45 protein-coding genes and 2 pseudogenes (1 of these 47 running past the window's edge) are annotated in these 57,671 nt (G+C 52.3%); 28 read left to right on the top strand and 19 right to left on the bottom strand.

From position 1 onward, the window contains the following. The 4 genes from bcsC to ACMWKK_RS20215 all read left to right on the top strand — a co-directional run. Window positions 1-1,324, top strand: the 3' portion of a protein-coding gene (gene bcsC, locus ACMWKK_RS20230; protein WP_112781393.1) for a cellulose synthase complex outer membrane protein BcsC. The gene continues 2,159 nt to the left of window position 1, outside the view; only the last 1,324 of its 3,483 coding nucleotides appear in the window; the start codon falls outside the window, past its left edge; its stop codon occupies window positions 1,322-1,324. Between the two features lie 120 nt (window positions 1,325-1,444). Beyond that, the gene (hmsP, locus tag ACMWKK_RS20225) at window positions 1,445-3,451 is read left to right on the top strand and encodes a biofilm formation regulator HmsP (protein ID WP_112781392.1); all 2,007 of its coding nucleotides are present in this window, start codon (window positions 1,445-1,447) and stop codon (window positions 3,449-3,451) included. A 159-nt stretch (window positions 3,452-3,610) separates the two neighbouring features. Continuing rightward, the gene (locus tag ACMWKK_RS20220) at window positions 3,611-4,897 is read left to right on the top strand and encodes a dicarboxylate/amino acid:cation symporter (protein WP_045331333.1); all 1,287 of its coding nucleotides are present in this window, start codon (window positions 3,611-3,613) and stop codon (window positions 4,895-4,897) included. A gap of 227 nt (window positions 4,898-5,124) precedes the next feature. Then, window positions 5,125-6,612: a M16 family metallopeptidase gene (locus tag ACMWKK_RS20215; protein WP_112781391.1), complete on the top strand. Its 1,488-nt coding sequence runs from the start codon at window positions 5,125-5,127 to the stop codon at window positions 6,610-6,612. 84 nt (window positions 6,613-6,696) lie between these two features. On the opposite strand, the gene ACMWKK_RS20210 is transcribed toward ACMWKK_RS20215, so the two are convergent. Next, the gene (locus tag ACMWKK_RS20210; RefSeq protein ID WP_112781390.1) at window positions 6,697-7,626 is read right to left on the bottom strand and encodes a sugar kinase; all 930 of its coding nucleotides are present in this window, start codon (window positions 7,624-7,626) and stop codon (window positions 6,697-6,699) included. 229 nt (window positions 7,627-7,855) lie between these two features. Between ACMWKK_RS20210 and pdeH the strand changes: the two genes are divergently transcribed. After that, on the top strand, window positions 7,856-8,629 hold the full coding sequence (gene pdeH / locus ACMWKK_RS20205) for a cyclic-guanylate-specific phosphodiesterase (RefSeq protein WP_045331327.1): 774 nt from the start codon (window positions 7,856-7,858) through the stop codon (window positions 8,627-8,629). Between the two features lie 65 nt (window positions 8,630-8,694). Then, window positions 8,695-10,737 (top strand): AsmA family protein, encoded by a 2,043-nt coding sequence (locus tag ACMWKK_RS20200; RefSeq protein WP_112781389.1) that lies wholly within the window; start codon window positions 8,695-8,697, stop codon window positions 10,735-10,737. A gap of 93 nt (window positions 10,738-10,830) precedes the next feature. Here ACMWKK_RS20200 and ACMWKK_RS20195 read toward each other — a convergent pair whose 3' ends face one another. From ACMWKK_RS20195 to ACMWKK_RS20185, 3 genes are all read right to left on the bottom strand, one after another. Beyond that, window positions 10,831-12,153: an MFS transporter gene (locus ACMWKK_RS20195; RefSeq protein ID WP_045331323.1), complete on the bottom strand. Its 1,323-nt coding sequence runs from the start codon at window positions 12,151-12,153 to the stop codon at window positions 10,831-10,833. 260 nt (window positions 12,154-12,413) lie between these two features. Beyond that, window positions 12,414-13,439, bottom strand: a complete 1,026-nt coding sequence (gene yhjD / locus ACMWKK_RS20190) for an inner membrane protein YhjD (protein ID WP_045331321.1) — start codon at window positions 13,437-13,439, stop codon at window positions 12,414-12,416. 52 nt (window positions 13,440-13,491) lie between these two features. After that, window positions 13,492-14,391, bottom strand: a complete 900-nt coding sequence (locus ACMWKK_RS20185; protein WP_112781388.1) for a LysR family transcriptional regulator — start codon at window positions 14,389-14,391, stop codon at window positions 13,492-13,494. Between the two features lie 119 nt (window positions 14,392-14,510). On the opposite strand from ACMWKK_RS20185, the gene ACMWKK_RS20180 reads away from it, so the two are divergent. Further along, on the top strand, window positions 14,511-15,269 hold the full coding sequence (locus ACMWKK_RS20180; protein ID WP_112781387.1) for an SDR family NAD(P)-dependent oxidoreductase: 759 nt from the start codon (window positions 14,511-14,513) through the stop codon (window positions 15,267-15,269). A gap of 174 nt (window positions 15,270-15,443) precedes the next feature. Beyond that, complete coding sequence (locus ACMWKK_RS20175; RefSeq protein ID WP_045331316.1) at window positions 15,444-16,046, top strand: response regulator transcription factor; 603 nt, start codon at window positions 15,444-15,446, stop codon at window positions 16,044-16,046. On the opposite strand, the gene ACMWKK_RS20170 is transcribed toward ACMWKK_RS20175, so the two are convergent. Both ACMWKK_RS20170 and ACMWKK_RS20165 read right to left on the bottom strand, forming a co-directional pair. Then, entirely contained in the window at window positions 16,025-16,363 is a 339-nt protein-coding gene (locus ACMWKK_RS20170) for a lysozyme (protein ID WP_112781386.1), read from the bottom strand. The genes ACMWKK_RS20175 and ACMWKK_RS20170 overlap by 22 nt on opposite strands. Before the next feature lie 71 nt (window positions 16,364-16,434). Then, window positions 16,435-16,974: a GNAT family N-acetyltransferase gene (locus ACMWKK_RS20165; RefSeq protein WP_112781385.1), complete on the bottom strand. Its 540-nt coding sequence runs from the start codon at window positions 16,972-16,974 to the stop codon at window positions 16,435-16,437. Between the two features lie 148 nt (window positions 16,975-17,122). Between ACMWKK_RS20165 and ACMWKK_RS20160 the strand changes: the two genes are divergently transcribed. After that, on the top strand, window positions 17,123-18,712 hold the full coding sequence (locus tag ACMWKK_RS20160) for an STY4199 family HEPN domain-containing protein (RefSeq protein ID WP_112781384.1): 1,590 nt from the start codon (window positions 17,123-17,125) through the stop codon (window positions 18,710-18,712). Window positions 18,713-18,773: 61 nt separating this feature from the next. Here the strand turns inward: ACMWKK_RS20160 and ACMWKK_RS20155 are convergent, their stop codons facing one another. The 4 genes from ACMWKK_RS20155 to ACMWKK_RS20140 all read right to left on the bottom strand — a co-directional run bounded on the left by ACMWKK_RS20155 (window position 18,774) and on the right by ACMWKK_RS20140 (window position 24,206). Next, window positions 18,774-20,423, bottom strand: coding sequence for an alpha,alpha-trehalase (locus tag ACMWKK_RS20155; RefSeq protein ID WP_045327211.1), 1,650 nt, complete (start codon window positions 20,421-20,423; stop codon window positions 18,774-18,776). A 199-nt stretch (window positions 20,424-20,622) separates the two neighbouring features. Beyond that, the gene (locus ACMWKK_RS20150; protein WP_181663679.1) at window positions 20,623-21,804 is read right to left on the bottom strand and encodes a glycoside hydrolase family 5 protein; all 1,182 of its coding nucleotides are present in this window, start codon (window positions 21,802-21,804) and stop codon (window positions 20,623-20,625) included. A gap of 135 nt (window positions 21,805-21,939) precedes the next feature. After that, window positions 21,940-23,292: a glutathione-disulfide reductase gene (gene gorA / locus ACMWKK_RS20145; RefSeq protein WP_112781382.1), complete on the bottom strand. Its 1,353-nt coding sequence runs from the start codon at window positions 23,290-23,292 to the stop codon at window positions 21,940-21,942. Between the two features lie 71 nt (window positions 23,293-23,363). After that, complete coding sequence (locus ACMWKK_RS20140) at window positions 23,364-24,206, bottom strand: 23S rRNA (adenine(2030)-N(6))-methyltransferase RlmJ (protein WP_047652937.1); 843 nt, start codon at window positions 24,204-24,206, stop codon at window positions 23,364-23,366. A 207-nt stretch (window positions 24,207-24,413) separates the two neighbouring features. On the opposite strand from ACMWKK_RS20140, the gene prlC reads away from it, so the two are divergent. Both prlC and rsmJ read left to right on the top strand, forming a co-directional pair. Further along, window positions 24,414-26,456, top strand: a complete 2,043-nt coding sequence (gene prlC, locus ACMWKK_RS20135) for an oligopeptidase A (RefSeq protein WP_406542921.1) — start codon at window positions 24,414-24,416, stop codon at window positions 26,454-26,456. A gap of 7 nt (window positions 26,457-26,463) precedes the next feature. After that, the gene (gene rsmJ, locus ACMWKK_RS20130; protein ID WP_181663678.1) at window positions 26,464-27,216 is read left to right on the top strand and encodes a 16S rRNA (guanine(1516)-N(2))-methyltransferase RsmJ; all 753 of its coding nucleotides are present in this window, start codon (window positions 26,464-26,466) and stop codon (window positions 27,214-27,216) included. 92 nt (window positions 27,217-27,308) lie between these two features. On the opposite strand, the gene uspA is transcribed toward rsmJ, so the two are convergent. Next, window positions 27,309-27,746 carry a universal stress protein UspA gene (uspA, locus tag ACMWKK_RS20125; protein ID WP_003861223.1) on the bottom strand — a complete coding sequence of 146 codons (438 nt, stop codon included), beginning with the start codon at window positions 27,744-27,746 and terminating at the stop codon, window positions 27,309-27,311. 283 nt (window positions 27,747-28,029) lie between these two features. On the opposite strand from uspA, the gene uspB reads away from it, so the two are divergent. Beyond that, a complete protein-coding gene (gene uspB, locus ACMWKK_RS20120) occupies window positions 28,030-28,365 on the top strand; it encodes a universal stress protein UspB (RefSeq protein ID WP_003861224.1) in 336 nt (111 codons plus the stop codon). Between the two features lie 62 nt (window positions 28,366-28,427). Here the strand turns inward: uspB and pitA are convergent, their stop codons facing one another. Beyond that, window positions 28,428-29,927, bottom strand: coding sequence for an inorganic phosphate transporter PitA (gene pitA, locus ACMWKK_RS20115; protein ID WP_045327197.1), 1,500 nt, complete (start codon window positions 29,925-29,927; stop codon window positions 28,428-28,430). A gap of 228 nt (window positions 29,928-30,155) precedes the next feature. On the opposite strand from pitA, the gene ACMWKK_RS20110 reads away from it, so the two are divergent. The 8 genes from ACMWKK_RS20110 to ACMWKK_RS20075 all read left to right on the top strand — a co-directional run bounded on the left by ACMWKK_RS20110 (window position 30,156) and on the right by ACMWKK_RS20075 (window position 41,478). Further along, window positions 30,156-31,358: an NAD(P)/FAD-dependent oxidoreductase gene (locus ACMWKK_RS20110; RefSeq protein ID WP_112781402.1), complete on the top strand. Its 1,203-nt coding sequence runs from the start codon at window positions 30,156-30,158 to the stop codon at window positions 31,356-31,358. A gap of 142 nt (window positions 31,359-31,500) precedes the next feature. Next, complete coding sequence (locus tag ACMWKK_RS20105) at window positions 31,501-32,343, top strand: TnsA endonuclease N-terminal domain-containing protein (protein ID WP_000090707.1); 843 nt, start codon at window positions 31,501-31,503, stop codon at window positions 32,341-32,343. Further along, on the top strand, window positions 32,330-34,453 hold the full coding sequence (locus ACMWKK_RS20100; RefSeq protein WP_000351437.1) for a transposase: 2,124 nt from the start codon (window positions 32,330-32,332) through the stop codon (window positions 34,451-34,453). Before ACMWKK_RS20105 ends, ACMWKK_RS20100 begins: the two co-directional genes overlap by 14 nt. Next, window positions 34,453-35,901, top strand: coding sequence for an ATP-binding protein (locus ACMWKK_RS20095; protein WP_406542920.1), 1,449 nt, complete (start codon window positions 34,453-34,455; stop codon window positions 35,899-35,901). Before ACMWKK_RS20100 ends, ACMWKK_RS20095 begins: the two co-directional genes overlap by 1 nt. A gap of 40 nt (window positions 35,902-35,941) precedes the next feature. Further along, window positions 35,942-37,498: a TnsD family Tn7-like transposition protein gene (locus ACMWKK_RS20090; RefSeq protein ID WP_001353602.1), complete on the top strand. Its 1,557-nt coding sequence runs from the start codon at window positions 35,942-35,944 to the stop codon at window positions 37,496-37,498. Between the two features lie 11 nt (window positions 37,499-37,509). Next, entirely contained in the window at window positions 37,510-38,436 is a 927-nt protein-coding gene (locus tag ACMWKK_RS20085) for a hypothetical protein (protein WP_406542919.1), read from the top strand. Between the two features lie 352 nt (window positions 38,437-38,788). After that, a complete protein-coding gene (locus tag ACMWKK_RS20080) occupies window positions 38,789-39,088 on the top strand; it encodes a helix-turn-helix domain-containing protein (RefSeq protein ID WP_001097216.1) in 300 nt (99 codons plus the stop codon). A 563-nt stretch (window positions 39,089-39,651) separates the two neighbouring features. Beyond that, window positions 39,652-41,478, top strand: coding sequence for an AAA family ATPase (locus ACMWKK_RS20075; protein ID WP_047027092.1), 1,827 nt, complete (start codon window positions 39,652-39,654; stop codon window positions 41,476-41,478). 168 nt (window positions 41,479-41,646) lie between these two features. Here the strand turns inward: ACMWKK_RS20075 and ACMWKK_RS20070 are convergent, their stop codons facing one another. The 4 genes from ACMWKK_RS20070 to silR all read right to left on the bottom strand — a co-directional run bounded on the left by ACMWKK_RS20070 (window position 41,647) and on the right by silR (window position 44,975). Next, window positions 41,647-41,997, bottom strand: coding sequence for a DUF305 domain-containing protein (locus ACMWKK_RS20070; RefSeq protein WP_000647571.1), 351 nt, complete (start codon window positions 41,995-41,997; stop codon window positions 41,647-41,649). A 147-nt stretch (window positions 41,998-42,144) separates the two neighbouring features. Then, the gene (silE, locus tag ACMWKK_RS20065) at window positions 42,145-42,576 is read right to left on the bottom strand and encodes a silver-binding protein SilE (RefSeq protein WP_042973197.1); all 432 of its coding nucleotides are present in this window, start codon (window positions 42,574-42,576) and stop codon (window positions 42,145-42,147) included. Window positions 42,577-42,820: 244 nt separating this feature from the next. Further along, on the bottom strand, window positions 42,821-44,302 hold the full coding sequence (gene silS, locus ACMWKK_RS20060; RefSeq protein ID WP_000555736.1) for a copper/silver sensor histidine kinase SilS: 1,482 nt from the start codon (window positions 44,300-44,302) through the stop codon (window positions 42,821-42,823). Next, window positions 44,295-44,975, bottom strand: a complete 681-nt coding sequence (gene silR / locus ACMWKK_RS20055; protein ID WP_000697968.1) for a copper/silver response regulator transcription factor SilR — start codon at window positions 44,973-44,975, stop codon at window positions 44,295-44,297. Before silR ends, silS begins: the two co-directional genes overlap by 8 nt. 189 nt (window positions 44,976-45,164) lie before the next feature. Here silR and silC point away from each other — a divergent pair, with 189 nt between their 5' ends. From silC to ACMWKK_RS20020, 7 genes and pseudogenes are all read left to right on the top strand, one after another. After that, window positions 45,165-46,550: a Cu(+)/Ag(+) efflux RND transporter outer membrane channel SilC gene (gene silC, locus ACMWKK_RS20050; RefSeq protein WP_000475506.1), complete on the top strand. Its 1,386-nt coding sequence runs from the start codon at window positions 45,165-45,167 to the stop codon at window positions 46,548-46,550. A gap of 27 nt (window positions 46,551-46,577) precedes the next feature. Then, complete coding sequence (cusF, locus tag ACMWKK_RS20045) at window positions 46,578-46,931, top strand: cation efflux system protein CusF (protein ID WP_001246155.1); 354 nt, start codon at window positions 46,578-46,580, stop codon at window positions 46,929-46,931. Between the two features lie 113 nt (window positions 46,932-47,044). Then, window positions 47,045-48,337, top strand: a complete 1,293-nt coding sequence (silB, locus tag ACMWKK_RS20040; RefSeq protein WP_000157620.1) for a Cu(+)/Ag(+) efflux RND transporter periplasmic adaptor subunit SilB — start codon at window positions 47,045-47,047, stop codon at window positions 48,335-48,337. A gap of 10 nt (window positions 48,338-48,347) precedes the next feature. Next, window positions 48,348-51,494, top strand: a complete 3,147-nt coding sequence (gene silA / locus ACMWKK_RS20035) for a Cu(+)/Ag(+) efflux RND transporter permease subunit SilA (protein WP_000574029.1) — start codon at window positions 48,348-48,350, stop codon at window positions 51,492-51,494. A gap of 86 nt (window positions 51,495-51,580) precedes the next feature. Continuing rightward, complete coding sequence (locus ACMWKK_RS20030; protein WP_000758228.1) at window positions 51,581-52,021, top strand: DUF411 domain-containing protein; 441 nt, start codon at window positions 51,581-51,583, stop codon at window positions 52,019-52,021. 126 nt (window positions 52,022-52,147) lie between these two features. After that, window positions 52,148-54,595 (top strand): annotated as a pseudogene (gene silP / locus ACMWKK_RS20025) (Ag(+)-translocating P-type ATPase SilP). A 40-nt stretch (window positions 54,596-54,635) separates the two neighbouring features. Then, on the top strand, window positions 54,636-54,833 hold the full coding sequence (locus ACMWKK_RS20020; protein WP_000843494.1) for a DUF2933 domain-containing protein: 198 nt from the start codon (window positions 54,636-54,638) through the stop codon (window positions 54,831-54,833). Window positions 54,834-54,866: 33 nt separating this feature from the next. Here the strand turns inward: ACMWKK_RS20020 and ACMWKK_RS20015 are convergent, their stop codons facing one another. Both ACMWKK_RS20015 and ACMWKK_RS20010 read right to left on the bottom strand, forming a co-directional pair. Continuing rightward, a complete protein-coding gene (locus ACMWKK_RS20015) occupies window positions 54,867-55,604 on the bottom strand; it encodes a peptidoglycan DD-metalloendopeptidase family protein (protein ID WP_000287501.1) in 738 nt (245 codons plus the stop codon). A 288-nt stretch (window positions 55,605-55,892) separates the two neighbouring features. Continuing rightward, window positions 55,893-56,342, bottom strand: coding sequence for a copper resistance protein (locus ACMWKK_RS20010; RefSeq protein ID WP_001023257.1), 450 nt, complete (start codon window positions 56,340-56,342; stop codon window positions 55,893-55,895). A gap of 234 nt (window positions 56,343-56,576) precedes the next feature. Between ACMWKK_RS20010 and pcoA the strand changes: the two are divergent. After that, window positions 56,577-57,560, top strand: a pseudogene (pcoA, locus tag ACMWKK_RS20005) (multicopper oxidase PcoA); the annotation flags it as partial. 16 nt (window positions 57,561-57,576) lie between these two features. Here pcoA and ACMWKK_RS20000 read toward each other — a convergent pair. Beyond that, on the bottom strand, window positions 57,577-57,671 hold a 95-nt coding region (locus tag ACMWKK_RS20000; protein WP_135717608.1), incomplete at its 5' end, for an IS3 family transposase.

The following is a 57,671-nucleotide window of genomic DNA, read 5'->3' as shown; positions in this document are numbered from 1 at the left end:
TGCCGCGCGTTTCCAGGCGCAAAACGGGCAGCCTCAGCAGGCGCTGGACACCTATAAAGATGCGATGGTGTCGTCCGGCATCACGACGACCCGTCCGGCCGACAACGATAGCTTCACCCGTCTGACGCGTAATGATGAGAAGGACGACTGGCTGAAGCGCGGCGTGCGGAGTGATGCCGGTGATTTGTACCGTCAGCAGGACGTAAACGTCACGCTGCAGCACGACTACTGGGGCTCCAGCGGTACGGGCGGCTATTCCGATCTGAAAGCCCATACCACCATGCTGCAGGTCGATGCCCCGCTGTCTGACGGGCGGATGTTCTTCAGAAGCGATCTGGTCAATATGGATGCCGGTTCGTTTGCAACGAAAGACGGTACATACGACCCCAACTGGGGGACCTGCTCCGCGACGCCGTGTAGCGGCAACACCCATCAGTCCGACAACGGCGCGAGCGTTGCCGTTGGCTGGCAGAACAAAACCTGGTCGATGGATATTGGTACCACGCCGATGGGCTTTGACGTCGTCGACGTGGTGGGTGGCATCAGCTACAGCAGCGATCTCGGTCCCATCGGCTATACCGTTAACGCTCATCGTCGGCCCATCTCCAGCTCTCTGCTGGCCTTTGGCGGGCAAAAAGATACCAACACCGGCACCACCTGGGGCGGCGTCCGTGCCACCGGTGGCGGCGTAAGCCTGAGCTACGACAAAGGGGAGGCGAACGGCGTCTGGTCAAGCCTGAACGCGGAAACGCTGACGGGTAAAAATGTGGAAGATAACTGGCGCGTCCGCTGGATGACGGGTTACTACTACAAGCTCATTAATAAAAACAACGAGCGCCTGACGGTGGGCGTCTCCAATATGCTCTGGCATTACGACAAAGACCTGAGTGGTTATACCCTGGGCCAGGGCGGCTATTACAGCCCGCAGGAGTATGTCTCCTTCGCACTGCCGGTGACCTGGCGTAAACGCACGGAAAACTGGTCCTGGGAGCTGGGTGGCTCGGTCTCCTGGTCTCATTCTAAGACGAATGACGAGCTGCGCTACCCGATCCAGAATTTGATCCCGACCGATGAGCCAGACCGCTATACCGACCGGGGCACGATGGAAACCGGCAGCAGTTCCTCAGGTACGGGCTATACCGCGCGGGCCATTATCGAACGCCGCGTAACGTCCAACTGGTTTGTGGGCATGGGCGTGGATATTCAGCAAGCGAAAGACTATACCCCAAGCCATGCGCTGATTTACGTGCGTTACTCTGCCGCAGGCTGGCAGGGCGATATGGACTTACCGCCGCAGCCGCTCACCCCTTACGCGGACTGGTAATCGGATTTTCCTTAATCCATTTGTAAGTCTCTCTTAATAGCGCAGCAATCGGGTATACTCAGGCGCGCCAGGTTTACACCCTGGCGCGCCCTGCGCTTCGAGTTTTTGTGGAGAGTCATTTTGCGTGTCAGCCGTTCCTTAACGATCAAACAGATGGCGATGGTTTCTGCCGTTACCCTGCTGTTTGTCCTGCTCTTCTGCGTAATTTTGCTGTTTCATTCCGTACAGCAGAATCGCTATAACACGGCTTCGCAGTTAGAAAGTATCGCCCGCTCGGTACGCGGCCCGCTTTCCGCCTCTATCCTGAAAGGGGATATTCCCGAAGCGGAAACCATTTTAAAACGCATTCAGCCTGCCGGCGTCGTTAGCCGCGCCGACGTCGTCTTGCCTAACCAGTTTCAGGCGCTGCGGATGAGCTTTATCCCGGAACGCCCCGTCCCGATGATGGTGATGCGCCTTTTTGAACTCCCGGTGCAAATTTCGCTGCCCGTTTATTCACTCGAACGCCCTGCCAATCCGCAGCCGCTGGCCTACCTGGTATTACAGGCGGACTCCTACCGCATGTATAAATTCGTCATGAGCTGGGTTGTTACGTTAGTGACCACTTGCTTACTTATGACGCTAATCCTCAGCGTGGCGCTCACCTGGTGCATCAACCGGCTGATTGTTCATCCGCTGCGCCGTATCGCCCGCGAGCTGAATACCCTTGCGCCGCAGGATCAGATGGGACACCAGCTTGAGCTGCCGCGTCTGCACCATGACGACGAGATCGGCATGCTGGTGCGCAGCTACAACCTCAACCAGCAGCGCATCCAGCGCCAGCAGGATGAGCTGAGCAGTAGCGCCACCCGTTTTCCGGTGTCGGAACTGCCCAATAAAGCGTTCCTGATGGCGATGCTGGAGCAAACCGTAGAGCGCCAGCAAACCACGGCGCTGATGGTCATTGCCTGTGAAACCCTGCAGGACACGGCTGGGGTACTGCAGGAGAGCCAGCGCGAAATGCTGCTGCTCACCCTGGTGGAGAAGATCAAGTCTGTCCTTTCCCCGCGCATGGTGCTGACCCAGGTTAGCGGTTACGACCTGGTGGTGATTGCCAACGGCGTCAAAGAACCCTGGCATGCGATCACGTTAGGTCAGCAAGTACTCACTGTCATTAATGAGCGGCTGCCGGTTCAGGGTATCCAGCTTCGCCCAAGCGCCAGTATCGGGATTGCCATGTTCTATGGCGATCTGACCGCGGAACAGCTTTATCGCCGCGCGTTCTCGGCGGCGTTTACCGCCCGGCGCAAAGGCAAAAATCAGATCCAGTTCTTCGACCCGGAGCAGATGGAAAAGGCACAGCAGCGTCTGACGGAAGAGAGCGACATCCTGACCGCGCTGGATAACCGCCAGTTTGCCCTCTGGCTGCAGCCGCAGGTGGATCTGCGGACGGGAGAGGTGAAAAGCGCCGAGGCGCTGCTGCGCGTGCAGCAGCCGGATGGTTCATGGGCGCTGCCGGAAGGGCTGATTGAGCGCATCGAGTCCTGCGGCCTGATGGTCACCGTCGGCTACTGGGTGCTGGAGGAGTCCTGCCGTCAGCTTGCCGCCTGGCAGGCGCGCGGCGTGACGCTGCCGCTGTCGGTCAACCTGTCTGCCCTGCAGCTTATGCACCCCACCATGGTTTCAGAGATGCTGGAGCTTACCCATCGTTACCGAATCAAGCCTGATACGTTAACCCTGGAAGTGACGGAGAGCCGACGCATTGACGACCCTAATGAGGCGGTGGCGATCCTGAAACCGCTGCGTAACGCCGGGATTCGCATTGCGCTGGACGATTTCGGCATGGGATACGCCGGGCTGCGCCAGCTTCAGCACATGAAAACCCTGCCGGTGGACGTGCTCAAAATTGACAAAGCGTTTGTTGACGGTCTGCCGGGCGACTGCAGCATGGTGCAGGCGATTATCCAGATGGCGCGCAGCCTCAACCTCCATCTTATTGCCGAGGGAATTGAAACCGACGCACAGCGCGCATGGCTGGCAGAGGCGGGCGTGGAGAGCGGGCAAGGCTTCCTTTTTGCCCCCGCAGTTCCTTCGGATGTCTTTGAACAACGATACCTTTCTGGTGCTGACAATAACGCAAAAGTGTAATTTTGTTGCTGGCTTGTGCGAGCCAGCTCAAAGTTCTTAACATTTGTGTTTCAAATTTGAACTGAGTTTATTTCTGTCCTGTTATGTGGGTGTTATTTTAAAGCCGCAGGTTAACCATAACCTTACAAAGCCTGTGGTTTTTCTTCCCAAGGACACCTTATGAAAACCTCACTCTTCAAAAGTCTTTATTTCCAGGTCCTGACAGCCATCGCCATCGGTATTCTGCTGGGGCACTATTACCCTGAACTGGGCGCGCAAATGAAACCGCTTGGCGACGCGTTCGTTAAGCTCATTAAAATGGTCATCGCTCCGGTGATCTTCTGTACCGTCGTGACGGGCATCGCTGGCATGGAAAGCATGAAGGCGGTAGGGCGTACCGGTGCAGTGGCGCTTCTCTATTTTGAAGTGGTCAGTACCCTTGCGCTGATTATCGGTCTGATCATCGTCAACGTGGTGCAGCCAGGCGCGGGGATGAACGTCGACCCGTCGACGCTCGATGCCAAAGCGGTGGCGGTCTATGCCGAGCAGGCGAAGGATCAGGGCGTGGTCGCCTTCCTGCTGGACGTCATTCCGGGTAGCGTCATTGGCGCGTTTGCCAGCGGAAACATCCTCCAGGTGCTGCTGTTCGCCGTGATGTTTGGCTTTGCCCTGCACCGTCTGGGCAGCAAAGGCCAGCTTATCTTTAACGTGATCGAAAGCTTCTCCCAGGTCATTTTCGGCATCATCAATATGATCATGCGCCTGGCGCCCATCGGGGCCTTCGGTGCGATGGCCTTCACCATCGGTAAGTATGGCGTCGGTACGCTGGTGCAGCTGGGCCAGCTGATTATCTGCTTCTATATCACCTGTATTCTTTTCGTGGTGGTGGTGCTGGGCTCCATCGCCCGCGCGACGGGCTTCAGCATCTTCAAATTTATCCGGTACATCCGCGAAGAACTGCTGATTGTTCTGGGCACCTCCTCGTCGGAATCGGCGCTGCCGCGCATGCTCGACAAGATGGAGAAGCTCGGATGCCGTAAATCGGTGGTCGGGCTGGTGATCCCGACGGGCTACTCCTTCAACCTGGACGGCACGTCGATCTACCTGACCATGGCGGCGGTGTTCATCGCGCAGGCGACCAACAGCCATATGGATATTTTCCATCAGATTACCCTGCTGGTGGTGCTGCTGCTCTCCTCTAAAGGTGCGGCAGGCGTAACGGGCAGCGGCTTTATCGTGCTGGCAGCCACCATTTCCGCTGTCGGTCACCTGCCGGTAGCAGGTCTGGCGCTGATTCTCGGTATTGACCGTTTCATGTCAGAGGCGCGCGCGTTAACCAACCTGGTGGGTAACGGCGTGGCGACGGTGGTGGTGGCGAAATGGGTGAAAGAGCTGGATCACAAAAAGCTCGACGATACCCTGAATAATCGTTCAACTGACAGCAAAAATCCTGGCTTATCCTCTTAATCTTGTCACAAATGCCCGTATTCCCTTGTCGGAGTGCGGGCTCCTGCGCATAATAACTGTTCGTACCTGTCATAATTCGACAAGATTTTTTTTGGGTATATTTCACTTCGGACCGTGACGTTTTGCCGAACGCGCGGTCTAATCGACGTGTTTTCATCGTCATCTTTAAGAGTGAAGCGCGTCGCGAGGCACTCTTTTTTAACCAGGAATGTTGATCAGGGGTTCACATGCAGGGCACAAAAATTCGACTCTTAACCGGCGGTTTGCTGATGATGGCAGCAGCCAGTTATGTGCAGGCAGATGCGCTCCAGCCAGACCCGGCCTGGCAACAAGGGACATTAGCGAATGGTTTTCAGTGGCAGGTGTTAGCCACGCCGCAGCGTCCCAGTGACCGTATTGAAATCCGTCTGTCCATCAATACCGGCTCCCTTACGGAGAGCACCCAGCAAACCGGTTTTAGCCACTTTATTCCCCGGCTGGCGCTCACGCAGAGCGGCAGTCTGCAAGCGGTTCAGGTGCGTTCGCTCTGGCAGCAGGCCATCGATCCGAAACGCCCGCTCCCTCCGGCTGTTGTCTCGTACGACTACACCATGTTTAACCTGAGCCTGCCTAATAACCGTAACGACCTGCTTAAAGAAGCGCTGACGTATCTCTCCGATGCCTCTGGCAATCTGGCCATCACGCCGGACACCATCAATTACGCGTTGAGCAACAGCGACATGGTGGCGACCTGGCCTGCGGATACCAAAGAGGCCGCGTGGCGCTACCGCCTGAAAGGCTCCACGCTGCTGGGTCACGATCCGGCTGAGCCATTGAAGCAGCCGGTGGATGCCGGGCAGGTCAAATCGTTCTACCAGAAATGGTACACCCCTGACGCGATGACGCTGATCGTGGTCGGCAATGTGGATAGCCGTGCGGTGGTTGAGCAGATCAACAAAGCGTTTGGCGAGCTGAAAGGCAAGCGTGAAACGCCTGCGCCAGTTCCGACACTCTCTCCGCTGCCCGTTGCGCCTGTCAGCATCATGACTGACACCGTGCGTCAGGACCGGCTCTCCGTCATGTGGGACAACGCCTGGCAGCCCATTCGCGAGTCCGCGGCGCTGCTGCGCTACTGGCGTGCCGACCTGGCGCGTGAGGCGCTGTTCTGGCACGTACAGCAGACCCTGAGCAAAAACAACGTGAAGAATATTGCCCTTGGCTTTGACTGCCGCGTGCTGTTCCAGCGCGCGCAATGTGCCATTAACGTTGAATCCCCGGGCGATAAGCTGAATGGGAATCTGGGCGTGGTTGCGAAAGAGCTGGCAAAAGTGCGTAAAGAGGGCCTCCCTGAAGAGGAGTTCAACGCGCTGGTGGCGCAGAAAAAACTGGAGCTGCAGAAGCTGTTTGCTACGTACGCGCGTGCCGATACCGATATTCTCATCAGCCAGCGTATTCGTTCCCTGCAGAATCAGGTTGTCGATATTGCGCCGGAACAGTACCAGAAGCTTCGTCAGGACTTCCTGAACGGCCTGACCGTGGATATGCTCAACCAGGATTTACGTCAGCAGCTGTCGCAGGATATGGCGTTGATTCTTCTGCAGCCGAAAGGCGAGCCGGAATATGACATGAAGGAACTGCAAAACACCTGGGATTCCATCATGACTTCCGCGCCGCAGCCGGCGACCGCAGCGGATGATCTGCACCCGGACGCGACGGATATTCCGCAAGGGCAGTAATTCCCTCACCCCGGCCCTCTCCCCAAAGGGGAGAGGGTGTTCAAATTCCCCTCTCCCCTATGGGGAGAGGGTTAGGGTGAGGGGTTATACAGGCATCGCCTCGCGCGGAATAATCGCCCCGCGATACTGAATCACGGTGCTGGCCGTGAGGTGCCCACGCCGGGCCGCCGCTTCCGGCGTTCCACCCGTCAGACGAACCGCCAGATAACCCGCGCTGAATGAATCGCCTGCCGCCGTGGTATCAATCACCTTCTCTTTGGCAAGCTTCACCGCCGGAACCTCAACCACCGCGTCACCCGCCACCGCGACCAGGCACGACTCCGCGCCGCGCTTAATCACTACTTCGCTTACGCCTGCCGCCTGCGTGCGTGCAATCACCTCTTCAACCGGCTTCTCTCCCCACAGCGCGTCTTCATCGTCGAGCGTCAGGAAGGCGATGTCGGTGCACTGCAGCATCTGCTGATAGACCTGCTGCGTCTCTTCACGGCTGGCCCACAGGCGCGGGCGGTAGTTATTGTCGAAAATAACCTTACCGCCGTTGGCACGACACGCGCGCAGCAGCGAGAGCAACTTTTCACGGCTGTCAGGGCTGAGGATTGCCAGGCTGATCCCGCTCAGATAGAGATAGTCGAAGGTGGCCAGCTTCTGGCAGATGGCCGCGGCCGCGTCGCTCTCCAGCCAGAACTTTGCCGCAGCTTCGTTACGCCAGTAATAAAACGTGCGTTCACCGGTGCTGTCGGTTTCGATGTAGTAAAGCCCCGGTAGGCGGTTTTCCATACGCTGAATCAGCGACGTTTCAACATGTTCGCTCTGCCAGGCCTCCAGCATTTGCTGGCTGAAGCTGTCCGTGCCCAGGGCGGTAACGTAGCTCACGGTGAGCGCCTCAGGCGCAACCTGACGGGCAATATAAACGGACGTATTTAACGTATCGCCACCGAATCCGCGGCTGACTTCCGCGCCTTTTTGTGACAGCTCAATCATGCATTCGCCAATCACGGCAATTTTTTTGGACATAGTCGTGAACCTGAACAGAAGAATTATCAGCAGTGTGCGCTGAGTGAATTAACCGGTCAACTATATTAAAACAGCGTTCCATTATTTTATTTGAGCCAGCGCGTATTCCCGCGCATTTCTGTCATCTTAATTTCATTTTCGCGGTGAATTGAACATAAAGTTCTCAATTGTCGCGCCGATAATCCTGTGACGAGTCCAGAAAGGCTATCCCAACAACAGGACATCTGAAATGAAGTCAGAGCAGGTTATCCAGCGGCTGAGCACTACGCCTGAGGCAAGTATTGAGAACTTGCAGGAGCATCGCTACTGGCTGCAATGCGAGCGTGCGTACACCTATCAGCCCATCTACCGAACAGACGGTCGACTGATGGCCATTGAAATTTTGACCGTCGTGACGCATCCCTCCAACCCTACCCAGCGCATCGCGCCGGATCGCTATTTTGCCGAAGTTGCCGTTCGCCAGCGTCTGGACGTGCTGGAAGAGCAGCTTCGTATGCTGGCGACGAAGCACGCTTTTTTCGAACAGCACAATATCCTCGCCTCGGTGAACGTCGATGGCCCAACCCTGCTGGCGCTGCGGCAGAACGCGAAACTGCAGGAGCTTATAGCCACCCTGCCGTGGATGCGATTTGAGCTGGTGGAGCACGTCCGTCTGCCGCAGGATTCCTCGTTTGCTTCCATATGCGAGTACGGCCCGCTGTGGCTGGACGACTTTGGCACCGGCATGGCGAACTTCTCCGCCCTGAGCGAAGTACGTTACGACTACATTAAAGTGGCCCGCGATCTGTTCATTATGCTGCGTCAGACCCCGGAAGGGCGGAATCTGTTTACGCTGTTATTACAGCTGATGAACCGCTATTGCCAGGGCGTGATTGTTGAAGGTGTAGAAACGCTGGAAGAGTGGCGCGATGTGCAAAACTCTCCCGCAGCGGCGGCGCAAGGCTATTATCTCTCTCGCCCGGTACCCATGGATCGCCTCGATAACGTGATAACAACCCTCTGATAAGCCCGCTTCCCTTTGTCTGGACTATAGTTTTACAGAACAGGTCATCAGGAAAGGGGATAAAAATGACAAGAACAACCAGGGTGATCTCCTGGACAGCAGGGATTTTCTTGTTGTTGATCGTGGTCGTCGCCATCATCATTGCGACGTTTGACTGGAACCGTCTCAAGCCGACCATCAACCAGAAAGTCTCAACCGAACTGAACCGCCCCTTCGCCATACGCGGCGATTTAGGGGTGGTATGGGAGCGCCAGAAAGAGGAGCCCGGCTGGCGAAGCTGGATCCCCTGGCCACACGTTCATGCCGACGACATCATTCTCGGCAACCCGCCGGATATCCCGGACGTCACCATGATCCACCTGCCGCGCGTCGAGGCCACGCTGGCTCCGCTGGCGCTCTTCACCAAAACCGTCTATCTGCCGTGGATCAAACTTCAGCAGCCGGATGCGCGCCTGATTAGACTCTCAGAAAAAAACAACAACTGGACGTTTAATCTGGCCAGCGACGGCGAAAAAGATCCGAATGCCCAGCCTTCTTCCTGGTCATTCCGTCTCGACAATATTCTCTTCGATCGCGGGCGGATCGCCATCGACGATAAGGTCAGCAAGGCCGACGTGGAGATCCTGGTCGATCCGCTGGGCAAGCCGCTGCCGTTTAGCGAGGTCACGGGCACGAAAGCCAAAGGCGACAAGGCAAGCGTAGGCGATTATGTCTTCGGCCTGACGGCGAAAGGGCGCTACAACGACCAGCCGCTCAGCGGTAAAGGGAAAATCGGCGGCATGCTGGCGCTGCGCAGCGAAGGCTCGCCGTTCCCGGTACAGGCGGACTTCCGTTCCGGTAACACCCGCGTGGCGTTCGTGGGCACGGTTAACGACCCGATGAACATGGGCGGCGTAGACCTGCAGCTGAAATTTGCCGGTGATTCGCTGGGCGAGCTGTATGACCTCACCGGCGTACTGCTGCCGGATACCCCGCCGTTCGAAACGGACGGGCATCTGGTCGCTAAAATCGACACCGAAAAATCGTCCGTTTTTGACTACCGGGATTTTAACGGCCGGATCGGCGACAGCGACATCCACGGCACGCTGACCTACACGACTGGAAAACCGCGCCCGAAACTGGAAGGGGATGTCGAGTCCCGACAGCTGCGGCTGGCCGATCTCGGCCCGCTGATTGGCGTAAATTCGGGCAAAGGCACAAAGTCCAAAGAGGTCAAAAAGGACGTTCAGCCCGCGGGTAAAGTTTTGCCTTACGATCGCTTCGAAACCGACAAATGGAACGTGATGGATGCCGATGTGCGCTTCAAAGGCGGAAAAATTGAGCATGGCAGCACGCTGCCGATCAGCAATCTTTCGACCCATATTCTCCTCAAAAATGCCGATCTGCGCCTGCAGCCGCTGAAGTTCGGCATGGCGGGCGGGACGATTTCCTCCAACATTCACCTGGAAGGCGATAAGAAGCCGATGCAGGGACGGGCGGAGATCCAGGCGCGTCGATTGAAGCTGAAAGAGCTGATGCCGAACGTCGAGCTGATGCAGAAAACCCTCGGTGAAATGAACGGTGATGCCGACATCCGCGGCGTGGGGAACTCGGTAGCGGCGCTGCTGGGCAGCGGCAACGGTAACCTGAAGCTGCTGATGAACGACGGGCTGGTGAGCCGAAACCTGATGGAGATCCTGGGGCTGAACGTGGGCAACTTTGTCATCGGGCAAATCTTCGGTGATGACGAGGTGCGGGTGAACTGTGCGGCGGCCAATCTGGACCTGGTCAACGGCGTGGCGCGTCCGCAGATTTTTGCCTTCGACACGGAAAACGCGGTGATCAACGTGACCGGTACCGCCAGCATGGCCTCGGAGCAGCTGGATTTGACCATCGATCCGGAAAGCAAGGGGATCCGCATCATCACCCTGCGCTCGCCGCTTTACGTGCGCGGCACCTTTAAAAATCCGCAGGCGGGCGTGAAGCCCGGGCCGCTGATTGCGCGCGGCGCGGTGGCTGCGGCCCTTGCAACGCTGGTCACCCCGGCCGCAGCGCTGCTGGCGCTGGTTTCGCCGTCAGAAGGTGAGGCGAACCAGTGCCGGACCATTTTGTCGCAGATGAAGAAGTAAGGTGAGGCCTGTTTTTGCAGGGTGGCGCTGCGCTTACCCGGCCTACATGTGAATCGTAGGCCGGGTAAGTCGTAGGCGCCACCCGGCGTTAGCTTACAGCGCCTGGTGCTTAGTCTCGTGCGTCAGCAGCAGCGCAATCAGCGTCAGCACTGCCATCGCCGCCAGATAAACCCCCACATAGAACAGACCGTAGTTCGCCTGCAGCCAGGTGGCGATATACGGCGCAACGGACGCGCCCAGAATGGACGCGACGTTATAGGAGAACGACGCGCCGGTATAACGTACTTCCGTCGGGAACAGCTCGGGCAGCAGCGCGCCCATCGGGCCGAATGTCAGCCCCATCAGGCTCAGGCCAATCAGCAGATAGGCCATCACCAGCGCCGGGCTGCCTGAACCCAGCAGCGGCGGGAAGACGAACAGGGCAAACAGAACGATCAGCGTGGTGATGGTAATCATGCTCGCGCGGCGACCGAACTTATCGGCCAGCAGGCCCGCAATCGGCACCATTACGCCAAACCCGATCACCGCCATCATCAGCATCCACAGCACTTCGTTACGCGGCAGCCCCAGCCCAACCGGCGCGGCGGCGGTGCTGAACGTCATGGAGTAGACGGTCATGATGTAGAACAGCGTATAGGTTGCCAGCATGATAAACGTGCCCAGCACGGTCACGCGGACGTGTTTGGTCAGCAGCGTACCGAGCGGCACCTTCACCTGCTTGTTTGCCGCGGCCACTTTGGCGAACACCGGCGTTTCATGCAGGGAAACGCGCACATACAGGCCAATCAGCACCAGTACGGCTGAGAAGATAAACGGAATACGCCAGCCCCAGCTCATGAACTGTTCATCCGTCAGCAGCCAGGAGAGCAGCAGGAACGTCCCGTTGGCAAAGAAGAAGCCAATCGGTGCGCCAAGCTGCGGGAAGGAACCATACAGCGCGCGCTTGCGCGCCGGGGCGTTCTCGGTGGCCAGCAGCGCCGCGCCGCCCCATTCACCGCCCAGCCCCAGACCCTGACCAAAACGCGCCAGCGCCAGCAGGACCGGCGCCAGAATGCCGATGGTTTCATAGGTCGGCAGCAGGCCGATGGCGACGGTGGAGATGCCCATCGTCAGCAGCGAGGCCACCAGGGTAACTTTGCGGCCAACGCGATCGCCAAAGTGTCCAAACAGCGCTGAGCCAATCGGACGCGCGACAAACGCAATCGCAAAGGTCGCCAGAGACTGCAGCGTGGCCGCCGTCGGGTCGCCCTGCGGGAAGAAAATATGCGGGAAGACGATGACCGCCGCGGTGGCGTAAATGTAAAAGTCGAAGAACTCAATGGCGGTGCCAATCAGCGAGGCGACGACAACTTTATTGCGCGAATTTACCGGAACGTTTTCCGTTTCTGAGGCGAGTGTGGTGGCGGTTGCTTGCATAATATTTTCTTATTTTTGTCGAACGAAAGGCCATATTACGCACAGCAAAAGCGACATTTCAATCTGTAACAAAGTCGTGGCGTGGTCATAAAAACAACAAAAAGCGGATAATTTTCAGACCAGCCAAAACAAGTCTATGAAATGCTTCACAGATTTTAAATGTTAGTCAATTAAACTGGTTTTCGGTTAAATAAAAGTTACGGACTGGATTTATATGCTGAAATGATGAAGCGGGCTGAAATTTCAGCCCGCGAGCGGGGTTACCGGTGTGTTTTGCCCGGCATTCGTGGGTCGTCTCTGTACTCGGCGGTGGCTATCCACGCCGCGCAGAACAGGGTCAAACGCGCGAAGAAGTAGAAGAACGCCATCAGCCCCAGCACCGAGCCAAAAGCCGCGCCGGAAGGGGATTTCACCAGTGACGGCAGCGTGTAGGTCATCACGATTTTAATCACCTCAAAGCCGATCGCCGCAATCAGCGTGCCGCGGATCAGCGCCTTCTTACGCGGACGATGGCGGGGCAAGCGCCAGAAGATCCAGAAGAACAGCAGGTAGTTGGCGAAGATGGAAATCGCCAGCCCAATGCCGCGCCAGGCGGGCTTCAGCCATTCGATGTAGTCAAGATAGAGCGCGGAGATGATCATCTGCTGCGCCGAGCCCGCCACCGAGGTAATGGAAAGCGTCACGATGAGCGCGACCAGCAGGCCTATCAGCGACACAAAATCGCGGAGATACTTCACCCAAATTTTCTCCTGATCCTGCGGCTTACGCTCCCAGACGTCGCGCGACTGGGCGCGAATGGCCTCGCGCAGGTTGCCCATCCAGTTAACGCCGGAATAAAGGGCGATCAGCAAGCCGACGATGCCGACGGTAGTACGCTGCTGAACGGCGGTATTGATGGTGCTTTTGAGCGTGCCGGCAAGGGTCGGGTCGCTGACGTTATTCAGGATCTTATTGAAGATATCCTGCAGCAGCGTCGGGTGCGACGCGAGTACAAAACCGGCCGCCGCAAACGACACCATCAGGATCGGGATCATCGACAGGAAGGAAAAATAGGTGATGGCCGCACCAAACTGGTTCCCCATGCGGTCATTGAAGCGTTCGGTCGCGCGTATCAGATGCGCAACCATGGGGAACTGCTGAATTCTCGCGGCGATGCCGGTGACGGTCCCCAGCGCTTTGCTGGCGGTGCCTGGCGTTTTGGCCTCCTCAGGCCCGGTTTCCATCTTTTTGACGGGTTCGTACTCTAAATGTTGGGTGGGTCGTTGCGGGTTCTTTTCCGACGTCACGCGTCTTTTCCTTTTCGTTTGGCTGGATGTGTTTTTGAAGTATAGCCTGCGGCTAGTCCACGTAAGCTTTTGTGAGCTCAGTCAGCCACTCCATGAACAGATGTACCCGGCGGGAGAGGTTGCGCCGGTGGGGATAAATCAGGGAAACCGGCATCGGTTCGGCCCGATATTGCGGGAGGATCTCAATGAGTTTCTTCGCGCGCAGTAAATCACGTACCCCCACCCGCGGGACCTGAATAATGCCCAGCCCGGCAAGACAGGCGGCCTGGTAAGTTTCCGTGCTGTTGACGGTCAACACCCCGCCCGTTTTTACCCACTGCGCCGCGCTGCCGTTATAAAACTCAAATCCCTGGGGGCGAGTTCCCAGCATCGCGGCGTAGTGGATCACGGCGTGCGAGCCTAAATCATCCAGCGTTTCCGGGTAGCCAAATCGCGCCAGATAATCCGGACTGGCGCAGTTAATCACCGTCAGCCTGCCCAGCGGGCGTGCAATCAGCCCTGAATCCTTCAGCGTGCCGACGCGGACGACGCAATCAAACCCTTCGCGGATCACGTCCACCAGACGATCGCTGCTGCTGAGTTCCAGTTCAATGCCCGGATACTGCTGCAGAAAAGCGGGCAGTTTGGGTATGACTAAATTTCGAGCAACGGCGACGGGCATATCCACGCGAAGCCGACCGCTGATGCTTGAGGGATCGTGCTGAAACAGTCCGTCGAGCTCATCAAGGTTTGCCAGCAGATCTTTTGCCCGCTCGTAATAGACCATGCCGTCCTGCGTCAGGCTGACGCGGCGCGTGGTGCGGTGCAATAGCTGGGTGCCAAGCCGGTTTTCCAGCGCCTGAATTTGCCGCGACACGCTGCCTTTCGGCAGGGTGAGCGTTTCTGCCGCGCGGGAAAAACTCTCCAGCTCCGCGACGCGGACGAATAGCTGCATTGCGTGAATTTTATCCATAGAGGAAGCTCATTGTTGTTGCTACTGAAACAGTGAAGCGCTTTTGTCCATCTTTATTGATTTTCTATCACCTAATAAGCTCTATCTCAATCTCCATAACAGCCAAAACGAGGTTTATGATGAGCGAACGTATTGCATTAGTGACGGGTGGTAGCCGTGGTTTGGGTAAAAACGCGGCGTTGAAGCTGGCGGCAGACGGCACGGGAATTATCCTGACCTACAACCGTAGCCAGCAGGAAGCGCTGGACGTTGTGCATGAAATTCAGAAAAAAGGCGTCAACGCAGCGGCATTACAGCTTAACGTCGGGGATATCGCGCGTTTTGATGATTTTGCCCGACAGCTTCAGGAAACCCTTAAGACCGTCTGGCAGCGCGACACTTTTGACTATTTATTGAACAATGCCGGAACGGGTTTATATGCGCCCTACGCCGACACGACGGAAGCCCAGTTTGATGAGGCGCTGAACATTCATTTCAAAGGACCGTTCTTCCTGACCCAGCGCCTGCTGCCGCTGCTCAACGACGGAGGACGGATCCTGAACGTCTCCAGCGGGCTGGCCCGCTTTACCCAGCCGGGCTCGGGAACCTACGCGGCCATGAAGGGGGCGATGGAGGTGCTGACGCGTTATCAGGCGAAAGAGCTGGGCGCGCGCGGGATTTCCGTCAACATCATCGCGCCTGGCGCGATTGAAACCGACTTTGGCGGCGGACGCGTGCGCGACAACGCGGAGCTGAACAAGCTGCTGGCCTCGCAGACGGCGCTGGGACGCGTGGGGCTGCCGGACGATATTGGCGATGCCATTGCGGCACTGCTCAGCGATAAGCTGGGCTGGATGAATGCGCAACGTATTGAAGTCTCAGGCGGTATGTTCCTGTAATGCAGGGTCTTAAGGGGAAGGAACCCCCTTAAGGATTTCCTTAATGCGGATGTGTCCAAATACGGACAGATATAAAGAACACCGAGGGATTTGTAACGTCTCCATTCGTTGAGTTTTTTCTTAAATACCCCCTCTGTAGAATCCCCCTTCGTTATTATCAGAGGGAGAAAACCGATGCGAGTAATCATGTTTGACAGGCAGTCACTCTTTATTCACGGAGCGATACACAGTCTTCAGGCGTTAATTCCGGAAATAGATATGACAGGGACCTGTCAGGCAGACGATTTATGGACGCAGGTTTCCGCTTCGCCGTCAGCTATCGTCATGATTGACGGCAATGTTATCCAGGACGACGGGATTGCCCTGCTGGAAGAGATGACGCAACGCTTTCCGGCGATACGCGTAATTTTGGTTTTGGCGAAAAAAGAGGCCAGATGGGTGGAGCAATTGCGCCAGCGAAACGTCATGGCGATTATTCCCCGAAATGCCCGTCCCGAGCGGTTTTCCGCCGTGCTGGATTCGGTATCCCGAGGGATGGTCTGTTTTCCCGGCGAGTGGGTTGAAGAGCCGTCGTCGCCTCAGGCGTTATCATCCCTGAGCGAGCGTCAGCGCGACGTGTTGAAACTGCTGGCAGCGGGGGAGTCAAACAAAGAGATTGGTCGCAATCTCAACATCAGCGCGGCCACGGTAAAAGCGCACCTCGAAGCGCTTTTCCGTCGACTGGACGTGAAAAACAGAACGCAGGCGGCGCTCTACTATAGCCGTGCGACGGCCTGAAAAAGCGCGTTTGGAAGCGAAGGCAGCCCGGCGAAACTGAATATCATCATAACCAGCGCATCATGCTGCTGTTGGGTTAAGGGACGGGCCACGCTTTCCCGCAGCAGCGCCTCACAACGATGAATATCGTCATGCAGCAGTTCTTCTGCCTCGGATGGCGTGACGGGGCCGTGAAATTGCGCCCGATCGCGGATGACGTGGCCATAGCCGATAACCCATAATCCGCTTTCGTCGCGATATTTCTCCAGAGAAAGACCCTGATGTTTTTTTATTAACGTAATGGCGGCAGAAGATATTTTCAGCCCATGACCTTTCATATTCAATTCCTCTTAATAGCGACACTGTAGAGGAAACGACGTTCGAGAAATATCCGCCAAATGGCCGTTGATCAGGAATTATTATTCAGGTATTCATGCTGTAATAAACCAAATAGCCAGTCATTCTGCCAGCGCCCCGCAAGGTAATAACTCTCGCGTAATTCACCTTCCAGACGAAAGCCGGTTTTTTCCAGCAGGCGTCTTGAAGCCACATTTCCCGCGGTGACGGTTGCGGTGAGTCGACGTATCCCGCCCTGATGAAAAGCGTAATCGCAAAGCGCTTTCAGGGATTCAAAGCCGTAACCTTTCCCCTGCGCGGCGGGTGCGAAAAGGAAGCCCACTTCGGCGCAGTCCGCCTCCCGATGAATATACCCGGTCACGCCCAGCGGGGCCTGCGAGGCTGCGTCACGTACGACGAGGCAAAGCCAGTGCGTGCTGCCGGGCACCCAGGGCGTCAGGCGCGCATCAAACGCCTCGCGGATCGCCGCGACGGGGCGGTCTTGCGCCACAAAGCGCATCACGTCGGGATGCTGCTGCAATGCCAGAAAAAAGGGCCAGTCTTGTTCCTGCAGGGGCGAACAGGCCAGGCGAGGGGTAATTAAAACCGGCATTCGGATTCTCCTGAAACATTTTAAATGATTTTAGGGTTGTCACTTTATTTCAACAGAAAGTCAGGTATGGTTAACCGCGTATAAATAAAAAGAAAAAAGGCCGTCACGCGCCCATTTCGGATGTCTTCGCTGTCGCTTAAGGAAAACAATGACTCTCAGCACATCACATCATATTCGCGAACAGTTCGAACACTGTCTGGCGGTCATTCGCCAGGCGTCGGTGGAAATTTTGCTCCTTTTGAATGTACATGCTTCCGAGGGCAAAGATCCACGCTGGTTCCTGGAACAGCTCGACAGCGCGCGATTAGCTTTGGGCGGCTGGGGAGCCGTGGCGAAAAAACTCAACCTGAATGATGCCGAGATGTCGGAATTTACGCTCCAGCTGCGTCTGCTGCAGCAGCGCGTTCCGCAGTATGAAAGCGGACAGGACGTGAGCGAAAACCAGCTGATAGCGGCGATGCGGTTTGTGACCGCGCTGGAACATCTTCGCCTGCAGCAGCCGCTGTTGACCTACAGCACTGACCTGGCGCCGGGAAGCGAGCTTCAGCAGCAGCAGGCGCACAAGCAGGTGCGCGCGATAGAGCTGATGATTAAAGGGCTTATCCAGCAGGCCTGGCCCGATCAGGTCAAGCTGAACAACCATCTTAAGACCCTGTTTAATGCCGATCGCGTCCGGCGCTGGCTGAAGCTTGGCGAGATCAACGATGTGCTGAGCGGCATGATGTTCAGCGAACTGGCGCAGATGCTGGTCGATAAAAAAGAGTTCAGCCGCTATTACGCTTCTTTGTTCAGGGATCCGTCCATGCTGACGCTGCTGGTTGAACCGCGCAAAACGCTGCAAACCTTCCTTGATGACATTCGGCAGATCCGCAACAGCATCACCGTTCAGAAAACGCTAAGCTCGGCGCAAATTCAGCTGCTGGATAACTACTACGCACAGATTGCACGACCCGTTCAACGGGCGTTTGAAGAGGGGAGAACCCGCGTCAATCCCGCCGGATTCATGGCGGTCGATGCCAGCGAACTGCATACCTTCTGGGAAAAGGCGCAGAAAATGGATCGGGTCACCGGTGGAGATCTGTTCGAGGTCCGAGACACCATTGAAAAACCGACCCAGCGCGCGCCGCGCACCCCGGAACAGCGCGAGCAGCTCATCTCCGGCGCGCTGTGGGGGGCGGTTGGCGTGATGGTGATTGCCATCGTGGCGGGGGGATTCTGGCTGGTGACCAGCAGCAAACCGCAGCCTGCAACCGCCCGGGCGGCAGAAGCGGCGGCTCCCCAGGAAATGCGCGAGACGCCTTCCTCGCGCGAAACGCTCACGCGCATGGGCGTAACCTGGGATGAGAATAACTTCCGCTCGGCCGTTAACCGCAACGATACCCGCGTGGTGCAGCTTTTTTTACAGGGGGGAATGGACTGGAAGCTGTCCTGGACCGAGGAGGCGATGTCTGCCGGGCATGATGATGTGCTGGAGCTGATGTTACGCTATCGGCAGAACATGGTAGAAGAGAAGCCGTGTCGTCGTTTTATTAACACGCTTAGCCACGCGATGTCGAACGGCGAGTCGCTGACCTCGGTGCGTAAAGAGTATCTCAAAGCTTTCTGCACCGTGCCAGCCGTGGTGAAACGCCAGCAGCACAATCTCGATATGGCCACACGCCGCGCGCAGTCACAGCCGGATGCCAGCAACAAAAAATGGCAGTCTATCCAGACGGCCATTTATGAGGTGATCCGCTAACATTTTTTCCCTCTCCCCTCTGGGGAGAGGGTTAGGGTGAGGGGACCAGACCGCACCACACTCAAGGTTCCCCATACAACCCAATCAGCCGCCGCACCACGCCGTTGGTCCAGCCGAAGCCGTCCTGCAGCGGATATTCCCCCCCGCCCCCTTCGCGCGGCGTACTGCTGGCGATGTGGTACTTCTCAATCAGCTTGTGATGCTTCTGATAAAAATGGTTCACCGTATGCAGCCAGCTCCAGGCGATTTCATCTCCCAGCGAGTCGTTGCCGTACTGCTTGAACCCCTGGATCGCCATCCACTGCAACGGCGCCCAGCCGTTGGGTTTATCCCACTGCTCGCCGGATTCATACTCGGTCGCCAGAATGCCGCCCGGGGTCAGCAGTCGCGCCTTGACCGCATCAGACAGGCGCTCGGCCTGCTCGTGGGTCGCCATACCCACATACAGCGGCACAATGCTGGCGGCCGAAAACAGCGCCAGCTCTTCGCGTCGCCAGTCGTAATCGCGGTAACAGCCGCTCTCCTCGTCCCACAGGTAGCGGTTCACCGCCGCGCGGCGATCGTTGGCCTTCTGGCGGAACGCCTCTGCCGTTTCTTTATCCCCTTTCGACGCCGAAATGTTGGCGATCGCGCTTTCCAGCTTGAACAGGAAGGCGTTCAGGTCAATAGGGATAAACTGGGTTGTACGGATGCTGGCGAGCCGCGACGGATCGCGTAGCCAGCGGGACGAGTAATCCCAGCCTGACGCCGCACCCGCACGGAGGTCGCGATACACCTCATTCGGCGGACGACCCGAGTGGCGGGCGGTTTCCACATCCTCAATCCACGATTCGTCGCGCGGGGTATCGCGGTCATCCCAGTAGCGGTTGAGCAATGAACCGTCCGGCATGCGCACGGCGCTGCGGTAGGCCTGGTTAAGCAGCAGCGACTCCGCGCCGTCCATCCAGAAGGCGTACTCCATTTTGAGGTGATCCAGATAGCGTTTCGCCCCACGCACGCCGTCCTCCTCGAACAGCTCCACCATCAGCGCAAAGACCGGCGGCTGAGAGCGGCTGAGATAGTAGGTACGGTTGCCGTTGGGAATATGCCCGTAGCGTTCAATCAGCCAGGCGAAGTTATCCGCCATACACTTCAGCAGATCGTTACGTCCGCTCTCCGCCAGCCCCAGCATGGAGAAATAGGAATCCCAGTAGTAGGTCTCGCTGAATCGTCCACCGGGCACGATGTAGGCCTGCGGCAGTGCCAGCAGGGAAGACCAGGGAATATGATCCTGCGGTTCGCGCGTCAGCACCGGCCACAGATTATCAATGTGCTCCTTCAGGGAGAGGCCCGGGTCGGAGACATATTCTGTGCCGTACGTTTCCGGCATCCAGAAGTGGTTGTCCACAAACTGGCGCAGGTCGAAATCCCGGTGGCGTCTGACCTTACGATAGCGGATCAGGATATCCAGCGGATCCATCTTCGGCGCGCAGTCGGGGAAGGTTTTACTGTCCGCAAACAGCCGTGACGACTGCACGTGTTCGAACAGTTCAAGGTAGCGGTCTGCGGGCGTCAACGCATCGGAGGCGGGTAGCCCCTCGATCATTTCGGGTTCCGGCTCCGCCTCAATCATTTCATCCAGTTTCAACTCGCAGGGATCGGTCTCGTAGCGCAGCTCTTCTGCAATCTCGAACTCGATGTTCTCGGTAGCCTGTAGTTTCTGGTTGAACATGGTGATAGGGACCTCCGGTTGTGTGTTCAAAAGACAGGTTTATCCGGGCGTCTTATAAGCGTAGACATTCGCTTCGGTAGATGTGGAGGGATATGTGCGGTAGATCACTCTTTTCGGAGCATTCGTTTTGCAACGATTTATGTATGTTAACAGTAGCCTCTTCAAAAAAGGCTACTGAACAAGAGGCCGGTTCCGCGTATCACAGGCCGTGTTTTAGCCGCTTAGCAATCGGTTCAAATTCCTCGGTGGAATGGCGCTTGAGCGTATCCGGTACGTTATCCTCGATGGCTTTCCAGTAGGCCCACGGCACCGGTTTTTTCCCCAGCTCATAGTCCATGGCGTCCCAGGCATCTTCACGAAAAGCATAGAATGCCCAGTGCGCATGATGCTTGTCGAGGACGGTCAGGACATCATTAAGCCACTGCCTGCACCCCGGCAGCGTTCTAACACAGCCAAACTCTCCCGCGACAACCCGGCTGGCAGGTATACCGTTCTGCTTCGCCCAGTCAAAGGGCGCGCTCATCCATTTCTCTATGGCCGCAGCGTCCCATTTCACCTTTTTACCGCCGAACGTGACCATGCCGGGATAGTCGAACGGCACCTTGCGGCGCGCATTTGGCGCGCTGGTGAAATCATAGGGCTCGTACATGTGGAAGCTGTACAGCACCCGCTTATCCGCAAGCGCGGATGGCCAGCCGGAAAAACCGCGCGCGGAGGCGTACCAGCCGCCATCGACCATAATCGGCGTGGTGGCATCGACCTCGCGGATGGCGGCAATAATCTGATTGTAGAGTGCGGGGAGGTTACGCGGCGTGTCTTGCTGCTGCTGATACCAGGCTTTTAACACCTCAGGCGACGCCTGCTCGCTTATATTGCCTCGTTTTTCAGGTGCGGGTTCATTGATGAGATTCCAGGCGGCGATGCCCGGTTCGTCCTTCAGGGCCTGGGCCAAATCACGCCAGAACCGAGCCGCTTCCTGCCAGTATTTTTTGTCCTGCCAGATGCGGTCATCAAACTGGTTATTGTTATTTTGCGCCCAGCGCATGCCCGGTAGAGAAAGGGGGGCAATGACGACCTTTAGCCCGGCCGCGTGTGCTTTTCTGATGGCGTCTTTGAGCGTCGCGAGGTCTGTGGCCTCGAGCCCGCGGTAGCCGTCGGCGTTACCGAGAAGAAAATCTCTCCCGGCAGGTTTCCATTTGTCATAAGACAGGCGAACCCACGTCGCGCCATAGCCGCGCAGCGCGTCGTAGTATTCCTGCGTAGGCGGCAGGCGGTTAAAGCTGTTTCCACCGTGCTGAGGGGTATCCCAGAAGGCCATTTGGTCAAACGAAGAGGCGGAAAAGCAAAAAAGAAGCAGGGTCAACCCAATAAGCGCTTTCATCTTAATTCCTTTTTAGCGTGCTGATGGTTTTGTATTCACTGGGATGATGATGCTTTGCCTTTTAATTATCGAGCCATAAAAAAAACTGGCCCGCGAAGGCCAGTTTTTTATGAGGTGCTTTCCTGCGAGAAGCCCTTAACGCATGGTCACGAACTCTTCCGCCGCCGTTGGGTGGATGGCCACCGTGTTGTCGAAGTCTTTCTTTGTTGCGCCCATCTTCAGGGCCACGGCGAAGCCCTGCAGGATCTCGTCCATGCCGAAGCCGATGCCGTGGATACCGACAATCTTCTCGTCCGGGCCCACGCAGACCAGCTTCATGCGGCACGGCTGACGGTGAGAGGTGACGGCGGTGTACATCGCGGTGAAGGCCGATTTATACACTTTCACCTGGTCGTCGCCATACTGCTCGCGCGCCTGCGGCTCGGTTAATCCGACGGTGCCGATGGGCGGGTGGCTGAAGACCACGGTCGGGATGTTGCTGTAGTCCAGATGCTCGTCAGGCTTGTTGTTAAACAGGCGTTCAGAGAGACGACGACCCGCCGCAACCGCCACCGGAGTCAGCTCAACCGCGCCGGTGTTATCGCCGACGGCATAAATGCCCGGTACGCTGGTATTCTGGAATTTATCGACGACGATGTAGCCTTTTTCGTCGGTTTTCACGCCGGTGACGGCCAGGTTGAAGTTGTCGTTCGCCGGCTCACGGCCAATCGCCCAGATCAGGCAATCAACGGTCTGGCTGCGGCCATCCTCCAGCTCGAGCGTGAGGCTGCCGTCCGCATTTTTCACCACCGCTTTTGGCACGGCGTGGGTGTGCAGGGTCGGGCCTTCGGCGTTCATCACTTCAACCAGGGTGTCGACAATCAGCGGGTCAAAGCTGCGCAGCGGCGCGTGTTTACGCACGAACAGGTGCGCTTCTGCGCCCAGGCCGTTAATCACGCCCGCCAGCTCAACCGCGATGTAGCCCGCGCCAACAACGGCAACGCGCTTAGGCAGAGCAGGCAGCTCGAAGAAGCCGTCGGAGTCGATGCCGTATTCCGCGCCCGGGATGTTCGGGTGGCTCGGACGGCCGCCGGTGGCGATCAGGATATGATCGGCGGTGATCGTCTCGCCGTTCACTTCGATCGTTTTCGCATCAACGAAGCGGGCGAAACCGTGGATAACGTCGACGTTGTTCTTGCCCAGCACGTTGTCGTAGGAGGTATGAATGCGGTCGATGTAGGCGGTACGGCTGGCGATCAGCTTGTCCCAGTCAAAGTGATTAAGGGTGGTGTCAAAGCCGTAGTCCGGGCCATACATATGGATCGCTTCGCGGATTTGCGCCGCATGCCACATCACTTTCTTCGGTACACAACCCACGTTCACGCAGGTGCCGCCCAGCGCTTTGGCTTCAATCAGCGCGCACTTCTGGCCGTACATGGCCGCGCGGTTGATGGAGGCGATGCCGCCGCTGCCGCCGCCGATTGCGATGTAGTCATAATGCTTAGTCATAGCTTTTATCCTTAATCGTGAATTGCCGCGATTGTATACCTGAAATCAATAGTTTCCACCGATGGCTGTGATTACTCCGGCACGATCCAACTGACGGTAGCGTGGCCCGTACCGGCCGGCACCAGCGTTTTGTGCAGCCACGGCAGCACGTTGTTCATCTGCGCTTCGAGCTTCCACGGTGGGTTAATGACGATCATGCCCGAGGCGGTCATGCCGCGCTGGTCGCTGTCCGGACGTACCGCCAGTTCGATCTGCAGAATTTTGCGGATGCCGGTGGCTTCCAGGTCTTTGATCATGCGCTTGATTTGCGCGCGCAGCACCACCGGATACCACAGGGCGTACGTTCCGGTGGCGAAGCGTTTATAGCCTTCGTGAATACCGGTCACCACCGCCTGATAGTCGGTTTTAATTTCGTAAGGCGGGTCGATCAGCACCAGGCCGCGTCGGGAAACCGGCGGCAGCTTGGCTTTCAGCTGCTGGTAGCCGTCGGCTTTTTCCACGCGGGCGCGGCTGTCTTTCTGGAATTCAGAACGCAGCAGCGGAAAGTCGCTCGGGTGCAGCTCGGTCAGCTGGATGCTGTCCTGCTCGCGCAGCAGCTGGCGGGCAATCAGCGGCGAGCCCGGGTAATAACGCAGCTGGCCGTTGCGGTTGAAGTGGTTCACCACGCCGATGTACGGCTCCAGCTCGGCAGGCAGGTCGTCCTGCTGCCAGATGCGGGCAATCCCTTCCAGATATTCACCGGTACGCTCGGCATGCTCGCCGCTCAGCTGATAACGGCCCGCGCCCGCGTGGGTGTCCAGATAGAGAAACGGCTTCTCTTTCTCTTTGAGCGATTCGATGATCAGGCTCTGAACGGTGTGTTTGAGGACGTCGGCGTGGTTGCCTGCGTGGAAGCTGTGGCGATAACTGAGCATGGGTAATGATTTTCCGCTGGATTGACGATTTGCCACAGTTTACAGCAGAACGGCGCAGATTACCCGTAGGCCCGGTAAGCGTCGCGCCGCCGGGCGCTTTTCGACAACGTCCGGCATTGAAATCCTCTACACTTAACCCCATTCTAGATCCCATATGCACAGCGCCGGATGCGCGCTTCATTCACCTATTTCAACAGGACAGCGCTTATGACCAATCCATTACTGACGCCTTTTTCGTTGCCGCCGTTTTCTAAAATCCTCACCGAGCATGTGGTTCCAGCCGTGACGCAATCGCTGGACAACTGCCGCGCGGCGGTAGAAAGCGTGGTAGCGCAGGGCGCGCCGTACACCTGGGAAAATCTGTGTCAGCCGCTGGCCGAAGTGGACGACGTGCTGGGGCGTATCTTCTCCCCGGTAAGCCACCTGAACTCGGTAAAAAACAGCCCGGAGCTGCGCGAAGCCTACGAACAGACCCTGCCGCTGCTTTCGGAGTACAGCACCTGGGTCGGCCAGCACGAAGGGCTCTACAAAGCCTACCGCGACCTGCGCGACGGCGACCATTATGCCGAGCTGAATACGGCGCAGAAAAAATCGGTCGATAACGCCCTGCGTGATTTCGAGCTGTCCGGTATTGGTCTGCCAAAAGAGAAGCAGACCCGCTACGGTGAAATCGCCGCGCGCCTGTCCGAGCTGGGCAACCAGTACAGCAACAACGTGCTCGACGCCACCATGGGCTGGACGAAGCTGATTACCGACGAAGCGGAGCTGGCAGGTATGCCGGAAAGCGCGCTGGCGGCGGCAAAAGCCCAGGCCGAGGCGAAAGAGCAGGAGGGCTTCCTGTTAACGCTGGATATCCCGAGCTATCTGCCGGTGATGACCTACTGCGACAACCAGGCCCTGCGCGAAGAGATGTACCGCGCCTACAGCACCCGCGCCTCCGATCAGGGGCCGAATGCCGGTAAGTGGGATAACAGCCCGGTAATGGCGGAAATCCTCGCCCTGCGCCACGAGCTGGCCCAGCTGCTGGGCTTTGAAAACTATGCCGACAAATCCCTCGCCACCAAAATGGCGGAAAACCCGCAGCAGGTTCTCGACTTCCTGACCGATCTGGCGAAACGCGCCCGTCCGCAGGGTGAGAAAGAGCTGGCACAGCTGCGCGCCTTTGCGAAAGCGGAATTCGGCGTGGACGAGCTGCAGCCGTGGGACATTGCCTACTACAGTGAAAAACAGAAGCAGCATCTCTACAGCATCAGCGACGAGCAGCTGCGCCCGTACTTCCCGGAAAACAAAGCCGTTAACGGCCTGTTTGAAGTGGTGAAGCGCATCTACGGCATCACCGCGAAAGAACGTACCGATATCGACGTCTGGCATCCGGACGTGCGCTTCTTCGAGCTGTATGACGAGAAAAACGAGCTGCGCGGCAGCTTCTACCTCGATCTCTACGCGCGTGAGAACAAGCGCGGCGGGGCGTGGATGGACGACTGCGTGGGCCAGATGCGTAAAGCCGACGGTTCCCTGCAGAAGCCGGTCGCTTACCTGACCTGTAACTTCAACCGTCCGGTAAACGGCAAACCTGCGCTGTTCACCCACGACGAAGTGATTACCCTGTTCCACGAGTTCGGTCACGGCCTGCACCACATGCTGACCCGCATCGAAACTGCAGGCGTGGCGGGCATCAGCGGCGTGCCGTGGGATGCGGTCGAGCTGCCAAGCCAGTTTATGGAAAACTGGTGCTGGGAGCCGGACGCGCTGGCGTTTATCTCCGGCCACTATGAGACCGGCGAACCCCTGCCGAAGGAACTGCTGGATAAAATGCTGGCGGCGAAGAACTACCAGGCGGCGATGTTCATCCTGCGTCAGCTGGAGTTCGGCCTGTTCGACTTCCGCCTGCACGCCGAGTTCAGCCCGGAGCAGGGGGCGAAAATCCTTGAAACCCTGGCCGAAATTAAAAAGCAGGTTGCCGTGATCCCTGGACCAACCTGGGGCCGCTTCCCGCACGCGTTCAGCCACATCTTCGCGGGCGGCTACGCGGCGGGTTACTACAGCTACCTGTGGGCCGACGTGCTGGCGGCAGATGCCTTCTCCCGCTTCGAAGAAGAGGGGATCTTCAACCGCGAAACCGGCCAGTCGTTCCTCGACAACATCCTGACCCGCGGGGGTTCCGAAGAGCCTATGGTGCTGTTCAAACGCTTCCGCGGTCGCGAACCTCAGCTGGATGCGATGCTTGAGCATTACGGGATCAAAGGCTGATTGTTACGTGAAGATCTGCTTAGTGGATGAAACAGGCGCCGGAGACGGCGCCTTATCCGTTCTGGCCGCCCGCTGGGGGCTGGAGCATGATGATGAAAACCTGATGGCGCTGGTGATGACGCCAGCGCATCTGGAACTACGCAAGCGCGACGAGCCGAAGCTCGGCGGTATTTTCGTCGATTTTGTCGGCGGCGCCATGGCGCACCGACGCAAGTTCGGCGGCGGTCGCGGCGAGGCGGTGGCCAAAGCGGTGGGCATCAAAGGGAGCTATCTCCCGGACGTGGTCGACGCCACGGCGGGACTGGGGCGCGATGCGTTTGTGCTGGCATCGGTCGGCTGTCGCGTGCGGATGCTGGAGCGTAATCCGGTGGTGGCGGCCCTGCTCGACGACGGTCTGAGCCGTGGTTACGCGGACCCGGAGATCGGATCGTGGCTGCAGGAGCGATTGCAGCTGATCCACGCCTCCAGCCTGACGGCGCTAACCGATATCACCCCGCGCCCGCAGGTGGTCTATCTCGACCCGATGTTCCCGCATAAGCAGAAAAGCGCGCTGGTGAAGAAAGAGATGCGGGTGTTTCAGTCGCTGGTGGGGCCGGATTTGGACGCGGATGGCCTGCTGGAGCCGGCTCGTCAGCTGGCGACGAAGCGGGTGGTGGTAAAGCGCCCGGACTATGCGCCGCCGCTGGCGGACGTGGCGACCACTAACGCGGTGACCACCAAAGGGCACCGGTTTGATATCTACTCCGGCACGCCGGAATAGAAAAAGCCGGGTGGCGGCTTCGCCTTACCCGGCCTACATTTCGTGCCGCTTGTAGGCCCGGTAAGCGTTAGCGCCACCGGGCTTTTTTGCACTTACTCGTCTTCTTCGTCACGCAGCGGAACAATCAGCATATCCACGTGAACGGTGTTGATCAGCTGACGTGCGGAAGACATCAGCTTGCTCCAGAAGTCCTGATGGTGACCGCACACCACCAGGTCCATGTCGTATTTCTTGATCGCATCAACCAGCACCTGGCCGAGGTCGCCGCTGCCGCTCAGCGTTTCGGTAATCGGATAGCCCGCGTTGGTGGACAGCTCGCTCAGGGCGTGGTGCGTCTCTTCGGAGATACGCTTCTGCATATCGCCCAGATTGACGTCGATCAGACCGGTATAGAGGTCGGAGTAATTCACATCAACGTGAATCAGGGAAACTTTCGCGTTGTAGGGACGTGCCATGGATACCGCTTTATCAACCAGCACTTTGCTCTCCGGAGAGAGGTCTACCGCGATGAGAATGTGTTTGTAAGCCATAGTGTTACTCCTTCCTTAAGTTATCGATGACTAAATGAGAATGCCGTCGTCTGATACTTTCATTACGGCCCAGTTAAACATATTTTTCAAGCTTTGGTGTTGATAACGATTAACCTTGTGGCAAAAAAATTAACGGATCTCCTACACTATTAAATGAGCCGTTCGGATATTAAAACGCGAACCGGATCGACTTTTGGTCATTCTTTCACTGAACTGTCTGTCAGGGCATTGGGGTGCGGTTGCTCAGAAGCCTTGCTTCGTGGGCGGACGCCGGGGAGGATGTATGATTAGCACCGTCGCATTGTTTTGGGCGTTATGCGTGGTTTGCATAGTGAATATGGCGCGCTACTTCTCATCGTTACGCGCGCTGTTAGTAGTACTTCGTGGTTGCGATCCGTTGCTTTATCAGTATGTGGACGGTGGAGGGTTCTTCACCTCGCATGGACAGCCCAGCAAACAGATGCGTCTGGTGGGATACATCTACTACCAGCGCTACCGCGATCATCATGACGAAGAATTTATCCGTCGCTGCGAGCGCCTGCGTCGTCAGTTCATTTTGACCAGCGCCCTGTGCGGGCTGGTCGTGGTCAGTATGATTGCATTGATGATTTGGCACTGAGCATAACAGCCATAAAAAAGCGGGTCAGTTTCCTGACCCGCTTTTTTGTCGCCTTCAACCGATTAAATCAGCTTCAGCGAAATCCAGTACAAACCGCCAGACAGCAGGATAGAGGCCGGAAGGGTGAATACCCAGGCCATCAGAATGTTGGTTACGGTTTTGCGCTGCAGGCCGCCACCGTCAACAATCATGGTACCCGCCACGGACGAAGAAAGTACGTGGGTGGTTGAGACAGGCATACCGGTGTAGCTCGCCAGACCGATAGACACTGCCGCCGTCATCTGCGCGGACATACCCTGCGCATAGGTCATGCCTTTCTTACCGATCTTCTCGCCGATGGTGGTCGCCACGCGGCGCCAGCCAATCATCGTACCGATACCGAGCGCCAGCGCGACGGCCATGATGATCCAGATAGGCGCGTACTCAATGGTGTTGAGCATATCGCCTTTCAGTTTCTTCAGGAGACGCTGGTCGTCAGCATTCACGTCAGGCAGCTTCGCCACTTTATCCGTTACATCAGAGATGCACAGCATAATGCGACGCAGCTGACCACGCTGCTCAACGGTCAGTTTGTCATAGCTTTCGATATTGCCCAGCATGCCTTTCGCACGTTCCAGCGCGTTGATCGCGTTTGCCGGATGGCAGTGGAACTCGCCAGGGGCTGTCGCGGCACCGGCTTCCGGAGACGGGATCAGCTGGTCAACGCCGGTCGCTTTTTTCAGCAGATCAGGATGCTGCTGGAAATAGGTTTCAACGTTGTTGACCGCATCGCGGGTACGGGTGATTTCGTAGCCGGAGGCATTCATGTTGACCACGAAGCCTGCCGGAGCAACGCCGATCAGTACCAGCATCACCAGACCAATGCCTTTCTGACCATCGTTCGCGCCGTGTGAGAACGCCACGCCGATAGCGGAAATGATCAGGGCAATACGCGTCCAGAATGGCGGCTTTTTCTTGCCGTCTTTCTTTTCACGCTCTGCTGGCGTCAGGTGAATACGGGAGCGTTTTTTGGTATTGCTCCAGTAACGACGCAGGATGAAGATCAGTCCGCCGGCCACCACCAGACCCACGATAGGGGAGACGATGAGAGAGGCAAAAATCCCCAGTACTTTCGGGATGTTTAACGCATCAACAACCGACGTACCGGTCATCAGGGCGTTGGTTAACCCGATACCGATAATCGCGCCGATGAGGGTGTGAGAACTGGATGCAGGCAGGCCGAAATACCAGGTACCGAGGTTCCAGATAATTGCAGCAAGCAGCATTGAGAACACCATAGCGAGGCCATGGCCAGAACTTACGTTAAGCAGCAGATCCGTTGGCAGCATATGCACAATGGCATACGCAACGCTCAGTCCGCCCAGGAGGACACCAAAAAAGTTAAATACCGCCGCCATAACAACCGCAAGCTGCGATCGCATTGCGCGAGTGTAGATAACCGTCGCTACTGCGTTTGCAGTGTCGTGGAAGCCGTTGATCGCTTCGTAAAACAGTACAAAAACCAGAGCAAGCAATAATAAAAGCCCGGTATGTAAATCCAGGCCGGCAAACAAATGTAGCATAGGACGTTACGCCATTTTGAGGACATGAACGCGGCGCATTATCCAGGACAAATGCACGGCGGGCAAAGTGAAATATAGACTTTTTTTGACATACCACCTGAATTGAGAAAAGTGCCCGAAAGGATATTCTTTAAATTTCAATGGAATGGCTTTGTAATATCTTTTTACGCTGGTGTGACCACAGAGGAAACTTTACAATCCGCGGCAGTTAACAAAGAGGGTTTTGACGTGGAAAGGTTTGATGCCGTAGTAATTGGCGCCGGTGCGGCGGGTATGTTTTGTGCGGCGATGGCCGGACAGGCGGGTCGTCGCGTGCTGCTGCTGGATAACGGTAAAAAGCCAGGCCGTAAGATCCTCATGTCCGGCGGCGGGCGCTGCAACTTTACTAATCTGTATGTTGAACCCGCGGCCTATTTGAGCCAGAACCGTCATTTTTGTAAATCTGCGCTGGCGCGTTACACCCAGTGGGACTTCATCGACCTGGTGGGTAAACACGGCATCGCGTGGCATGAAAAGACGCTGGGTCAGCTGTTCTGCGACGACTCCGCGCAGCAGATTGTCGATATGCTGGTGGCCGAGTGCGAGAAGGGCGGCGTGGTGATGCGTCTGCGCACGGAGGTGCTGGAGGTTGCCCGCGACGAAAAGGGCTACACGCTGCAGCTGAATGGTGAAACCGTCAGCGCCGATAAACTGGTGATCGCCAGCGGCGGCCTCTCTATGCCGGGTCTGGGCGCTTCCCCATTCGGCTACAAGATTGCCGAGCAGTTTGGCCTGAAGGTCTTGCCTACGCGTGCTGGCCTGGTGCCGTTCACGCTGCATAAACCACTTCTGGAACAGCTTCAGACGCTTTCTGGCGTCTCCGTTCCCTCCGTCATTACGGCCGAAGACGGGACGGTGTTCCGCGAAAGCCTGCTCTTTACCCATCGCGGCCTCTCCGGCCCGGCGGTACTGCAAATTTCCAGCTACTGGCAGCCCGGGGAGTTTGTTACGGTCAACCTGCTTCCTGACTGCGATCTGGATGCTTTCCTCAACGAGCAGCGCGCGGCGCACCCGAATCAGAGCCTGAAAAATACGCTGGCGATGCAGCTGCCAAAACGTCTGGTGGAATGTTTGCAGGCCCTGGGGCAAATCCCGGACGTGTCGCTCAAGCAGCTGAACAGCCGCGAGCAGGAGGGGCTGGTGGAGACGCTGACAAACTGGCCCGTGCAGCCAAACGGCACCGAAGGCTACCGCACCGCAGAAGTGACGCTGGGCGGGGTCGACACCAATGAACTCTCTTCCCGCACTATGGAAGCGCGCAACGTGCCGGGGCTCTATTTTATCGGCGAAGTGATGGATGTGACCGGCTGGCTTGGCGGGTACAACTTCCAGTGGGCATGGGCAAGTGCCTGGGCGTGTGCTCAGGCGCTGGCAGATGTCCGAGGACAATAAAGTTGTACACAAAGCACTAAAGTTGTAACCATTCTCAAAAAACGACGCTAATGTTGTATACTTACTGAATGTGTGGTTATAGGGTTGGAGACTATAAAATGCACATATAGGTACGTATCAATGTCGTTTTTAGGGTACGATCATGGCTAGGGGTAGGCGTCTCAAATCCTATTTGGATTATGAAAATGCGCTAGGTGACGGCATAGGAGTGGGCTATGGCCAAAGTTATCAGCCCTGGCTTAGAGCTCAGGACGTTAAATCCCGTGGAAACCGTTCGATAGTCTTTGGCCTTAAGACGTTTCGAAACCATCATCTCCTTTCTTCTGTCGAAAGTAACTTTTTCTATCTGGCTGAGTTTAATGACTCGGTGATTGATATCCGGGAACAATTCCCACTCTTTCCTCTCCGGCTTACCCAACAAATAGCAAATCATCTACATTTTCAACATCCTATGGTGAGGGGAGTAAGAGGAGTACCTGTCGAAGTTCTGAATGTTATGACAACCGATTTTTTACTGACCTTGAGAACTCCTGAAGGCGGACTTCGATACAAAGCTATAGCAGTAAAACATAACGAGAGCATACCTGAACGCGAAGCCCAAAAACTTGAAATAGAGAGGATGTTTTGGCAGTTGATTGATGTTGAGTTTCAAATTTATGTTGGCTCGGAACTCAATAACGTCGTCGGTAAAAACATTTGCTGGGCTACTTCTGTATTAAGAGATGGTTCTGAATTTTATGATAAATATCCTCTTGATAAAATCCTATGGAAGCTTAAACCAGATGTTTATCCCATAGTAGGACTACGTGCAATGATTTCATCAATCTTTGGGGTAGATGCACAAGAAGCGATGATGTTATTGCAGGCAATGATTGGATTAAAAATGATAAATGTTGATTTATCATATCCAATACTCGAAACCGGTCTGATAAAGATAATTTCCAATGACCACTATATAGGACTGAACGCAAATGGATATTATTAGGAATTCAGTCTGGCTCTCTCAAGGCACTGATTTGCTTGCAGAGGGACTTTACCGTGTTTTGGATTTTGACAGAAAGGTCGATTTGTTAATTTTGTTTAAAATAAAATCAGAAAGAACGGGTAAGCCAATCCCTTTCTCATTTTCAATGTTTAAATATTATATTGAATCAAATAGCATAACTTGTAAAGATTATATATATCCTTCATATATGTTAGTAGATGAGAAAGAATTAACAGATAAAGACAGAGGAAGGCGAGATGAAAATTACAATATCATTAAAGATCTTGTAGATGACAGAATGTTTCTGTTCGACTATGCATTACATAAAAAGTCGCACCTTTTAATGGATTACTCAAGAAATAAAAAAATATCACAATATACTATCAGAACGCTTCTGGCGTTGTATTGGCGACATGGGCAGGATATTTATGCATTGCTACCCGCATTCTCGAACTGTGGCGCCGCTGGGAAAAGTAGAATCAAACATGAAATTAAACTTGGGAATTCCAAAAAAAACAGAGCATTACCTAATGAACGATCACGTGTTTTCATTCTTAATGAAAGAGATATAAATAATATTAGAAAATCTCTCATTACGTATCATTATAAAGTTAACGGAGATACGATAAAGAAAACATTAGAGAGACATATTGATTTGTATTTTAGGGATGAAATTAAAACAGCAAACCTAGAAAATAGAGCTCCATATGTTCCTTCTTTAAAACAATTTTCATACTGGAATAAAAAACTCTTCACTAAAGATTTCTCGATAAATAAGAAGAACACGAAAAAAGAAATAGACCTCAAAATGCGGGCGCTTTTAGGTAGTGTGGCTAATACAACTGTTTTGCCGGGTGATGTTTTCGAAATAGACTCAACTGTCGCTGATGTACATCTTATTTCGAGTTTAAACAGACGAAAAGTCATTGGGCGTCCTACTATTTATACAGTGGTGGATCGTGCAACAAGAATGATTGTTGGCCTTCATGTTTCTTTATACCATGCTTCATGGCGAGCCGCCCGACAAGCGTTAGCAAATTGCTTTATGCCAAAAAAAGAATATTGTAGATTATTTGGAATCTCTATTACTGATGATGATTGGCCTTGTTCTCACATTCCATTAACATTGATGTGTGACAACGGGGAGATGATTGGTCTTAAACCTCAGGAAGAGATGACCCCCCTGACAAAACTTGAGTTTGCGCCAGTCGGTAGAGGCGACAGAAAAAGCATTGTTGAACGCTGTTTCGGCATTCTGAATGATGAGGTTATTCATAGGCTTATTGGAACAACACGAAGGGGAAAGATTGTTAAAGGAGAGCCAACACCGCAATCCAGGGCTTGTTTAACGATTCAGGAGGTCACGTCTTTACTGATTCGGGAGATACTTGCACATAATCAGAGAACGTATGAGGAACTGGCTTATATCAATCCCTTACTGATTGAAAATGATCTCGTAATATCACCAAAAAATAGTTGGATGATAAGCTTAAAGCACGGGAGATTCAGCGCAAGAGCCGTTGGGGCCGACGAAGTGATCGCACGATTGTTAATCCCTGTGAACGCTAACATTACCGCCGGTGGGATTCAGTACAATAATCTTTTTTATGAATGTGATCCTGAAATTGCATCAGGTGTCAGAGTATTTGGAAGAACCACTTGTGAAGCAAGAATAGATGACAATTGCGTAGATTATATATATGTAAGATTTGACAAAAATAGCATTTTCAAAAAACATTACCTACTTAAGAAAAGAGATGTATTTAAAGGGAAAGCTCATCTTGATACAGATGTAATGGCTGATTGGGTAGATACTCAAAAAGAAATTAATTTATTTACTCTGGATTCGCTCAGCAATATCAATAATAAAGATGAATTTAACAGGAAAGGTAACGAAAGATTAAATGAAATATACGAATCTCGCCGGGTACATGGTAAAGATATTAAAAAGAACAGGAAAAATGAACTTGATTCATTAGGGCGAACTCATGTTGCTAATGGAAGATCTGAACCCCTACTTCCTTCATCCAGTAATGTTCTGCTTTTGCCTGGCCGGGAGGAGAAACAAAGATGGTTAAAAGGTAAGAAGAAGACTGAGGACGCAGAATAATGAATCTTATACGGCGCGTTTCAGCGATATATAAAGAACAGGAGTTACCTGAGTATCGTGGCAATCCCTTAATTGAAGCACTTCCTGAAGCGCTTACGGAAGATGAAGTACTTCTGGAAATGAGTTATTTCCCCGAAATTGACGAAAAAATCCGCTGGACTGCCCCGGCGAATGTTAGAGAGCAGTATGTCGAACGTATAAAGAAATTCCGTTGCCCTCAAACCAATCTTATCCAGGCTTATAAGATGATCTTACGGGCACTTAGGGAAAGCTATGCAGCTCGTAATCCTTTAAAAAGCGGAACAATTCAATATCTTCATTACTATGGAAATGAGCGTCCTGATATTGAGCCAGAAAGTGGATATTTTAAATCCCAGGCTGAAACTATTACGATAGTTGGAATGAGTGGTTCTGGAAAAACTACCATGATTGAGCAAGTCATAGATCATTTCCCTCAGATTATAGAACACAGCAGCTATAAAGGAGTTTTTCCCGGCTTCAGTAAGCAAATTGTATGGGTAAAGATTAATTGTCCATACAATTCAAGTGTGAGAGACCTTTGTGAAGAGATTTTACAAAAATTAGATGATGCAATTGGTATTGAACGAACTACACCTGAGATTAGAAATGGTGCTCTGGCTCGCCAGATTGCACAAAGAATTAAATCATCATTTTTGGGTATCCTTGTTATTGATGAAATGCAGAGGCTTAAATTTTCAAGAACCGGGGGTGAGAGTAAGTTGATTGATTTTTTACATGAAATTGTAGATTCCATGGGGGTATCTATGGTTTTTTGTGGAAATCATCCTTTTGACGAGACGCTGACAAAGAAAATGAGAATTGCCAGGCGGGCAGAGTCTGGTGGTTACATGAAAATTAAGAATGTTAGATACGATTCACAAGACTGGCAATCGTTTATTCATTATTTATGGCCATTACAATGGACAAATGTTGAAACTCCATTAAATGATGAGTTAAACGAAAAATTATTCATTTTATCTAAAGGCAATATTGGATTGGCTCAGATGATTTATCGGGGGGCACAATTAAAGGTTATCGGTAGCGGCAATGAAATCATCACTGGCGCAGTCTTGTCGGCCTCTGTACCGGTACTCGTGAGTCATACGGAGGAATATAAGGATACTCCACTCCCGGGGGCCGCGACTGAAGATGAGGAAGCTAAATGGCTCTCTGCATCTAATGAGGGTGATGCTTCGGCTAAAATCATGGCAGAGAAGTCCCTAAAGTCTTTGATCCCTGGGGATATAGACAGGCCACAGCACAAGGAATTCGTAGGAAAAATAGACGAGGTTTTGCGCAATTTCGACGAGAAAATACTGTCTCTTGACCACGATCTTGTTATCAACAGAACAGCTGAAAAGAAAAATACCTACGATGCTCTTCAGCGTTGCGGGCTTATAAATATAGATCCACTTAATAAATTGTAATGAGGTAACAGTTCGTAACGGTCAAAGAGAGGTGTGGGAAATGAGAATGTTGCCTGTTTTGCCTGATGAATCCTTGTTCAGCCGGTTTTGTCGGACAACTACCGTGTACGGTATGTCCCTATCTTCTCTGTTAACGATCATTTTCAACAAACCTGATATGAACGTCCATCCAATTCTCAATTCAGGATTAAAGGCTATTTCTCTTCATACATCCGAAAGTGCAGATCAGCTCTGGCATGAACAGACTTTACTCCCTCTTTTTGCCTGGGCACTACCAATCAGTCGTAATGAAATTATGGATTTCAACACGACCCCTGCCAGGCTTAATCGATTGTGCCGCCTTAGTAATTTTTCACTAGGGCAGCGCACACTATTGAAGTTTTGCCCGGTTTGCGCTCGTGAAGATACTTTTCATTATGGTGTTACTTATTGGCATCTGGCGCATCAGCTTCATGGGGTTACAACCTGCCATCGGCATCCGGTAGCGCTTGAAAGCATCCATGTCCCTTCTTCACCGCACATACGTATTGGACTGATGCCTCCTGTTTCGTATACAGAACAACTTAGCAATGAGATAGACTTCGATTTTGCTAAGTTTTGTTATGAGTCCCTAAATATAATCAGAAGAAAAGATATTACACACCCCAATTACATGGATGTACTTAAAAAGTTGAATTTATTATCATTGGATGGAAATTTAAAGAAAAATGTATTCTACGCACATGTTTATGCTAAGTGCCAGTTATTTGGGGAGGGTTCATCGGGACTTATACCAACATCCCTAACTGATTATCATTACTGGGAGCCTATACTCAAAGACAAATGTTGTCAGCATCCCACAAAGCATCTTTTGCTTTGTTATTGTTTGTTAAATACTTGCTGGCCAACGTATGCAGGAAGTCGTACTAATAAAAAGAAAGAAATCTTTAAAAGTCATAAGAAATACAGTTTTCATATAGTTGAAAATAATACTAGTGTTAGCAACCTTGGGAAGGAATTTAGTCGCAGCAGATGTTACATTAAAACACTTATTTATAAAAAATACCTGAGGGCGTTTAAGCGAAACACAAAAATTAATATATTCACTGAATTGCTTATCAAGTCTATGGCTGTAAGGGGGTTTAGTCTGGCATCCATAGCTGAGAAAAACTCATTATCGGAAGGAGCTGTATCCTCTGTAATTTCATCTTGTTACGGTTTATGCTCATGGCGTAAAAAATGTAAAAAAGATTCTTTAAGACGGCGTCATAAGCAGAAAATATTAAGATTTATACATAATCAATCCGTTTCTATAACACGAAAGTTAGTCAAAGAAAGTTGTTATGCAAGTTTCTATTGGCTAAATAAACATGAATGTGACTGGCTTAATTCCTGTCTTCCTAAAACAATACGATGCTATAAAAATAAAAGAGTAGACTGGAGCGAGAGAGATATTATCTCATCATCATTAATAAATGATGTTTTATCTCAGGGGCAGTACTCGATGTCACTTACAAGTCTAGATGCTTTACTGGGAGGGCATGGCTGGCTTTTGAAATACAGAGATAAACTACCAATGACAATGATACTTCTCAGAAAAATGGAACTAATTAAATAAGAGGGAGTTATATGGTTTACGAAAATGAATTGTGGCACAGTTTTCTTCTGCGTTCACAGATAATGTATAACTTATCCAATTGCAGGAACATAATATCAAAGCATGGCGCACTAAGGTACGATGCCTTTCCTCGTTTCGAACTGATTGATATGTACAAATTGCATAGCTTGCAGGATATATATGACATTCTTGCCACTAGAAATGGTTATATACTAACTTCCAATATAGTGTCGTTATCTTCTGGTGTTTACGGGTATTTTAACGCTGTTGAAGATGCCTGTCGGAAAAATTTTCACATAACTAATTCATATCCATTGGTAAACATCTCAAACATTCGTTACTGTCACAAATGTATTGTTGAAGATATACACTCTAAAGGCATTGGTTATCTGCGTCATAGATGGTTGTTTGAATCTAAATGTGCAGTTCATAGTACCAGTTTATATGAGGTTTGTTTTGATAACTATTTGAATGCAGTGAAAGGACTTAGTGACTTAATTATAAGTGGAATAAATCCTCATGGTTATTGTTCCCTTGTGGTTGACGTTTCAAACCCTTTCAAAAATCCAGTGTATATATTACCATGTGCACGTAATAAAATTTTAAAATGGATTTCGGACAATAAAAATATGCTGATTTACTTTCTCTTTGATCTCTTCAAATGTAAGTCGCATTCAAGTTTATCTAAGGTTATCGAAGTCAAGATAATGCATGATAGATATATTTCTGCGGTGTTCAAGATGTTAAGTGAAGTTAATTTTTGTAATTTCAAATCATTTATTTATGATATTTTTGAGGACGTAAGTTATGCCTCTATCGGACTTGATGATTATTCTGTTAATGTGCATTTTCTCAGGCTAAGGGCTGCAGATTGTAAATTTTGCCAGTTGAATGGTAAATATTTTTGCTCACTTTACAATGTAAAACTTCTTCGCTAATTTCACTTCATTTATAAAATACTAAGAAAGCTAGTTAGATAAGGTTTTATATTTTGACTGGGGCAGGAATAAATTATCACTCATAGAGTTTCCCTGGGGGTTACCACCTGTGTATGATGCCGGTTAGCAACAACGTCTAAAAGACCTGCGATCACGTGGGTCCCTCTCCAGCAAAGGGGCAAGGGGTGCTATATAACGGTGTACTGCTTACCCAATACGGCCTTGTATTTGAAAGATGCCGCATCTTGGCAGGATTCGTATTACAGCCTATAGTCTGTTAATGAGCATTACAGCCTATATGCTGTAAATCCCTGCATTATGCTTGTTAACTCGTCGATACGGAAGGTCACTTATGAACACTCAATACGCTTTGAAGACTTTGAATCAGTTACGTCCTGTTTTAATCGGCTTTCGCAAAGCCAATGGACTGACGCAAAAAGATGTTTCTGAACGTTTGGGTATAACACAGCAAACTTATGCCCGACTAGAGGCCAACCCTGCAAGTGCGGGTTTTGAGCGTTTGTTTAGGGTGTTCAGCGTCCTTGGAGTGGAGATCGTACTTTCATCCAGGGAACCATTGTCAGATGCAAAGCCCGAATACGGAGCTATGCACAATTATTCTTCACTTCCAGCCAGGCGGGAGAAATGGTGACGCCTGGCGCTTCCCGGTCTAATTTTTCTTCAACAAGATTAACCCCTTAGCGGCCTGAAGTATCAGGTTGCGATAGAGCCTTTCATTTCTTCTGTTATGTTAAATACACCATTTTGAGCTATTTCGCTCGGCCTTAAATTATCTCTTCATTCTTCAGTGAAAATTTTATGTCGATCACATTATCGATGAATTTAGGAAATAATCCGTAAATGAAAATCTATCTTCTTTTAAATTCATCAGTGTCAGTAGCAAATATTACGCATAAAAGAATGGTTATTATTATCATTTAAATTATAAAGCTCATGAGTCAATTCCAAAAAATATAATAAGCATTGAAATCATTACCCGTGATTCTGGAGTTTTAACTTTGCCATGTAACCAACCACAAGTTAGTTTCCGGTGTTTTGAGGGGCAGTAAAGTTCTGAAAGCGCGACCAGATCATAATCCCGAAATGTCGTTAAGATATTCTGAATAACGGTTATCCCTGCTTGTTGGCAGGCATTTGAAAATATATTTTGTATTCAGGTTGCAGCAAAACGCTTTCTTACACACAGGACTTCATATGCGGCTCAGAAAATTAAAACTGAAAAACTTCAGAGGCTACAGAAACTCTACTGAAATCATTATTGATGAAAGCATGACGGGTATTGTCGGTCGTAATGACTTTGGGAAATCAACGCTTCTGGAAGCGCTGGCTATTTTTTTTGAAACAGAAGGAATGAAGGCTGACAAGAATGACATGAACTGTTTCAGCCTAAGAGAAGGGGACGGCCGTTTTGAAATAGCCTGTGAATTTGATGACCTGCCCGATTTTATCATGATCGACGACAGGGTGCAGACCACGCTCGCCTCAGAACATCTGCTGAATGAGGACGGCAATTTTGAAATCGTCAAAACGTTTAAAGCAACGACCTCAGGAAAACCGGAGCAGACCTGCATCCGCTGCATCCACCCGGATGAGGAGCCCCTGAGAAATTTACTGGGCATGAAAATTTCTGAGCTCAAGGCGGTGGGAAAAGAAGTTGAAAAAAATGTGGCGGATAAACGCACTGCATCGTTATGGCGTCAGGCCATCAGGGAAGCCGCAGCCCCCTATACCTGTTCGGAAATTATGCTGGATGTCGATAAAGAGTTCGGAACCGACACAAAATCATTATGGGGTAAGATCCTCGATTTGCTGCCCACGTATGCGATTTTCAAAGCCGACAGGGAAAGCAGCGACGGGGATTCCGAAGCTAAAAACCCCTTACAGCAGGCCGTAAAAGACGCTCAGGCTGCGCTGCAGGACAAAATTACAGCGCTGGAAAATGAGATTCAGGACAGCGTCCTGGATCTCGCACAGAGAACGCTGGATAAATTACGTGAAATGGCCCCCGAACTCGCCAGTGAACTGACTCCACGATTTAAGGAGAAACCCAAGTGGACCTTCAATTTCACCCTGGACGGGGAAAATGGCATCCCCATCAATAAGCGCGGCAGCGGGATAAGGAGGCTTATCCTGTTGAATTTTTTTCGGGCTGAGGCTGAAAAGAATGTCGCGGGGACGCCCAGAAATGTGATTTATGCCATAGAGGAGCCTGAAACGTCACAGCATCCGAACTATCAGATGATGCTGATGAAAGCGTTACTGGCACTGGCAGGCCAGCCGCACCGTCAGATTATCGTCACCACCCATGTCCCGGCGCTGGCCGGATTAATCCCTGTCGAAGGCGTACGTTATGTTACCCGAAATGAGGCGGGTGAACCCGTAGTAAAAATGCCGGATGACGCAGTGCTGAAGGAAGCCACTGAAAGCCTGGGGGTGCTGCCAGAGACCGGTATGGAAAGGGCGCAGGGGATTGTTCTGGTAGAGGGAAAGTCGGATGTTACTTTCCTGAGGCATGCGGCCAGTTCATTAAAACAGTCAGGTGCGCTGCCAGCCTCTCTGGAGGACGTGAAAATAGTGCCAGTCCTCATAGGAGGGTGTGGTAGCGTCAAACACTGGGTTACATTGAATCTGGCCAAAGATCTGGGGCTTCCCTGGTGCGTATTTCTGGACTCCGATATTGGGGGAGACCCTGCACAGGTTCTGTCCATCCAGAAGCGTAAAAAAGAAGTAGAGGAGGCCGGTAAGGTATTTTTCGCTACGCGCAAACGTGAGATAGAAAACTATCTGTGCCCGGATCTTATCGAGGAAATTACTGGTGTAGCCGTCACGTTTACGGACACCTGTGACGCTAAAAAAATAATCGGCCGGGCTGTGGGAATGAAACCCGATAATGTACTAGATAAATTCTGGCCTCAGATGACATCAGAAAGAATCATCTCAAGATCAACCTATCATGACGGAACGCAGGAGAGAAGCGAGCTGGTTGAGATCCTGAGCGACATTGTATCCATGACGAGATAATGTATTAAATAAGCATCTCAGGTGCATATATTCCGGTCCTCAACAAAGGACCGGAGTACAGAGTAGTAAAAACCCGAAATTAATCGGGTTTGAATTATATAAAGATTAACCGACTCCCGCGCCCAGGAACGATGTAAAATCACGCTTGTCGTGACATTTCTACAATGTTTACTTTTGACTATCAAGCCATTTATTCATCTGCTCAATTTCACCTTTTTGAGCTTTAATGATGTCCTGCGCGAGCTTTCTCATTTTCGGATCTTTTCCGTATTTGAGCTCGGTCTCAGCCATTGCTATTGCCCCTTCATGGTGCGCTACCATGCCTTTCGCAAAAGCCTTGTCGGGATCGGACTCATTTACGGCAGCCATCATTTTGTCATGCATGTCTTTCATGCCAGCCATATATTCCTGTGACGAAGCCGAGGTAGACATATCAGTCATTTTCATTTCTGAATGTTCTGCTGAAATCGCTGGCAGGGATAACATTAATACTGCAAATAAAGTGTTTCTGGCTTTCATAAAAAATATCCTTTTAGCGTTGATGCCCGTTAACTGTAGCAGAATCTGATAAAAATGCCCCCTGTAGGGGGCAAAGATGTTGCCATATATCCGGTTACGGAAAAATCTATCAAGGAAATAAGGACAGCACAGATACTTCCCTCGCCGTCAGCCTGCACTGAGCATGCGACGATGCGCTTCGGCCATGGCCTGATGTGGGCCAGACTGACCGTTATTCATAAATTCATGGGCAACTGCAGCTCTTTCATGCTCATTCATTGCCGCTAATGACTTCGACGGCCCGGTAGGGGAAACGGTCTGACTTCCCATCATCCTCTGATGACTTTCCACCATTTTCTGGTGCGCATCCGCCGACCCGTTCGTCATGGTTTCATGAGCAATAATGGCCTGTTCATGCTGGTCCATACCGGCCATACGAGGTGCAGTCCCCTGGATCCCGACAGGAGCCGCAGCAGACTGCATCTGGTGAGCAGGTGCCTGTGCATTGTTGACCCGCTCATGGATATTCACGGTTTCAGTGGCCCAGGCCGAAGAAATTAAGCCAAAGCCCAGCAAGGATGCTAATACGATATTGTTCATGATAACTCTCCATTTCTTAATTAGTGATGTCCGGGGGAGTACAACCGGTGTTTTCAGTTCCATAACTGAAACAGGTTCGGAAGTGTTTATTTCTCCGGGAGGGGACTGGATATTCATTTCCTGGCGTCCACTGACGCCGGATATTGATAAAGCAATCCAGCCTTCCTGATAAGTTGCACTAATTATATCGAATGGCTTCTGTTTGCTGCATGACAGGCTAATGACATCTTTGTCATTTAAATCTTTATTCCCAGCACTGGGTGTCCGGAATCATTTTCTCCAGTCTGGGCACGGATAAGATAAAACGCGTTGAGTGTACGTCCGATTCCACCTGCACTCTTCCGTGATGTGCTTCCACGATTGACTTCACAATCGCAAGGCCGATGCCGCTGCCTTCTCCTTTTCGTTGTCTGGACGGATCCACCCGATAAAAACGGTCAAACAACCTTGATAAATGCTCTTCAGGGATTGGTTTCCCCGGATTTTCAATCACAAGGTCAAAAAAGCTCTCCTGCTCTCTTATTGAGACGGTGATTGCCTGTCCCTCCGGGGTATAACGCAGGGCATTGGATAACAGATTATTGATCGCCCTTCTGAACATTTGTGGATCTCCCTCAACCAGGCAGGGCATCCCGTTAAATTTGAGCGTGATATTGCGTTCTTCGGCCCAGGCTTCGAAAAACTCGAAGACTTTCATGACTTCCGCTCTGAGGTCAAACATGACCCTGTCAGGTATCAGCTGATTATTATCTGCCTGTGCCAGGAACAGCATATCGCTGACCATTTTGGTCATCCGGTTATACTCTTCAAGACTGGAATAGAGGACATCCTCAAGTTCCCTCTGTGTTCGATCCTGACTCAGTGCGATTTCAGTCTGCGTCACCAGATTGGTGATGGGCGTTCTGATCTCATGCGCGATATCGGCAGAGAAATTGGCCTGGCGGGTAAAGACATCCTCAATCTTTCCAATCATATGATTGAACGAGATAACCAGTTGCTCCAGCTCAATGGGAACGCGTGTCGGTTCCAGTCGCGCATCAAGATTCTCGGAGGTGATGTTTTTAATGGCATTGCTGACATTACGAAGGGGCAGGTGCCCCTGACGGACAGCGATTCGAATGATCAGAACAATCAACAGGCTTATCACGACGGCAATCGCAATCAGGTTCTTTTTCAGCGCATCGAGGTAATGGAGATGGAAATTAATGGATAGGCCAGTCAGCATGACATAGTTCTGCTGTTTGCCCTGAAATATCGCCTGACCAGAGGAGGCGATAATCCTGTATGTTTCCATCTTCATTTCGGACCCGGTATCCATCGGTCCCGCAGGATCCTCCACCGTCCAGAGAAAGACATCCCGTGCGCGGCTGTGCTCGCTAAAATCTGCTGAATTCACTGCCGGGCGTAGTGCCGCCCCCTGAGCTGAGCTAAAGAGCACTTCCCCCCTGGGATTGAGGAGCAAAAGGGCAACGTTGCGGTAGCTGGCAATTGATTCCTTTATTTTGCTTATTTTTTTATCATCCGGATCCACCGGGGACTGCAGTATACGGTTCAGTGTGGTGCTGATTTGTTGAAGATCGCTGACATCCTGCTCGGCAAAATGATTTTCAACAGAATGCAGCATAAACCAGGTGAATGCGATAAAAGCCAGTATCGTGGACAGGCTGATAAAAAAGGTCAGCCGCAGAGCGAGTGAGAAAGGGCGTCTGGAAGGTTTGCTATGCATCCGGGACCTCCAGCATGTAGCCCACGCCCCGGACTGTCTGGATCAGCTTTGTCTCGTAATCGTTGTCTATTTTAGCGCGGAGTCGCTTTACTGCGACATCGATCGCATTAGTGTCGCTGTCAAAATTCATGTCCCAGACCTGAGAGGCAATCAGGGAGCGGGGAAGAACCTCTCCCTGATGGCGAATGAAGAATTCCAGCAGGCTGAACTCTTTACTGGTGAGCACAATGCGGTTTCCGGCGCGACTGACTTTTCTGGATACGAGATCAATCGAGAGGTCAGCCACCTTAAACTGGCTTTCCGTGATCATCGTGTTTCCCCGCCTCAGAAGGGTTCTCACCCGGGCGAGCAGTTCGGCAAACGCAAAGGGTTTAACCAGATAATCGTCCGCACCCAGTTCCAGTCCTTTGACCCTATGTTCGATCGTGCCGAGGGCTGTCAGCAGTAAGACCGGCATACCCTTTCCGGCAGTGCGCAGCATGCGGATGATATCCCAGCCGTTCACATCAGGTAGCATGATATCCAGAATGACTAAATCATACTCGGCTGTCATGGCGAGATGATATCCGGTAAGACCATTATCAGCGTGATCCACTACGAACCCTGCCTCTGTAAGCCCTTTGCTGAGATATTCACCTGTTTTAATTTCGTCTTCGACGATCAATATTTTCATCTTGCTCCCCGGCTGGCTGCTAATGTCATTCTATTGCGCCCACGATCGTTATCAACGGATTACAGCAAAAATGACAACATTGTCATTATCCTGTCACCCGGCAAACAGAGAGCGTTAGGTAAAGTACCCCTATCAATACTCTGGACTTCATTTGAACCATTTACCAGGTCTGCCTGGACGAGAAGCGTTATGTTCAAATTAAAATTACTCAGCATTAGCACGATATTCATCCTGGCAGGCTGCGTGTCGCTTGCGCCTGAATATCAGCGGCCCGCAGCACCGGTACCCCAGCAGTTTTCACTGTCCCATAACAGCCTGACGCCAGCGGTAAATGGCTATCAGGATACGGGCTGGCGTAACTTTTTTGTCGATCCCCAGGTTACCCGGTTGATCGGTGAAGCTCTGACTAATAACCGTGATTTGAGAATGGCTGCCCTGAAGGTTGAAGAGGCCCGAGCCCAGTTCAACGTCACGGATGCAGATCGTTATCCCCAGCTGAATGCCTCATCCGGGATAACATACAGCGGTGGTCTGAAAGGTGACAAGCCGACCACACAGGAGTACGACGCGAGACTGGAGCTCAGCTATGAGCTCGATTTTTTCGGCAAACTTAAGAACATGAGTGATGCTGATCGCCAGAACTACTTTGCCAGCGAAGAAGCCCGTCGGGCCGTACACATCCTGCTGGTATCCAACGTTTCACAAAGCTATTTCAGCCAGCAACTGGCGTACGAACAACTTCGTATTGCGCGGGAAACGCTGAAAAATTATCAACAGTCCTATGCTTTCGTTGAGCAGCAGCTCGTGACCGGGAGTACGAACGTTCTGGCACTTGAACAGGCGCGAGGACAAATCGAAAGTACCCGCGCCGAAATAGCCAAACGAGAAGGCGATCTGGCTCAGGCAAACAATGCCCTGCAACTGGTGCTGGGAACGTACCGCGCACTTCCGTCAGAAAAAGGGATGAAAGGCGGGGAGATAGCCCCAGTAAAATTGCCACCAAATCTGTCTTCACAAATTTTGCTGCAGCGACCGGATATTATGGAAGCGGAATATCAGCTGAAAGCGGCTGATGCCAATATTGGCGCAGCGCGAGCGGCCTTTTTCCCCTCAATTACCCTGACCAGTGGTCTTTCCGCAAGCAGTACGGAGCTGTCCAGCCTGTTTACGTCAGGAAGTGGAATGTGGAATTTTATCCCTAAAATTGAAATTCCTATATTTAATGCTGGCAGGAATAAAGCCAATCTGAAGCTGGCTGAAATTCGCCAGCAACAGTCGGTGGTTAATTACGAACAAAAAATTCAGTCAGCCTTTAAGGATGTTTCCGACACGCTTGCGCTGCGCGACAGCCTTAGCCAGCAACTTGAGTCACAGCAGCGTTATCTTGATTCACTTCAGATAACTCTCCAGCGTGCCAGAGGATTGTATGCAAGTGGTGCTGTCAGTTACATCGAAGTGCTGGATGCAGAACGTTCCCTCTTCGCTACCCAGCAAACCATTCTCGATCTTACCTATTCCCGGCAGGTTAACGAAATTAATCTGTTTACCGCGCTGGGTGGCGGTTGGGTAGAGTAAATTTATTTAATTAATCAGGAAATTAAAATGCGTAATTCACTTAAAGCCGTTTTATTTGGTGCCTTCTCTGTCATGTTTTCTGCCGGTCTTCATGCTGAAACACATCAGCATGGCGATATGAATACTGCCAGTGATGCTTCGGTACAGCAAGTTATCAAGGGCACCGGTGTCGTTAAAGACATTGATATGAATACTAAGAAAATCACCATTTCGCATGAAGCAATTCCAGCGGTGGGCTGGCCTGCAATGACCATGCGCTTTACTTTTGTTAATGCAGACGATGCTATTAATGCCCTGAAAACAGGCAACCATGTCGATTTCTCGTTTATTCAGCAGGGCAATATCTCCTTACTCAAAAGCATTAACGTGACGCAGTCCTGATTGGCTGTCCGGAGCGATTACATCCTGTGCGCCTGTACATTCACATAGGTATATGTGTGAGTTAACCGTCAGGCGCATATGCCAGGTGTTTTGATTTTTTAGCGGAAAATTGTATGGCTTCTTTAAAGATAAAATATGCTGCAATAATTATCAGCAGCCTCATAGCAGGGGGGCTGATATCGGTTACTGCCTGGCAGTATGTAAACTCAGCACAAAAGACAGAAAAAACAGAACAAAAGGCACCGGAACGAAAGGTGCTTTTCTGGTATGACCCAATGAAACCGGATACCAAATTTGATAAACCCGGAAAATCGCCCTTTATGGATATGGACCTGGTGCCAAAATATGCTGATGACAGTGGCGATAAAAGCAGTGGCGGGATCCGTATCGACCCAACCCAGGTTCAGAATCTGGGATTAAAAACGCAAAAAGTCACGCGAGGAATGCTGAATTATTCTCAGACAATCCCGGCTAATGTCAGCTATAACGAGTATCAGTTTGTTATTGTGCAGGCGCGTTCTGACGGGTTTGTCGAAAAAGTCTACCCCATGACGATTGGCGATCATGTGAAGAAGGGGACGCCACTTATCGATATTACCATTCCGGACTGGGTGGAAGCACAGAGTGAATTCCTTCTGTTATCCAGCACCGGTGGTACTTCCACGCAAATTAAAGGCGTTCTGGAACGGCTTCGCCTGGCAGGTATGCCGGAAGAGGATATTCAGAGACTGCGTTCTACCCGGAGCATTCAGACCCGTTTTACCATTAAAGCACCTATTGATGGTGTCATTACTGCATTTGACCTGCGCACCGGCATGAATATTTCGAAAGATAAGGTGGTGGCTCAGATTCAGGGAATGGACCCGGTCTGGATCAGCGCTGCAGTGCCAGAATCTATCGCCTATCTGCTGAAAGATACGTCGCAGTTTGAAATTTCGGTACCGGCTTATCCGGATAAAACATTCCATGTCGAAAAATGGAATATTCTTCCCAGCGTGGATCAGACAACCCGTACGCTTCAGGTCCGTCTCCAGGTTTCTAATAAGGATGAGTTTCTCAAGCCGGGCATGAATGCCTATCTGAAACTGAATACCAGAAGCCAGGAGATGCTGCTGATACCAAGCCAGGCCGTTATCGATACCGGCAAAGAACAGCGCGTGATTACTGTTGATGATGAAGGCAAGTTTGTGCCGAAACAGATCCACGTTCTGCATGAGTCACAGCAACAGTCCGGCATCGGCTCCGGCCTGAATGAAGGCGATACCGTGGTGGTCAGTGGCCTGTTCCTCATTGACTCTGAAGCCAATATTACGGGCGCACTGGAACGTATGCGCCACCCTGAAAAAACAGAAAGCAGTATGCCAGCAATGTCTGACCAGCCTGTAAATATGCATTCAGGGCACTGAGGAGACGACGATGATTGAATGGATTATCCGGCGCTCTGTCGCCAACCGTTTCCTGGTCATGATGGGGGCCCTGTTTCTCAGCATCTGGGGCACATGGACGATTATTAACACGCCTGTCGATGCCTTGCCTGACCTGTCAGATGTGCAGGTCATTATCAAAACCAGCTATCCCGGCCAGGCCCCGCAGATTGTAGAAAACCAGGTCACCTATCCACTTACCACCACCATGCTGTCCGTGCCTGGCGCAAAAACCGTGCGTGGTTTTTCACAGTTCGGTGATTCGTATGTGTATGTCATTTTTGAAGACGGCACCGATCTGTACTGGGCCCGTTCCCGCGTGCTGGAGTACCTGAACCAGGTACAGGGAAAACTGCCCGCCGGTGTGAGTTCTGAAATCGGTCCGGACGCCACGGGGGTGGGCTGGATATTTGAATATGCCCTTGTCGATCGCAGCGGAAAACACGACCTTTCAGAACTGCGTTCTCTGCAGGACTGGTTCCTGAAATTTGAGCTGAAAACCATCCCGAACGTGGCTGAGGTCGCTTCGGTTGGCGGCGTGGTGAAACAGTACCAGATTCAGGTCAATCCGGTAAAATTGTCTCAGTATGGTATCAGCCTGCCCGAAGTGAAACAGGCCCTTGAATCGTCTAACCAGGAGGCCGGTGGCTCATCCGTTGAAATGGCCGAAGCTGAGTATATGGTCCGTGCCAGCGGTTATCTTCAGAGCATTGATGATTTTAATAACATCGTCCTGAAAACAGGCGAGAACGGCGTGCCGGTTTATCTGCGGGATGTTGCCCGCGTGCAGACCGGGCCTGAAATGCGGCGTGGTATTGCCGAGCTGAACGGCCAGGGCGAAGTCGCTGGCGGCGTGGTGATCCTGCGGTCGGGTAAAAATGCACGCGACGTTATCACGGCAGTGAGGGATAAACTTGAGACGCTGAAGGCCAGCCTGCCGGAAGGCGTTGAAATCGTGACCACCTACGATCGCAGCCAGCTCATCGACCGGGCGATTGATAACCTCAGTTCCAAACTTCTGGAAGAGTTTATCGTGGTGGCCATCGTCTGTGCCCTGTTCCTGTGGCACGTACGTTCTGCCCTGGTGGCGATTATCTCTCTGCCGCTTGGTCTGTGTATCGCCTTTATCGTCATGCACTTCCAGGGACTGAACGCCAATATCATGTCGCTGGGAGGGATAGCGATTGCCGTCGGTGCGATGGTGGATGCCGCCATTGTGATGATTGAGAATGCGCATAAGCGGCTTGAGGAGTGGGATCATCAGCATCCGGGTGAGCAGATTGACAACGCCACCCGCTGGAAGGTGATTACCGATGCCTCCGTTGAAGTGGGACCCGCACTGTTTATCAGCCTGCTGATCATCACCCTGTCCTTTATTCCTATCTTTACCCTGGAAGGTCAGGAAGGACGTCTGTTTGGCCCGCTGGCATTCACGAAAACGTACTCCATGGCGGGCGCGGCCGCGCTGGCCATCATCGTCATTCCGATTCTGATGGGATTCTGGATCCGGGGGAAAATTCCTGCAGAGACCAGTAACCCCCTGAACCGGGTACTGATCAAAGCGTATCATCCATTGCTGTTGCGGGTTCTCCACTGGCCAAAAACAACCCTGCTGGTTGCGGCCTTGTCCATTTTCACCGTTATCTGGCCGCTGAGCCAGGTGGGCGGTGAGTTTCTGCCGAAGATTAACGAGGGCGACCTGTTGTATATGCCGTCGACCCTGCCGGGTGTCTCTCCGGCTGAAGCTGCAGCGCTCCTGCAGACGACGGACAAGTTAATCAAAAGCGTTCCTGAAGTGGCCTCTGTATTTGGCAAGACCGGTAAAGCAGAGACCGCCACGGATTCCGCACCGCTCGAAATGGTTGAAACCACGATCCAGCTCAAACCTGAGGATCAGTGGCGTCCAGGCATGACGATTGACAAGATTATTGAAGAACTCGACAGGACCGTCCGTTTACCGGGGCTGGCAAACCTCTGGGTGCCGCCAATCCGTAACCGTATTGATATGCTCTCAACCGGGATCAAAAGCCCGATAGGTATCAAGGTGTCCGGAACGGTTCTGTCCGATATCGATGCAACGGCGCAGAGTATCGAAGCGGTCGCCAAAACCGTACCCGGCGTAGTGTCTGCTCTCGCAGAGCGACTGGAAGGCGGGCGCTACATTGATGTGGATATCAACCGGGAAAAAGCCTCCCGCTACGGAATGACGGTGGGCGATGTGCAGCTGTTCATCTCATCAGCCATCGGCGGCGCGACGGTAGGGGAAACGGTTGAAGGCGTGGCCCGGTACCCGATTAATATCCGCTATCCGCAGGATTACCGGAACAGCCCGCAGGCCCTGAAACAGATGCCGATCCTGACCCCGATGAAGCAGCAGATCACGCTGGGCGATGTTGCGGATATTAAGGTCGTTTCCGGGCCGACTATGCTGAAAACGGAAAATGCCCGTCCAGCCAGCTGGATTTACATTGACGCGCGCGGCAGGGATATGGTGTCGGTGGTTAATGACATTAAAACGGCGATCAGTCAGAAAGTGAAACTGAGACCGGGTACCAGCGTGTCATTCTCCGGACAGTTTGAACTGCTTGAGCATGCCAACAAGAAACTGAAGCTGATGGTGCCGATGACGGTGATGATCATCTTCATCCTGTTGTATCTGGCATTCCGCCGGGTTGATGAAGCCCTGCTGATCCTGATGAGCCTGCCGTTCGCCCTGGTTGGCGGGATATGGTTCCTGTACTGGCAGGGCTTCCATATGTCTGTCGCAACCGGAACGGGGTTTATCGCTCTGGCCGGGGTGGCAGCAGAGTTTGGCGTGGTCATGCTGATGTATCTGCGTCATGCCATTGAAGCGCACCCGGAATTGTCCCGTAAAGAGACGTTCACACCGGAAGGCCTTGATGAAGCCCTCTATCATGGTGCCGTACTGCGTGTCCGGCCGAAAGCCATGACCGTGGCGGTGATCATTGCGGGTCTGCTGCCAATACTCTGGGGAACCGGTGCAGGTTCAGAAGTCATGAGCCGTATCGCGGCACCCATGATTGGTGGGATGATCACGGCTCCGCTGCTGTCCCTGTTCATTATTCCTGCAGCCTACAAATTAATCTGGCTGCGCAGACATAAAAAAAGCGTGTCCTGAACCTGAAAGGGCACCCCCTGTGGGTGTCCTTCTTTACTGATTCACCCTGACGTCAGGGTTTAAATCGATAATATACAGAGGTGAGTATGAAAAAAGTGGTTCTGATGGCGCTGGCTCTCGGCCTTTCACTGCCCGCGATGGCGAGTGAAAAAGTGATTGATATGTACAAATCTGAAAACTGTGGCTGTTGTTCCCTGTGGGGCAAGGCGATGGAAAAAGACGGGTTTGAAGTACGAACTCACGTCATGAATGATCAGGCGCTGTCAGCCCTGAAAGAAAAGCATGCTATTCCTGCAGGACTGCGAAGTTGTCATACCGCGGTTGCCGGTAATTTGATCATTGAAGGCCATGTGCCTGCGACAACGATACATAAGGCAATGCAGTCTGGTTCAGGTATATACGGTCTCGCCACCCCCGGTATGCCAGCAGGAAGTCCTGGAATGGAGATGGGAGCCCGAAAAGAGGCTTACGATGTTATCGCATTCTCACCGGATGGAAGTAAAAAAGTCTTCCAGCGAATCGAATAGTCAGCGGAACGGCTGATAACGGGACGCCGGTAGCAGGCACTCCTGTGCCGGCGATATTCGTGGTAATCGCATCCATGACATACCCTGAAGACAGAAGATGCTTCGGTATGCATAAGGAGAGTTACTGTGAAAAATGACAATGCAGTGCAACACAACAACCAGACTGCTTCTGAGCAGACATTATCCCCGGACGAGGGCCACGTATTGCATAAGGTGAGAGATCCCGTGTGCGGGATGGCCATCCTGCCCGACAGGGCGCACAGCAGCATTCGATACCAGGACCATCAACTTTATTTCTGCTCCGCCAGCTGTGAGAGTAAATTTAAAGCCCATCCCGATCGTTATCTTACCGAAGATGCCAGTGAACATTCCCATCACCATCACCACGATCATCACGAAGTCAGCCCTGATCAGATAAAATAGCCTCACCACCAGGCGGAAAAAGAGAATTCTGAAGGTGTGTGGACATGTCCGATGCACCCGGAGATACGCCGCAGTGGTCCCGGAAGCTGTCCTGTCTGTGGAATGGCACTGGAGCCGCTCGTAGCTACGGCATCCACGGGGCCGAGTGATGAACTTCACGACATGACAAGACGCTTCTGGCTGGGGTTGTTGCTGGCGTTTCCGGTTCTGGTACTCGAAATGGGATCTCATCTGTTTCCCGAGTTGAGGAATACAGTACCGCCACAGTACAACACATGGCTGCAGCTGCTTCTGGCCTCCCCTGTCGTGTTGTGGTGTGGCTGGCCATTCTTCGCCCGGGCCGGAATGTCGTTACGTAACCGCTCCCTGAATATGTTTACCCTTGTTGCAATGGGGACCGGCGTAGCCTGGGTTTACAGCGTCATTGCAACCGTCTTCCCCTCCTGGTTTCCTGCATCGTTCAGAAACATGGATGGCCTGGTGGCCGTTTATTTTGAAGCCGCAGCAGTTATTACGGTGCTTGTTCTGCTGGGACAGGTTCTTGAGCTGCGGGCACGGGAACAAACCTCAGGCGCCATTACTGCGCTTCTGAACCTTGCCCCCAAAACCGCCAGACGGCTGGATCATGACGGTCATGAAACGGATATTAATGCGGAAGATGTCCTGCCTGGCGATAAGCTCCGCATCAGACCTGGAGAGAGTATTCCGGTCGACGGTATCGTGATCGAAGGCAAAACAACCGTTGATGAATCGATGGTGACCGGGGAATCTATGCCGGTTACCAAAACGGAGGGTGACCCTGTCATCGGGGGGACCATTAATCAGACAGGGAGTCTCATCATCCGTGCAGAGAAAGTCGGTGATGAAACAATGCTCTCACGAATTGTTCAGATGGTCGCTGATGCACAGCGTTCGCGTGCCCCCATCCAGAGAATGGCTGACAGCGTTTCAGGCTGGTTTGTTCCTCTGGTGATACTTATCGCGGTTGTTGCTTTCGTGATCTGGTCTGTCTGGGGGCCCGAGCCCAGGATGGCGCACGGTCTCATTGCGGCTGTGTCGGTCCTGATTATTGCCTGTCCCTGCGCGCTGGGGCTGGCCACGCCGATGTCGATAATGGTGGGGGTGGGCAAAGGAGCCCAGGCCGGGGTGTTAATCAGGAATGCCGAAGCCCTTGAGCGTCTTGAAAAAGTGGACACGCTGGTTGTCGACAAAACAGGCACGCTCACGGAAGGTTCGCCTACGGTGACAGGGATTATCAGTCTCAATCCGGGTGGGGAAACATCTCTTTTGCGTGTAACAGCCGCAGTGGAAAAAGGCTCGCAGCATCCGCTGGGTATGGCAGTAGTTAAAGCAGCACAGGAAAAGGGGATCGCAATACCCGCAGTCACTCATTTCGATGCACCGTCGGGTAAAGGTGTCTCAGGCGATGTCGAAGGTCAACGGGTTGTTATTGGTAATGAACTGGCTATGCAGGAAAACAGTATAGTTATTGATAATCAAAAGGCCGTTGCGGATACGTTGCGGATGGAAGGCGCTACCGTTATCTATGTGGCCACAGACGGGGACCTTGCAGGCCTGATAGCTATCTCGGATCCCGTGAAAACAACCACGCCGGATGCGCTTAAAGCTTTGCGTCAGGCGGGGATCCGCATCGTTATGCTCACCGGGGATAACCAGCTTACTGCTGAAGCAGTCGCACGGAAACTGGGAATAGATGAGGTTGAAGCCGGAATTCTGCCGGATGGCAAAAAAGCAGTGATAACCCGACTGAAAGAGTCTGGCCATGTGGTTGCGATGGCCGGAGACGGTGTGAATGATGCCCCGGCGCTGGCAGCGGCTGACGTGGGTATAGCCATGGGAACGGGTACAGATGTGGCAATTGAAAGTGCCGGAGTCACCCTTCTCAAAGGCGACTTGATGATACTGAACAGGGCCCGTCATCTGTCAGAGATCACCATGAAAAATATCCGTCAGAATCTGTTTTTTGCATTTATCTACAACGCACTTGGCGTGCCTGTGGCTGCAGGTCTGCTTTATCCTGTGTATGGAATACTGCTGTCGCCAGTTATTGCGGCGGCGGCCATGGCTCTTTCCTCCGTCAGCGTCATTGTGAATGCGTTGCGTCTGAAAAGTGTCAGGCTCGGGAAATAACACTGAGTGAAGGGTCAGTTACGAACAGAAGGAGTCCAGTATGAAAAGTACCACCTATGCGCTTATTGCTGTCGCCGCGATCGCGGCATTTGCCCTCCTGCGCGAACACTGGTCACATGTGGCAGGTTACTGGCCATATCTGTTATTGCTGGTCTGCCCGCTAATGCATCTTTTCCACGGCCACGGAGGGCATGGAGATCATCAACATCACGGAAGTGAAAACGATAAAAAAAATTAATCCGGCAGACGGGGCCGCGTCGCGGTCCCGTTATCAGTCCAGGTATCGTTCGTAGTCTCTGGCATGCGCAAAGGCATGCTGTTCGAGTTTGTTATCAGCGGGTGCCGCTGCCCGGAACGCCAGAGAGTTAACAGGGTTGTTATTGATGACCAGCTCGTAATGCAGATGAGGACCGGATGAACGTCCGCTGTTACCGGATAACGCAATAGCACCTCCCCGTGTAACCCTGGCCCCTTTAGTAACGAGTATTTTATTGAGGTGGAGATAGCGAGTTTTAACACCGGCTTTTCCCGTTACTTCAACAAAATATCCCATGGTACTGTTGTATTCGGCCCGGGTGATTTTTCCGTCGATGACGCTGACTATTTTCGTGTTCATGGGCATGGAATAATCAATGCCATTATGGGGACTCACTTTTCCCGATACCGGGTTAAGTCTTGCAGGATTGAAAGGCGAACTGAGTCTTGCTGTGGCCGGTAACGGATAATCGAGACTGCCTTTCCCGGAAGTATCGGAAAGGTTATAGAACTTTTTATCTGATATACGATACGCCGTGTAATTAAATGAACCGGACGTAAATTTATAGGCCACGACACGTGATTTTCCCGCTTTCTTTTGCAGTACGAGTTTTAATGATTCATTTTTTTTCAAATGCCGCAGATTAAACCGGGAAGGCAAGGAGCGCTGAAGAGTAGCGATCTCGTTCGATTCCAGCCCCGAGCGGGTGGCTGAAAGGTAGGCATTTTCTTTTACGACATCGGTAGAATACATTTACTGGAATTCGCCGTTAGCATGAACACTGCGGCGTATGCTAGGGGTTTTCAGGAGGCGTGTCATCTGTCAGTTAATCGGGAGCACCGTTGATGGTCGTCATTTTTGTAACATATCTTGTTTCCCGTTTGCTCCTGAAGCTCTGGGAACTGTATGACCAGCCCGACGGTGATGATTAACGGGACTGAAACAGGTTACGGCAGAGCAATATGGGGCTCATGTCCTGCTACGTAACCCGTCAGTAAAGCCCTGCTGCGCACCTGACGCTAAGCACTAACCCGCCTGCAGTTACCTGGTCGAATACAGCCCGCGAAGCTTTCTTGCCTGCGTCTGATGTGCTTCCGCACCGGCATTATTGACCTGCTCATGCACGAGAGCGGCTTTTTCTCCGGCATTCAGTTCGTTAAAAGAAGAAGACGAGGTCTTTGAATTTGCATCACTGCCGGACAGCATTTTTTTATGTTCCTCAATCATTTTCTGATGCGCATAGGACGCGCTGTTGTTCATAAATGAATGAGCAACAATGGCCCTTTCATGTTCATTCATTTCAGAGAATGAGGGCGTGTTGTTTTTATTAACCCTGTCCGGTAAGTTTTCATGCGTCGAGGAATTCACATGACTGACGGCTGAGGCATTATTAACAAATCGATGTGCTTCATGGGCAATATCACTGGACTGAGCAAAAGCTGCCCCACAAAATAAAGCTGTAAACGCAGTGGTCGTGATTAATATATTCATGTGTAATTACCTTCTGAGGTACATAAAAGATGTCCTTATGATCATATATAAAAATAATCAACCTGTGGGGAAGATGACGTAAATGTAATACAGCTATGTACATTACACGATTGTAATGAATTTGTTTCTTAAGGTGTGCTAGATTCATTTCATTGTAAGTGGATGAACCAGTAATTTAATTTAAATCGGTTCTCGAATTCTGTCAGTAACCATACTTTAAATAAGGGAATGCGCATGCTGTTGAAAACGTCTCGACGAACTTTCCTGAAGGGGTTAACCCTCTCTGGCGTAGCCGGAAGTCTTGGCGTATGGAGTTTCAATGCGCGTTCCAGTCTGAGCCTGCCAGTTGCCGCATCCCTGCAGGGTACTCAGTTTGACCTGACCATTGGTGAAACGGCCGTCAATATCACGGGCAGTGAGCGTCAGGCCAAAACAATCAATGGAGGCCTGCCGGGGCCCGTTCTTCGCTGGAAAGAAGGTGACACCATTACCCTGAAGGTCAAAAACCGTCTTAATGAACAGACGTCCATTCACTGGCACGGCATTATTCTTCCGGCCAATATGGATGGTGTTCCGGGGCTGAGTTTTATGGGCATAGAGCCTGATGATACCTACGTTTACACCTTTAAGGTTAAGCAGAACGGGACTTACTGGTACCACAGCCATTCCGGTCTGCAGGAACAGGAGGGGGTATACGGTGCCATTATCATCGATGCCGGGGAGCCAGAACCGTTTACTTACGATCGTGAGCATGTGGTCATGTTGTCTGACTGGACCGATGAAAATCCTCACAGCCTGCTGAAAAAATTAAAAAAACAGTCGGATTACTACAATTTCAATAAACCAACCGTTGGCTCTTTTTTCCGCGACGTGAATACCAGGGGGCTGTCAGCCACCATTGCCGATCGGAAAATGTGGGCTGAAATGAAAATGAATCCGACTGACCTCGCGGATGTCAGTGGCTACACCTACACCTATCTCATGAACGGGCAGGCCCCGCTGAAAAACTGGACCGGACTGTTCCGTCCCGGTGAAAAGATACGCTTACGGTTTATCAACGGCTCGGCAATGACCTATTTCGATATCCGTATCCCCGGGCTGAAAATGACGGTCGTGGCTGCAGATGGCCAGTATGTAAACCCGGTTACCGTTGACGAATTCAGGATTGCCGTTGCCGAAACCTATGATGTCATTGTGGAGCCTCAGGGTGTACTGACCCCAAAAAGTTGGACAGTTAAACACGAGGCACATAGGTCTGGGTTCGATATTCAATTGGACTCAGACCTTTTAATTTCAGGCTAATTCTTCTGCTGTTGTAGTAGTCAATAT

Origin of the sequence: Enterobacter sp. 01-M-03-SI-ECC (genome assembly GCF_047530215.1) — a bacterium.
GTDB lineage: Bacteria > Pseudomonadota > Gammaproteobacteria > Enterobacterales > Enterobacteriaceae > Enterobacter > Enterobacter chengduensis.
This window is presented reverse-complemented; position numbering and strand designations above follow the sequence as displayed.

What these genes read in the sequence shown, in the direction of transcription:
- ACMWKK_RS20220 (WP_045331333.1), top strand. Translation starts at nt 3,611, where the DNA reads ATGAAAACCTCACTCTTCAAAAGTCTTTATTTCCAGGTCCTGACAGCC.
- ACMWKK_RS20215 (WP_112781391.1), top strand. Translation starts at nt 5,125, where the DNA reads ATGCAGGGCACAAAAATTCGACTCTTAACCGGCGGTTTGCTGATGATG.
- ACMWKK_RS20210 (WP_112781390.1), bottom strand. Translation starts at nt 7,626, where the DNA reads ATGTCCAAAAAAATTGCCGTGATTGGCGAATGCATGATTGAGCTGTCA.
- pdeH (WP_045331327.1), top strand. Translation starts at nt 7,856, where the DNA reads ATGAAGTCAGAGCAGGTTATCCAGCGGCTGAGCACTACGCCTGAGGCA.
- ACMWKK_RS20200 (WP_112781389.1), top strand. Translation starts at nt 8,695, where the DNA reads ATGACAAGAACAACCAGGGTGATCTCCTGGACAGCAGGGATTTTCTTG.
- ACMWKK_RS20195 (WP_045331323.1), bottom strand. Translation starts at nt 12,153, where the DNA reads ATGCAAGCAACCGCCACCACACTCGCCTCAGAAACGGAAAACGTTCCG.
- ACMWKK_RS20185 (WP_112781388.1), bottom strand. Translation starts at nt 14,391, where the DNA reads ATGGATAAAATTCACGCAATGCAGCTATTCGTCCGCGTCGCGGAGCTG.
- ACMWKK_RS20180 (WP_112781387.1), top strand. Translation starts at nt 14,511, where the DNA reads ATGAGCGAACGTATTGCATTAGTGACGGGTGGTAGCCGTGGTTTGGGT.
- ACMWKK_RS20175 (WP_045331316.1), top strand. Translation starts at nt 15,444, where the DNA reads ATGCGAGTAATCATGTTTGACAGGCAGTCACTCTTTATTCACGGAGCG.
- ACMWKK_RS20170 (WP_112781386.1), bottom strand. Translation starts at nt 16,363, where the DNA reads ATGAAAGGTCATGGGCTGAAAATATCTTCTGCCGCCATTACGTTAATA.
- ACMWKK_RS20165 (WP_112781385.1), bottom strand. Translation starts at nt 16,974, where the DNA reads ATGCCGGTTTTAATTACCCCTCGCCTGGCCTGTTCGCCCCTGCAGGAA.
- ACMWKK_RS20160 (WP_112781384.1), top strand. Translation starts at nt 17,123, where the DNA reads ATGACTCTCAGCACATCACATCATATTCGCGAACAGTTCGAACACTGT.
- ACMWKK_RS20155 (WP_045327211.1), bottom strand. Translation starts at nt 20,423, where the DNA reads ATGTTCAACCAGAAACTACAGGCTACCGAGAACATCGAGTTCGAGATT.
- ACMWKK_RS20150 (WP_181663679.1), bottom strand. Translation starts at nt 21,804, where the DNA reads ATGAAAGCGCTTATTGGGTTGACCCTGCTTCTTTTTTGCTTTTCCGCC.
- gorA (WP_112781382.1), bottom strand. Translation starts at nt 23,292, where the DNA reads ATGACTAAGCATTATGACTACATCGCAATCGGCGGCGGCAGCGGCGGC.
- ACMWKK_RS20140 (WP_047652937.1), bottom strand. Translation starts at nt 24,206, where the DNA reads ATGCTCAGTTATCGCCACAGCTTCCACGCAGGCAACCACGCCGACGTC.
- prlC (WP_406542921.1), top strand. Translation starts at nt 24,414, where the DNA reads ATGACCAATCCATTACTGACGCCTTTTTCGTTGCCGCCGTTTTCTAAA.
- uspA (WP_003861223.1), bottom strand. Translation starts at nt 27,746, where the DNA reads ATGGCTTACAAACACATTCTCATCGCGGTAGACCTCTCTCCGGAGAGC.
- uspB (WP_003861224.1), top strand. Translation starts at nt 28,030, where the DNA reads ATGATTAGCACCGTCGCATTGTTTTGGGCGTTATGCGTGGTTTGCATA.
- pitA (WP_045327197.1), bottom strand. Translation starts at nt 29,927, where the DNA reads ATGCTACATTTGTTTGCCGGCCTGGATTTACATACCGGGCTTTTATTA.
- ACMWKK_RS20105 (WP_000090707.1), top strand. Translation starts at nt 31,501, where the DNA reads ATGGCTAGGGGTAGGCGTCTCAAATCCTATTTGGATTATGAAAATGCG.
- ACMWKK_RS20100 (WP_000351437.1), top strand. Translation starts at nt 32,330, where the DNA reads ATGGATATTATTAGGAATTCAGTCTGGCTCTCTCAAGGCACTGATTTG.
- ACMWKK_RS20095 (WP_406542920.1), top strand. Translation starts at nt 34,453, where the DNA reads ATGAATCTTATACGGCGCGTTTCAGCGATATATAAAGAACAGGAGTTA.
- ACMWKK_RS20090 (WP_001353602.1), top strand. Translation starts at nt 35,942, where the DNA reads ATGAGAATGTTGCCTGTTTTGCCTGATGAATCCTTGTTCAGCCGGTTT.
- ACMWKK_RS20085 (WP_406542919.1), top strand. Translation starts at nt 37,510, where the DNA reads ATGGTTTACGAAAATGAATTGTGGCACAGTTTTCTTCTGCGTTCACAG.
- ACMWKK_RS20080 (WP_001097216.1), top strand. Translation starts at nt 38,789, where the DNA reads ATGAACACTCAATACGCTTTGAAGACTTTGAATCAGTTACGTCCTGTT.
- ACMWKK_RS20075 (WP_047027092.1), top strand. Translation starts at nt 39,652, where the DNA reads ATGCGGCTCAGAAAATTAAAACTGAAAAACTTCAGAGGCTACAGAAAC.
- ACMWKK_RS20070 (WP_000647571.1), bottom strand. Translation starts at nt 41,997, where the DNA reads ATGAAAGCCAGAAACACTTTATTTGCAGTATTAATGTTATCCCTGCCA.
- silE (WP_042973197.1), bottom strand. Translation starts at nt 42,576, where the DNA reads ATGAACAATATCGTATTAGCATCCTTGCTGGGCTTTGGCTTAATTTCT.
- silS (WP_000555736.1), bottom strand. Translation starts at nt 44,302, where the DNA reads ATGCATAGCAAACCTTCCAGACGCCCTTTCTCACTCGCTCTGCGGCTG.
- silR (WP_000697968.1), bottom strand. Translation starts at nt 44,975, where the DNA reads ATGAAAATATTGATCGTCGAAGACGAAATTAAAACAGGTGAATATCTC.
- silC (WP_000475506.1), top strand. Translation starts at nt 45,165, where the DNA reads ATGTTCAAATTAAAATTACTCAGCATTAGCACGATATTCATCCTGGCA.
- cusF (WP_001246155.1), top strand. Translation starts at nt 46,578, where the DNA reads ATGCGTAATTCACTTAAAGCCGTTTTATTTGGTGCCTTCTCTGTCATG.
- silB (WP_000157620.1), top strand. Translation starts at nt 47,045, where the DNA reads ATGGCTTCTTTAAAGATAAAATATGCTGCAATAATTATCAGCAGCCTC.
- silA (WP_000574029.1), top strand. Translation starts at nt 48,348, where the DNA reads ATGATTGAATGGATTATCCGGCGCTCTGTCGCCAACCGTTTCCTGGTC.
- ACMWKK_RS20030 (WP_000758228.1), top strand. Translation starts at nt 51,581, where the DNA reads ATGAAAAAAGTGGTTCTGATGGCGCTGGCTCTCGGCCTTTCACTGCCC.
- ACMWKK_RS20020 (WP_000843494.1), top strand. Translation starts at nt 54,636, where the DNA reads ATGAAAAGTACCACCTATGCGCTTATTGCTGTCGCCGCGATCGCGGCA.
- ACMWKK_RS20015 (WP_000287501.1), bottom strand. Translation starts at nt 55,604, where the DNA reads ATGTATTCTACCGATGTCGTAAAAGAAAATGCCTACCTTTCAGCCACC.
- ACMWKK_RS20010 (WP_001023257.1), bottom strand. Translation starts at nt 56,342, where the DNA reads ATGAATATATTAATCACGACCACTGCGTTTACAGCTTTATTTTGTGGG.